The sequence below is a fragment of the Pedobacter indicus genome, assembly GCF_003449035.1.
GTDB classification, from domain to species: Bacteria; Bacteroidota; Bacteroidia; order Sphingobacteriales; family Sphingobacteriaceae; genus Albibacterium; species Albibacterium indicum.
Genome location: NZ_QRGB01000001.1, coordinates 3,401,772 through 3,459,442, shown reverse-complemented (window position 1 = coordinate 3,459,442; position 57,671 = coordinate 3,401,772). Strand labels below are relative to the sequence as shown.

The 57,671-nt window shown below is 40.9% G+C and carries 52 protein-coding genes and 2 tRNA genes (2 of these 54 cut by a window edge); 34 read left to right on the top strand and 20 right to left on the bottom strand.

Annotation, left to right across the window (positions count from 1 at the left end; genetic code table 11):
* Together D3P12_RS15210 and D3P12_RS15205 are read left to right on the top strand one after the other, a co-directional pair.
* Positions 1 to 355: the final stretch of a DUF5131 family protein gene (locus D3P12_RS15210; RefSeq protein ID WP_118196902.1), read on the top strand. It extends 386 nt beyond the left edge of the window; 355 of the gene's 741 nt are visible here — the last part of the coding sequence; its start codon lies off the left edge, out of view; the stop codon is at positions 353 to 355.
* A 70-nt stretch (positions 356 to 425) separates the two neighbouring features.
* Positions 426 to 980: a hypothetical protein gene (locus tag D3P12_RS15205; RefSeq protein WP_205941120.1), complete on the top strand. Its 555-nt coding sequence runs from the start codon at positions 426 to 428 to the stop codon at positions 978 to 980.
* A gap of 474 nt (positions 981 to 1,454) precedes the next feature.
* Here the strand turns inward: D3P12_RS15205 and D3P12_RS15200 are convergent, their stop codons facing one another.
* Both D3P12_RS15200 and D3P12_RS15195 read right to left on the bottom strand, forming a co-directional pair.
* Positions 1,455 to 1,733 (bottom strand): helix-turn-helix domain-containing protein, encoded by a 279-nt coding sequence (locus D3P12_RS15200; RefSeq protein ID WP_118196901.1) that lies wholly within the window; start codon positions 1,731 to 1,733, stop codon positions 1,455 to 1,457.
* 60 nt (positions 1,734 to 1,793) lie between these two features.
* Positions 1,794 to 2,021 carry a helix-turn-helix domain-containing protein gene (locus D3P12_RS15195; RefSeq protein ID WP_118196900.1) on the bottom strand — a complete coding sequence of 76 codons (228 nt, stop codon included), beginning with the start codon at positions 2,019 to 2,021 and terminating at the stop codon, positions 1,794 to 1,796.
* A gap of 696 nt (positions 2,022 to 2,717) precedes the next feature.
* Between D3P12_RS15195 and D3P12_RS15190 the strand changes: the two genes are divergently transcribed.
* From D3P12_RS15190 to D3P12_RS15180, 3 genes are read left to right on the top strand one after another with little or no spacing between them, the layout of a single operon-like run.
* Positions 2,718 to 4,160, top strand: coding sequence for a TlpA family protein disulfide reductase (locus D3P12_RS15190; RefSeq protein WP_118196899.1), 1,443 nt, complete (start codon positions 2,718 to 2,720; stop codon positions 4,158 to 4,160).
* The gene (locus tag D3P12_RS15185) at positions 4,117 to 7,299 is read left to right on the top strand and encodes a SusC/RagA family TonB-linked outer membrane protein (RefSeq protein WP_157970375.1); all 3,183 of its coding nucleotides are present in this window, start codon (positions 4,117 to 4,119) and stop codon (positions 7,297 to 7,299) included. The genes D3P12_RS15190 and D3P12_RS15185 overlap by 44 nt, the downstream gene beginning before the upstream one ends.
* Positions 7,300 to 7,311: 12 nt before the next feature.
* The gene (locus tag D3P12_RS15180; protein ID WP_118196897.1) at positions 7,312 to 8,688 is read left to right on the top strand and encodes a RagB/SusD family nutrient uptake outer membrane protein; all 1,377 of its coding nucleotides are present in this window, start codon (positions 7,312 to 7,314) and stop codon (positions 8,686 to 8,688) included.
* A 54-nt stretch (positions 8,689 to 8,742) separates the two neighbouring features.
* Here D3P12_RS15180 and D3P12_RS15175 read toward each other — a convergent pair whose 3' ends face one another.
* The 3 genes from D3P12_RS15175 to D3P12_RS15165 all read right to left on the bottom strand — a co-directional run bounded on the left by D3P12_RS15175 (position 8,743) and on the right by D3P12_RS15165 (position 10,011).
* Complete coding sequence (locus D3P12_RS15175; protein ID WP_157970374.1) at positions 8,743 to 9,039, bottom strand: hypothetical protein; 297 nt, start codon at positions 9,037 to 9,039, stop codon at positions 8,743 to 8,745.
* Between the two features lie 102 nt (positions 9,040 to 9,141).
* On the bottom strand, positions 9,142 to 9,618 hold the full coding sequence (locus D3P12_RS15170; RefSeq protein WP_118196895.1) for a MauE/DoxX family redox-associated membrane protein: 477 nt from the start codon (positions 9,616 to 9,618) through the stop codon (positions 9,142 to 9,144).
* A gap of 12 nt (positions 9,619 to 9,630) precedes the next feature.
* Positions 9,631 to 10,011, bottom strand: a complete 381-nt coding sequence (locus D3P12_RS15165; protein ID WP_118196894.1) for a hypothetical protein — start codon at positions 10,009 to 10,011, stop codon at positions 9,631 to 9,633.
* A 198-nt stretch (positions 10,012 to 10,209) separates the two neighbouring features.
* Between D3P12_RS15165 and D3P12_RS15160 the strand changes: the two genes are divergently transcribed.
* Positions 10,210 to 11,028 (top strand): LytR/AlgR family response regulator transcription factor, encoded by an 819-nt coding sequence (locus D3P12_RS15160; protein ID WP_118196893.1) that lies wholly within the window; start codon positions 10,210 to 10,212, stop codon positions 11,026 to 11,028.
* 6 nt (positions 11,029 to 11,034) lie between these two features.
* Here D3P12_RS15160 and D3P12_RS15155 read toward each other — a convergent pair whose 3' ends face one another.
* Complete coding sequence (locus D3P12_RS15155) at positions 11,035 to 11,520, bottom strand: acyl-CoA thioesterase (RefSeq protein ID WP_118196892.1); 486 nt, start codon at positions 11,518 to 11,520, stop codon at positions 11,035 to 11,037.
* A gap of 70 nt (positions 11,521 to 11,590) precedes the next feature.
* On the bottom strand, positions 11,591 to 12,421 hold the full coding sequence (locus tag D3P12_RS15150; protein ID WP_118196890.1) for a hypothetical protein: 831 nt from the start codon (positions 12,419 to 12,421) through the stop codon (positions 11,591 to 11,593).
* A 186-nt stretch (positions 12,422 to 12,607) separates the two neighbouring features.
* On the opposite strand from D3P12_RS15150, the gene D3P12_RS15145 reads away from it, so the two are divergent.
* Together D3P12_RS15145 and crcB are read left to right on the top strand one after the other, a co-directional pair.
* Positions 12,608 to 13,486: a collagen-like domain-containing protein gene (locus D3P12_RS15145; RefSeq protein WP_118196888.1), complete on the top strand. Its 879-nt coding sequence runs from the start codon at positions 12,608 to 12,610 to the stop codon at positions 13,484 to 13,486.
* Between the two features lie 222 nt (positions 13,487 to 13,708).
* On the top strand, positions 13,709 to 14,080 hold the full coding sequence (gene crcB / locus D3P12_RS15140; protein ID WP_118196886.1) for a fluoride efflux transporter CrcB: 372 nt from the start codon (positions 13,709 to 13,711) through the stop codon (positions 14,078 to 14,080).
* A gap of 23 nt (positions 14,081 to 14,103) precedes the next feature.
* Here crcB and D3P12_RS15135 read toward each other — a convergent pair whose 3' ends face one another.
* The 3 genes from D3P12_RS15135 to D3P12_RS15125 all read right to left on the bottom strand — a co-directional run bounded on the left by D3P12_RS15135 (position 14,104) and on the right by D3P12_RS15125 (position 16,439).
* Entirely contained in the window at positions 14,104 to 14,433 is a 330-nt protein-coding gene (locus tag D3P12_RS15135) for a DMT family transporter (protein ID WP_118197129.1), read from the bottom strand.
* A 64-nt stretch (positions 14,434 to 14,497) separates the two neighbouring features.
* Positions 14,498 to 15,061, bottom strand: a complete 564-nt coding sequence (locus tag D3P12_RS15130) for a Crp/Fnr family transcriptional regulator (protein ID WP_118196884.1) — start codon at positions 15,059 to 15,061, stop codon at positions 14,498 to 14,500.
* 427 nt (positions 15,062 to 15,488) lie between these two features.
* Positions 15,489 to 16,439, bottom strand: coding sequence for a sugar phosphate isomerase/epimerase family protein (locus tag D3P12_RS15125; protein ID WP_118196882.1), 951 nt, complete (start codon positions 16,437 to 16,439; stop codon positions 15,489 to 15,491).
* 122 nt (positions 16,440 to 16,561) lie between these two features.
* On the opposite strand from D3P12_RS15125, the gene D3P12_RS15120 reads away from it, so the two are divergent.
* Genes D3P12_RS15120 through D3P12_RS15100 form a run of 5 tightly spaced genes read left to right on the top strand, consistent with a single transcriptional unit; the run spans position 16,562 to position 21,399 of the window.
* The gene (locus D3P12_RS15120; protein ID WP_118196880.1) at positions 16,562 to 17,128 is read left to right on the top strand and encodes a porin family protein; all 567 of its coding nucleotides are present in this window, start codon (positions 16,562 to 16,564) and stop codon (positions 17,126 to 17,128) included.
* 44 nt (positions 17,129 to 17,172) lie between these two features.
* A complete protein-coding gene (locus tag D3P12_RS15115; protein WP_205941119.1) occupies positions 17,173 to 17,754 on the top strand; it encodes an RNA polymerase sigma-70 factor in 582 nt (193 codons plus the stop codon).
* Entirely contained in the window at positions 17,751 to 18,758 is a 1,008-nt protein-coding gene (locus D3P12_RS15110) for a FecR family protein (RefSeq protein WP_118196875.1), read from the top strand. The genes D3P12_RS15115 and D3P12_RS15110 overlap by 4 nt, the downstream gene beginning before the upstream one ends.
* Entirely contained in the window at positions 18,698 to 20,419 is a 1,722-nt protein-coding gene (locus D3P12_RS15105; protein WP_118196873.1) for an STN and carboxypeptidase regulatory-like domain-containing protein, read from the top strand. Before D3P12_RS15110 ends, D3P12_RS15105 begins: the two co-directional genes overlap by 61 nt.
* A 59-nt stretch (positions 20,420 to 20,478) precedes the next feature.
* The gene (locus tag D3P12_RS15100) at positions 20,479 to 21,399 is read left to right on the top strand and encodes a hypothetical protein (RefSeq protein ID WP_118196871.1); all 921 of its coding nucleotides are present in this window, start codon (positions 20,479 to 20,481) and stop codon (positions 21,397 to 21,399) included.
* On the opposite strand, the gene D3P12_RS15095 is transcribed toward D3P12_RS15100, so the two are convergent.
* A complete protein-coding gene (locus D3P12_RS15095; RefSeq protein WP_118196869.1) occupies positions 21,396 to 22,481 on the bottom strand; it encodes a Gfo/Idh/MocA family protein in 1,086 nt (361 codons plus the stop codon). The genes D3P12_RS15100 and D3P12_RS15095 overlap by 4 nt on opposite strands.
* A 94-nt stretch (positions 22,482 to 22,575) precedes the next feature.
* On the opposite strand from D3P12_RS15095, the gene D3P12_RS15090 reads away from it, so the two are divergent.
* The gene (locus tag D3P12_RS15090; protein ID WP_118196867.1) at positions 22,576 to 22,827 is read left to right on the top strand and encodes a 4a-hydroxytetrahydrobiopterin dehydratase; all 252 of its coding nucleotides are present in this window, start codon (positions 22,576 to 22,578) and stop codon (positions 22,825 to 22,827) included.
* 9 nt (positions 22,828 to 22,836) lie between these two features.
* Here D3P12_RS15090 and D3P12_RS15085 read toward each other — a convergent pair whose 3' ends face one another.
* Positions 22,837 to 23,175 carry a n-acetylglutamate synthase gene (locus D3P12_RS15085; RefSeq protein ID WP_118196865.1) on the bottom strand — a complete coding sequence of 113 codons (339 nt, stop codon included), beginning with the start codon at positions 23,173 to 23,175 and terminating at the stop codon, positions 22,837 to 22,839.
* Between the two features lie 453 nt (positions 23,176 to 23,628).
* Between D3P12_RS15085 and D3P12_RS15080 the strand changes: the two genes are divergently transcribed.
* From D3P12_RS15080 to D3P12_RS15065, 4 genes are read left to right on the top strand one after another with little or no spacing between them, the layout of a single operon-like run.
* Complete coding sequence (locus tag D3P12_RS15080) at positions 23,629 to 26,730, top strand: SusC/RagA family TonB-linked outer membrane protein (RefSeq protein ID WP_118196863.1); 3,102 nt, start codon at positions 23,629 to 23,631, stop codon at positions 26,728 to 26,730.
* Between the two features lie 11 nt (positions 26,731 to 26,741).
* Positions 26,742 to 28,541, top strand: a complete 1,800-nt coding sequence (locus tag D3P12_RS15075) for a RagB/SusD family nutrient uptake outer membrane protein (RefSeq protein ID WP_205941118.1) — start codon at positions 26,742 to 26,744, stop codon at positions 28,539 to 28,541.
* Positions 28,534 to 29,856, top strand: coding sequence for a BNR-4 repeat-containing protein (locus D3P12_RS15070; RefSeq protein ID WP_118196861.1), 1,323 nt, complete (start codon positions 28,534 to 28,536; stop codon positions 29,854 to 29,856). Before D3P12_RS15075 ends, D3P12_RS15070 begins: the two co-directional genes overlap by 8 nt.
* A 36-nt stretch (positions 29,857 to 29,892) precedes the next feature.
* Positions 29,893 to 30,261 carry a DUF4870 domain-containing protein gene (locus tag D3P12_RS15065; RefSeq protein ID WP_118196859.1) on the top strand — a complete coding sequence of 123 codons (369 nt, stop codon included), beginning with the start codon at positions 29,893 to 29,895 and terminating at the stop codon, positions 30,259 to 30,261.
* Positions 30,262 to 30,275: 14 nt separating this feature from the next.
* Here the strand turns inward: D3P12_RS15065 and D3P12_RS15060 are convergent, their stop codons facing one another.
* The gene (locus D3P12_RS15060) at positions 30,276 to 31,220 is read right to left on the bottom strand and encodes an NAD-dependent epimerase/dehydratase family protein (RefSeq protein WP_205941117.1); all 945 of its coding nucleotides are present in this window, start codon (positions 31,218 to 31,220) and stop codon (positions 30,276 to 30,278) included.
* 90 nt (positions 31,221 to 31,310) lie between these two features.
* On the opposite strand from D3P12_RS15060, the gene D3P12_RS15055 reads away from it, so the two are divergent.
* Complete coding sequence (locus D3P12_RS15055; RefSeq protein ID WP_118196857.1) at positions 31,311 to 32,153, top strand: helix-turn-helix domain-containing protein; 843 nt, start codon at positions 31,311 to 31,313, stop codon at positions 32,151 to 32,153.
* Positions 32,154 to 32,239: 86 nt separating this feature from the next.
* Here D3P12_RS15055 and D3P12_RS15050 read toward each other — a convergent pair whose 3' ends face one another.
* Positions 32,240 to 32,797: a zinc-binding metallopeptidase family protein gene (locus tag D3P12_RS15050; RefSeq protein ID WP_118196855.1), complete on the bottom strand. Its 558-nt coding sequence runs from the start codon at positions 32,795 to 32,797 to the stop codon at positions 32,240 to 32,242.
* Positions 32,798 to 32,983: 186 nt separating this feature from the next.
* On the opposite strand from D3P12_RS15050, the gene D3P12_RS15045 reads away from it, so the two are divergent.
* The 8 genes from D3P12_RS15045 (at position 32,984) to D3P12_RS15010 (ending at position 45,861) form a co-directional block, all read left to right on the top strand.
* On the top strand, positions 32,984 to 33,604 hold the full coding sequence (locus tag D3P12_RS15045; RefSeq protein WP_118196853.1) for a response regulator: 621 nt from the start codon (positions 32,984 to 32,986) through the stop codon (positions 33,602 to 33,604).
* Between the two features lie 8 nt (positions 33,605 to 33,612).
* On the top strand, positions 33,613 to 34,887 hold the full coding sequence (locus tag D3P12_RS15040; protein WP_118196851.1) for an alpha/beta hydrolase family protein: 1,275 nt from the start codon (positions 33,613 to 33,615) through the stop codon (positions 34,885 to 34,887).
* A 25-nt stretch (positions 34,888 to 34,912) separates the two neighbouring features.
* Entirely contained in the window at positions 34,913 to 36,886 is a 1,974-nt protein-coding gene (locus D3P12_RS15035) for a glycoside hydrolase family 172 protein (protein ID WP_118196849.1), read from the top strand.
* Positions 36,887 to 37,479: 593 nt separating this feature from the next.
* Complete coding sequence (locus tag D3P12_RS15030; RefSeq protein WP_245977469.1) at positions 37,480 to 40,545, top strand: SusC/RagA family TonB-linked outer membrane protein; 3,066 nt, start codon at positions 37,480 to 37,482, stop codon at positions 40,543 to 40,545.
* A gap of 34 nt (positions 40,546 to 40,579) precedes the next feature.
* Complete coding sequence (locus D3P12_RS15025; RefSeq protein ID WP_118196845.1) at positions 40,580 to 42,535, top strand: RagB/SusD family nutrient uptake outer membrane protein; 1,956 nt, start codon at positions 40,580 to 40,582, stop codon at positions 42,533 to 42,535.
* 40 nt (positions 42,536 to 42,575) lie between these two features.
* Positions 42,576 to 43,859, top strand: coding sequence for a DUF4959 domain-containing protein (locus D3P12_RS15020; protein ID WP_118196844.1), 1,284 nt, complete (start codon positions 42,576 to 42,578; stop codon positions 43,857 to 43,859).
* Between the two features lie 103 nt (positions 43,860 to 43,962).
* Positions 43,963 to 45,294, top strand: coding sequence for a DUF4998 domain-containing protein (locus tag D3P12_RS15015; protein ID WP_245977468.1), 1,332 nt, complete (start codon positions 43,963 to 43,965; stop codon positions 45,292 to 45,294).
* Positions 45,295 to 45,300: 6 nt separating this feature from the next.
* Positions 45,301 to 45,861 carry a hypothetical protein gene (locus tag D3P12_RS15010; protein WP_157970373.1) on the top strand — a complete coding sequence of 187 codons (561 nt, stop codon included), beginning with the start codon at positions 45,301 to 45,303 and terminating at the stop codon, positions 45,859 to 45,861.
* 101 nt (positions 45,862 to 45,962) lie between these two features.
* On the opposite strand, the gene D3P12_RS15005 is transcribed toward D3P12_RS15010, so the two are convergent.
* From D3P12_RS15005 to trxA, 3 genes are all read right to left on the bottom strand, one after another.
* Positions 45,963 to 46,049 (bottom strand) — tRNA-Ser (locus D3P12_RS15005).
* A gap of 55 nt (positions 46,050 to 46,104) precedes the next feature.
* A complete protein-coding gene (locus tag D3P12_RS15000) occupies positions 46,105 to 46,599 on the bottom strand; it encodes a rhodanese-like domain-containing protein (RefSeq protein WP_205941116.1) in 495 nt (164 codons plus the stop codon).
* A gap of 2 nt (positions 46,600 to 46,601) precedes the next feature.
* Entirely contained in the window at positions 46,602 to 46,898 is a 297-nt protein-coding gene (gene trxA / locus D3P12_RS14995) for a thioredoxin (protein WP_118196838.1), read from the bottom strand.
* Between the two features lie 104 nt (positions 46,899 to 47,002).
* On the opposite strand from trxA, the gene D3P12_RS14990 reads away from it, so the two are divergent.
* The 7 genes from D3P12_RS14990 (at position 47,003) to D3P12_RS14960 (ending at position 54,297) form a co-directional block, all read left to right on the top strand.
* The gene (locus tag D3P12_RS14990) at positions 47,003 to 47,944 is read left to right on the top strand and encodes a serine hydrolase (RefSeq protein ID WP_118197125.1); all 942 of its coding nucleotides are present in this window, start codon (positions 47,003 to 47,005) and stop codon (positions 47,942 to 47,944) included.
* Positions 47,945 to 47,995: 51 nt separating this feature from the next.
* A complete protein-coding gene (locus D3P12_RS14985; RefSeq protein WP_118196836.1) occupies positions 47,996 to 48,781 on the top strand; it encodes a beta-carotene 15,15'-monooxygenase in 786 nt (261 codons plus the stop codon).
* Between the two features lie 20 nt (positions 48,782 to 48,801).
* Positions 48,802 to 50,301: a GH3 auxin-responsive promoter family protein gene (locus D3P12_RS14980; RefSeq protein WP_118196834.1), complete on the top strand. Its 1,500-nt coding sequence runs from the start codon at positions 48,802 to 48,804 to the stop codon at positions 50,299 to 50,301.
* Positions 50,298 to 51,464: a 1-deoxy-D-xylulose-5-phosphate reductoisomerase gene (locus tag D3P12_RS14975; RefSeq protein ID WP_118196832.1), complete on the top strand. Its 1,167-nt coding sequence runs from the start codon at positions 50,298 to 50,300 to the stop codon at positions 51,462 to 51,464. The genes D3P12_RS14980 and D3P12_RS14975 overlap by 4 nt, the downstream gene beginning before the upstream one ends.
* Before the next feature lie 23 nt (positions 51,465 to 51,487).
* Positions 51,488 to 52,810 carry an RIP metalloprotease RseP gene (gene rseP / locus D3P12_RS14970; protein ID WP_118196830.1) on the top strand — a complete coding sequence of 441 codons (1,323 nt, stop codon included), beginning with the start codon at positions 51,488 to 51,490 and terminating at the stop codon, positions 52,808 to 52,810.
* 62 nt (positions 52,811 to 52,872) lie between these two features.
* Positions 52,873 to 52,952: transfer RNA gene (locus D3P12_RS14965), tRNA-Leu, on the top strand.
* A gap of 211 nt (positions 52,953 to 53,163) precedes the next feature.
* Complete coding sequence (locus D3P12_RS14960) at positions 53,164 to 54,297, top strand: L-dopachrome tautomerase-related protein (RefSeq protein ID WP_118196828.1); 1,134 nt, start codon at positions 53,164 to 53,166, stop codon at positions 54,295 to 54,297.
* A gap of 61 nt (positions 54,298 to 54,358) precedes the next feature.
* On the opposite strand, the gene D3P12_RS14955 is transcribed toward D3P12_RS14960, so the two are convergent.
* The 3 genes from D3P12_RS14955 to D3P12_RS14945 all read right to left on the bottom strand — a co-directional run.
* A complete protein-coding gene (locus D3P12_RS14955; protein WP_157970372.1) occupies positions 54,359 to 56,188 on the bottom strand; it encodes a leucine-rich repeat domain-containing protein in 1,830 nt (609 codons plus the stop codon).
* 105 nt (positions 56,189 to 56,293) lie between these two features.
* Complete coding sequence (locus D3P12_RS14950; protein WP_118196824.1) at positions 56,294 to 56,878, bottom strand: DUF4468 domain-containing protein; 585 nt, start codon at positions 56,876 to 56,878, stop codon at positions 56,294 to 56,296.
* A 71-nt stretch (positions 56,879 to 56,949) separates the two neighbouring features.
* Positions 56,950 to 57,671 carry the final stretch of a ribonucleoside-diphosphate reductase subunit alpha gene (locus tag D3P12_RS14945; protein WP_118196822.1) on the bottom strand. It continues 925 nt past the right edge of the window, so 722 of the gene's 1,647 nt are visible here — the last part of the coding sequence; its start codon lies off the right edge, out of view; it ends in the stop codon at positions 56,950 to 56,952.

The window sequence follows — 57,671 nt, the reverse complement described above, 5'->3', positions numbered from 1 at the left end:
GTTAGGCGTTACTGTAGAATTTCAAAAAGCGAAACAACGGATTGATACTCTTCGACACATCGATGCTAAGATTCGCTTTTTGTCTGTTGAGCCACTATTAGAAGACCTTGGTCAATTAGATCTAACCAATATTCACTGGGTTATAGTGGGTGGAGAAAGTGGACCGAAAGCTAGGGTAATGAAGCCAGAGTGGGCTCTGAAAGTAATGCACCAATGCAATGCACAAAATGTTGCATTCTTTTTCAAGCAATGGGGCACATGGGGAGGGGATGGAATACGGCGTAGTAAAAAAGCAAACGGTAGAGTTTTGGCAGGTAGAGAATGGAACGAAGAACCAGAATACGGAGTGATATAGGCAACTGATAGCTTATTAAGTTCTCTCGGTACTTGAAAAAGAATCTTTAATTTTGAACGTAGCTAATAATATGAAGATTCCTATTAAACATATATTATTCATATTCGTTTTGATTTTGGTTGCTGGCTGTCGGGAACAGACAAAAAAAGCTGCCAATTCAAGCATAAAAAGCTTGAGTTCTGAATCCCAAGATGTAGACTCTATTAGTCATGTGTTTTTGGACTATAAAAATGAATGGCATTGGATTTTTCAAGATGGTACACCTACAAATATTTCAGAAAAGGAGCTCGTTGAAATTGAAGAAATGATTCAAAAAGCAGTAACAGAGAACAATGAGCAACAGCGCAAATACCTCAACGAGCGTAATAAGAAATATCCAGAAAACCAAAGGTCTGAAACAGGCTTTGAAATAAAAACCGAAGGATATAAGCGCCAGTATGTGGCGGTATTAAACAACAAAGGGCAGAAAGAAGTATGGATTAATTTTTTCTGTGATGATTGGGGAAGTGACGACTGGAAATCGGATATAATGATAGTTGATGATGGCGGAAACTGCTATTTCAACTTGAAAGTAAACTTAGCAACAAAGAAATATTACGAACTGTATATTAATGGATACGCTTAAAAACATTAAGCTGCGCAGTAACATTCAAAGAGTCAATTACAACCAACAAGCATTTTAGCACTTTCATTCCAAAGGAATATATCTTGGTAAGAACTGGTTGCAGGTATTTAGCTATTGATAATCTATTGATTCCCTATTCTTCCCGTTCAGATCGATAAAAATAGGAAGCCATTAGAAAATAGATAGGCAAAGAACCCTTCATGAAGTCGGAGAAGTCCTTTGCTCCAGTAATTCCAGGGTAAAGTGCAACTGGACTAAAAATTCATAAGTTAGGCATGTAAATGATGCCTAACTTATGGCAAACAAGATTTCTCTCGATTTTAGTAGGAAGCTGCTCGTCAAAAGTTTGTAATTAATCGCGTAATGGTATTGTTGGTGTTCGATCAAGAAGAGGAGACACGCGAAGGTTGCCTTTATAAGTCTTTGTCAAGCTTCTCTGTAATAATTCCCATATTTTTCAATCATGATAAAGCATTATTTTTTACTTTTCCTCTCCCTACGTAAAGGTGAATGTTTAGGAATGTTCACCTCGAAATTGAAAACTTCAAATGGCTGAATTTCCAGCGCGATACAAATAGCAATAAGTCCACTTATGGAAATGTTATTTTGACCTCGTACGATTCGATATACCTGACTGTAACTAAATCCAGTTCTATCCTGTATGTCTTCGAGAGTTATGCCTTTATTTTGGGCGATTTCCCAAAGTCTTTCTCTTACTATTGAAAGATGCTTTCTGTCGATATACTGAGCCATGTTAACAAAGGGACGCTTTAAAAATCAGATTATTGTTCCAAGTTTGGAATAATGAATATCTCACTTTTCGTCCGCAATCTTAATAATATTTTTTCCCAATGCCTTTTCGATATCCAGAAGTGTAGAAAACATAAAATCTTCTTTGGCATTTTCCATGTCACTTATTTTAGATCTGTCCACCTTATCGCAATTATTGGCAAGTTCTTGCTGTGACCAACCTTTCTCCGTTCGGAGTGTCTTAATCCTTTTGCCAACTTTCCTGTAATAATCTTCATATTTTTCAATCATAATCTTGAAAATCGATTAAATTGAAAAATATTTTAGTGGCAAATTTGCCACATAGAAAAATTATCTCTATCTTTACTTCCAAGGATTGACAGACGAGATCATCTTGTTAATCTTGAAAAAGAAATTAAAAAAGTCTTGTCAACGAAAACTAGCACTTTTTAATGACGCAAGACAGTAGGGGAAACCCACACCTTATTCTGTATATTTGCAGAAATAAGGAGGTGGGCCCTTATTGGAAATCGCGTCAGGGTTCTGTGCTAGTACCTCGTTGTCGATGGAAGGTAGGGGCCCGCCTCTTTAACTTCCACATGAGACTCATTATATAAACTAATGAGCTATGATTGTAAACCTTAACCAAACTCATTTTTTATCGATCTTGAAAAAGATCATAGTATGTATCTATCAAGACATTCCTGAAGTATTTTCATTGAAGATGCAATGCATTTTAATTTCAGTTGCCAAGGGCCCTGAATAGGCTCCCGTGACTTTCAAAACCAACACATTTTAGTTAGTAATTAACAGAGGTTGTTTTCTCTTTCGGGGAACCCTATGCTATCATTTTTCGGGATGGTGAGGAGATTTATTGTAATGAATCGACCTTATTAAGAGCTTGTTTGATGTGTAACAGCCGCGTCTGATAGCGGTCTCCCCGGCCGCTTGAAGGCGCAATTTATAAGTCAACAAAACCAATTTAATATGACAAGAAAATACTTTCCGTTCTGTTTTTATGTTTTAGTATCAGTTCTCTGTTTGGGTAAGCCTTTGTTGGCTTACCCGGCGGGGAGCATTAACGGGGGAGGAACGACCCCCGCAGTTACTGCTACCTCTGAAACAGACTCTATAACGCCTCTGAAGATAGGCGACAAAATACCCGATGAATTATGGGAAATGGCATACCCCATGGTAAGTGCCGGTAATGATGAAGTGCAGCACCTGAAGCTCGGCGACTACCGAGATAAGCTGATCATTCTGGATTTCTGGGCGACTTGGTGCGCACCGTGTATTTCATCACTGCACAAACTTGATACCCTGCAACAGGAATTTTCCGACGACCTGTTGGTGTTCCCGACCAGCTACGAAGCGCAGGACAAGGTGCGTAAGTTCTTTGCCGACAAAGGTTGGAGTCTGTCGACAACTTTCGATGAAACTTACCTGAAGAAATTCTTTCCTCATCGGAGTATCCCGCACCAAGTCTGGATACAAGGAGGGGAGGTATTAGCTATAACAGGCGGCGAAGGTGCTAACAGAAAGAATATTAAGACGACACTGGAAAAGGAGGGGCACAAAATACTTTCTAAGGAAAATAGGGGGATTGATCGTGACAAGCCATTGTTGATTGACGGGAACGGGGGCGGGGCAGAAGATATGCTTTATTATTCGGTAGTTACAGGAAGGCTGAAAACCGGAACCGCAAGTATAGCACCAATAAACAATTATGGTGTCCAGATGTACAATGTGCGATTGGAAAGCCTGCTTTTTGCAGCGTATGAAGACGCTATTGATTTGAAAAGACGAATTATATGGAATATTTCAGACTCGCTGAAGAACGAATTTTTTCGTAATGGACGAAGATTGACAGGTGAATATACTCATGACAAAGCCGTCCTTGAATGGGCCGATAGCAATATATACGGTTATGAGTTCAAGTCCGATATTCCTTTTGTAAAGGAAAAGGTAATACACAGGATGCGGGATGACCTTCTGATGTATTTCAAGGCCAAGAAAGGCATTGAGTTCGAGTTACAGAACAAACCCTTTAAAACCTTGGTGCTCCAGAAAGTAAACCCCTCTATTTCAATAGAAACAAAACAAGAAGAGAAAAAGTATGACCGCACGGAAGACTCCTATATTCTGCTGAACCAACCTGTCAGTCTGCTGGTGCACACCCTTTTGACTGTTGATAAGCATGCAATGGTTATGGATGAGACCGGCTACGATAAAATAGATATCGTTTTGAGTACCGGAATCAGAGATGATTTGGAGCAGGCCAACAAGGAATTGCTGAAACACGGGTTGACACTCAAAGAAGACTACCGAGAGATGCCTGTCCTGATTGTACGCCACGCCGAACAAAAACCTATTAATGATGATTTTTATGAGAGTTATACTGAGTATGCTGCTTGCGGCTGTAATAAGTAGTACGGCCCTTGGCCAGTTGAAGATTACAGGAAATATCAAAGATTCAGAAACAAACCAACCCCTTTCAACGGTAAGCATCCTGACGGAAGACGGTGCGTTTGTCGCCGACGGTAAGGACGGTGGTTTTGTTATTGAGTTGGTTACTTTACCACAGAAGATTTCATTTACACACCTTGGCTACGAGACTACTGGATATTTTATAAGTTCGGATAATTTGGACGAACACATTTTGATCCTTATGACACCTTCACGGAATGTGCTGGAAGAAATTGAGGTAAGTACCGGTTATTATAATTTACCTAAGGAGCGATTGACAGGCTCTTTTACGTTCATAGACAACGACCTGTTGAATAGAAGTTCAGAACCCAATATCATTGATCGGCTGGAAGGAGTGACAAGCGGTCTGCAGTTCAATAGAGATGTTCAGATCAACGAAACTTCTGGAAGGGCCGATTTAAGAATCAGGGGGGTCAGTTCAATTAAGTCTGAGACACAACCGCTGATTGTATTGGACGGTTTTCCGTATGAGGGCGATATAAGCAGTATCAATCCGGAGGATGTCCTGAATATTACCATCTTGAAGGATGCGGCGGCAGCATCTATTTGGGGTGCGATGGCCGGGAATGGCGTTATCGTTATCAATACCAAAAAGGGGGCCTACAACCAGCCGACGAAATTTACATTTTCAACCGATTTCAGGTTGACAGAAAAACCTGATCTTTTTTATAACAAAGCATTTATCCCTGCGACAGATATGATGGAAGTAGAGGAGTTTCTTTTTGATAAGAACCACTATCCCGTGCAGGACTGGGAACCCCTTTCTGAATATGTAGAACTGCTGTTCGAAAAAGATGAAGGTTTAAGCGATGTTGAGTTTGCGAGACAGAAATCGTTTTTACTAAAACAAGATATCCGGAAAGATGCAGACAGATACCTTTATCAAAACGGCCGCGGCCACCGCTATAATCTAGCGATATCCGGAGGAGACAGGGCCTACAAATATTATATGTCAGGCGGATATGAAAGGGGGCAAAAACAAGTCAAGCACAACAGGGATAACCGAGTGTCCCTTTCAATCAATAACACGGTAAAGATTTCCAATAAACTAGAAATGGTCGCCTCGGCCAATTATATACATTCTAACACCGTCGATAATGGGATTACCCTTCAAAACCTAGGAACAAATATATCCCCTTATGCTTATTTGGTGAACGAGGACGGTACGCCGGCGGCACTTTCCAAACGATATAAAAAAACATATATCGAAAGCGCACCGGAGAACGGCTTGTTGGATTGGAGGTATGTGCCTTTGGAAGATATAGGTTATCAGGATATACGAAGCAAAGGAAAGGAGTTCAGGTTATCCGCAAACTTGAACTACTCCATATGGAATAACCTACGGGCTAGTTTGCAGTACCAGTATCATACGATCGGTTTTGACCAGAGAGAACTTTATGATGAACACAGTTTTTATGTACGGGATATCCTCAATAGCTTTACGCAAGATGACGGAACAACGCCTATGCCTAAGGGTGATATCCTAAGCGGCTTGGGAAATCAGGAAAACATGCACTACGGAAGGGTCCAACTAAATTACGATCGAATTATACAAGACAATCACGAAATTTCAGGGCTGGCTGGCGCAGAAATTAGGGAATATAACCTTACTTCTACACCTGGATATACTGTTTACGGATACAGTGATGAGACATTGATCGGTACCTACACACTAAACTATGATCAGGTGTACCGTCTACGCCCGCGTGGGTCGGGTAGATTGCCTGCATCTCCAGGTGGTTTAAGAGAAATTACAGACCGCTTTCTTTCGTACTACGCTAATGTTTCATATTCATACGACAAAAGGCTTGCGGCCAGTGGGAGTGTCAGGTGGGATGCGTCAAATTTATTCGGGGTCAAAGCCAATCAAAAAGGTGTTCCCCTCTGGTCGGCAGGAGCGGCGTGGACACTCAGTAATGAAGATTTTCTTCAAAAGGATTGGCTTTCTTTGTTGAAAGTAAGGATGACATACGGCTACAGCGGCAATGTAAACAAAACAGTGAGTGCCTTTCCGACCGTCAGGTTTTACAATGCGAACCTGACAACTAATTTGCCGTATGCCTTGATTTCAAGTGCTGGAAACCCAAGTCTGCAGTGGGAGCAGGTGAGCACATTCAATATGGGTGTTGATTTCAGTCTCTTTAAGGGACGGCTTTCCGGTGGCTTTGAGTATTTTACGAAACGCGCCAAAAACTTGATCGGTGAAAACTTTATGGATCCAACGACCGGTATTTACGGTGTATCTGGCTTATATGCTATTGACAACAGGGTAAACTATGCGAGTATGATCACGAAAGGTTTTGACTTTAATCTCGCTTCCATCAATATTAATGATCCATTCAAATGGCAAACTAATCTGCTGCTGAGCTACTCTAAGAACGAAATTTTAGAATACATGCTCAATACCACAGTTTCTACTTCAAATTATTTCAGCAGCCCCATACCAATAGAGGGCAAATCCATCGATGCAATCTATGCCTGGCGATGGAGCGGCTTGGATCCGGAAAATGGAATGGTAGTTACCCCAAATGGGGATCAGGATTACCGGGATTACATCCGTGATGCGACGTTCGACGACCTGTTATATCTGGGTGTTGATGTACCTCCATATTATGCGTCGCTTAGAAATACGTTTTCGTATAAAGGTGTCTCGCTGAGCTTTAACGTTCTTTGGAAAGGGGGGCATTATTTTCGCCGGACGTCAATTGATTACCATGCTCTTTACACAGCAGGCACCGGTCATATCGATCTTGCCGATCGTTGGAGGCAAGCGGGCGACGAAGCGTTTACTTCGGTACCTGCTATGCCATCCGATGCTGATGCCAACAGGGACAACCTCTATAAAAATTCCGAAATTCTTGTCGAAAAGGGCGATTTTATAAGACTACAGGATATAAACCTTTCGTATTCGTTCAAAGGGTACACAAAACAGAATAAGGGTTATCAACTGACGGTTTATTCATACGCAAACAATCTAGGATTGCTATGGAAAGCCAACAATGCGGGTATCGATCCCGAGTATTCACGAGCCGCATATCCAAGATCACAGAGTATATCGTTCGGCATAAAATTAGATTTTTAAAAACAGACTATCATGAAAAAATACAGCCTAGCAATATCCATATTGATTTTTCAGTTTATGCACACTGGATGTAATCCGGAATTCTTGGATTTAAAGAGAGATAAAGCGCAAATGGTGCCAACCTCGTTGAGCGACTTTAAAGCCATTTTAGATAATTTTGCGGACATAAACGGTAACTCAGGGTATTCATTGGGCATATTATCAGCTGATGAGTATTATATACTTGATGAAACATGGGATTTACTAAGCGCTGCACACCAGCGGAACGCCTATATCTGGGCGGAAGATATTTTCGAATCGGAGGATGGCATGGATTGGAACACGTCTTATAAGAAGATACTGTACGCTAACCTGGTGCTTGAGGGGTTAGACAAGTTGACGCCGGCTACTGAAGATATGGAGGAGTACAGGCATATAAAAGGTTCTGCCTTGTTCCTAAGGGGGCTGGCATATTATAACCTTTCGCAACTGTTTTCCCCTACACTTGCTGATTCCGAAAACAACCAATACGGCCTGCCTTTAAGGCTGGAAAGTGACCCAACGGTAGTTTCAGAAAGATCTAGCGTTGAAGAAACGTACAGACAAATCATACAAGATGTCTCGTCTGCAAGCGAGTTCCTATCTGATACATTTGTGATCAATACAAGACCGACCAGAAAAGCGGCTTACGCATTGCTTAGCAGGATATATTTGCAGATCGGAGAATATGAAAAATCTTTGGGGTTTGCAGAGTCTGCACTTGCGATTGACGGCACGCTATTGGATTTCAATACGGTTGATCCTTCTAAGCGATACCCTTTTCCGCCTAATGGAGCAGGGAACCCCGAGGTTATCTATTATGAAGTATCGAATACCTCTACCGTCTTTACCGTATCGCGATCACGGATAGACACCAATCTCTATGATCTTTATGACGAGGATGATCTTCGTAAGGACTTGTATTTTTACGAAAATACGGATGGTAGTCATTCTTTCCGTGGATCCTATTGCGGTGCGTATGTATATTTCACCGGTCCCGCAAATGACGAACTGTACCTTAATAAAGCAGAGGTGCTGATCAGGAGCGGAAATATACAAGATGGATTGGATGTTCTCAATACTCTCTTAATCAATAGATACCGTACCGATCATTTCCATCCTTATATGGGTATAAACCAGCGAGAAGCGCTACAGGTGGTGTTGTCTGAGAGAAGAAAGGAGTTGTTGTTGCGAGGTGTAAGATGGTCTGATCTCCGACGCTTGAACCGGCACAAGGAGACCGAGAAGACGCTTGAGAGAACCCTTCACGATACCAAATATGAGCTGCCACCCAATGATAGTAAATATACGTTTCCGGTTCCTGAAAGTGTAATTATTAATAGCAATATCAAGCAATTTCCGAGAAAGTGATGATGAGATGTAGAAATAATGGGCCATTGGCCGGACAGCCCATTATTTTTTGTTTTACTCAGGCTTGAACGTATGAGCATCGTATGAGATCTGCGGGTCCTGGTTGATTGCCTGCTCTAGGGTCATACCCTCGAGGTCCAGGTCATTAGGATTATCTACCCTGACTGCACATCGGATGTCATCGGTCAATTCACTACATTCAGCACCTTGGGAAGGGTCTGATGTGGATTCACCTAAGAGGTCTTTCAATGGGTCGTTTTCGTCGGGTGTGTCGATCACGTACCATTGAACTGTTAATAAAGAATTCTCCTTCGGCGCTGTAAACGCCAAAGTTCCTACCGCAACCATCATACCGATGATTGCCAGTAGATTAATTTTTACCTTTTTCATGTTTATGAATTAAAATGTGTAAATTAGATACTGTTTTAGTATCAATGTTTTCTTATCTGACCTTTAGGCCGGTCCGCCCGCAGGGGCGGCCTGCTTCAGGTTGCCCCCTTGATGTTTTGATCTTTTTGAATGTCTTTCTGCTGCCAGGCCCAGTGCAGCGGTCATGAGAAAGAACAGGTTGAACCATAAATGGTCTTTCCATCCCAGCCGGTTCAGAACCCCGCCACAACTGCAGGGTATGTCTTCCCAATAACCGATAACGGCCAGCGCTACATAAACCGTGAATCCAAGCATCAGAAAGGAGGAGAGGAGAAGGCCGCTTTTCCGTGTTTGCGCGAACATCAGCATGGTTGCCGCTACCAGTTCTACCAGGGGCAATACCCAAACGAGTATTGGCGCCAAGGTGCTGACGGGTTCGGGTTGCCGGCTCAGCTGTGATGCGAACACCTCTACATCCGCCACCTTGCTCAGGGCTGTATACACCCAAAGGATGATCAGCAATGTGCTGCACACGTGGACAATGATGCTCCTCCTTTCCATTTTTTTACTTTTTTATTGATATCCTATCTCAATGGTCAGCTGACCGTCTACCGTAAAGCTTCCGTCGGATGAAGCGGTTCCTTCCAGTTCGTCCTTAGGCCGGATAAACTTGTTGCCCATCGGCGTGATCGGGTTATCCTGCTTTTCCAAATAGATGGGCAGCTTGTTGGCGACGGCTACGCTGGTGCTGTCTGCCAAAAATGTAATGCACGATGCAGGCAGGGCGTTGAGAAAATCGACCTGGCTCGGCTCGAGAATGAAATGCGCCACGATCCAATTTTTAAAATCATACTTGATCAAAATGCTCTGCGCATGCAGCTCTGATTCCGGCAGAGCATAGAGCTCTGTTTGTACGGCTTGGAAGCCAGCGGGGGTTAAAGGTTGTTTGTTCATGATGATCTGCTTTTTAGTTTTAATATGTAATTATGTTTATATTTCGGGTTTATTTCGGTTGAGCTAACTTTTAATATTAAACTAGGCCGCCCTATTTTTACATAAAGCTAGGCTGGTTTATCCGCATAACATCATTTTTCGCCGTGAAAAGCGGCGAGCGATTAAAAAACGGCAGTGGACGATTAAGTTTTTGTTACAATGAGGAAGATTGTCGGAAAATTAAGGTATCATGACTGGTTGATTAGGTTGATTTTGTCATTAATAGCCGCTCATTATGTGCTGGCCATTAATGAACCTGAGCCGTTCTTGGAGTTTATTCAGCTGCCCGGTTACCCGGCATTGCTTCTTCAGAACTGGTTGATGGCTTTTTTTATTGTCAACTTTATTTATACAGTAACTGAACGATTGAATAGTAGATTTCCATTGACCGGTAACCTGACTAATCGCATCTTGTTCCAGATTATTCTTGGGTTTCTGGTTCCATCTATTGTACTGTTTTTACTTGCTTGTCTCTTTTTCTGGATAAACGACGTTGACATGATGTCGACCAGTTACGCCAAACTAGAGTGGTGGTTTTCAATCTTATTTGTTATCTTGGTGAACTGCTATTATATCATCCGTTATCTGATGAGGCGTGTTTTATTTCAAGAGAAGGGCAAAAGCAAGTCTACGAATCTTGATAGCTCAGATGGGTTGATCGTAAAACACGGAAATGAACAGGTATGGATACCCACTCATGAAATTACGTATATTCAACCTGCGGAAAAAGCTGCCTTGGTTCATGTAGTTAGTGGTCAACAATACCTGACGGAAAAGACAACAAAGATTTTAGTGGAGGAATTGGATCCCCATCAGTTTTATGAGGTAAGGCGATCCCATATCATCAACCGAAGTGTCGTAGTGGGTTACGAGCCAGCATCATCCAACAGGCTGAGATTAAAAACTACACTGCAGGAGGAATTCTATGTAAGTCAACGGTCTAGAGCTGACTTTAAGAAGTGGTGGGAGGGTGAGTAGGGTTCCCTACTCACCCCGCAAATAAGGCTGCATTTTCTCGCCGATTGATTTCCGCGATTCCATCAGCGCAATGGCATATTTTTCCAATTCTTTTTCCTGCTCTGTAGTCGGCACCCACTTCGGAACCTTTACAGGGTTGTGGTTTTTATCTACCGCGACAAATATAATGATACAGTGCGTTGTCTTCTTCATTTCAGCACATTCCAAATCGCCGGAATATACATCGACAGATAGATGCATGCTGGTATTCCCTGTATAAATCACTTTTGCTGTAAGCTCAACCATGTCGCCTATATCAATGGGTGAAAAGAAGCGGATACCCCCAACATAGAGAGTCACGCAGTAGTGACCGCTCCAACCTGCCGCACAGGTATATGCCACTTGATCAATCCATTTCATGACTGCCCCACCATGAACCTTACCCCCATAGTTAACATGTTCAGGTTCTGCCAAAAAACGGAAAGTGACCTCAGATTTCTTTTTATTTTTCATATACGTTAATTTAAAAAAAATATACTACTTAAATAAGAAAGAAACGACAAAAGTCTAACGCAGGCGAATCTTACCTTGCTTGCTGGTAGCTATAGGTGTAGGTTTCAATCAGCTCCCCAGTCGCTTTTTGATAAACTTCTTTTGTTAGCGGATATCCAGCATTGTTGTATGTGTACCGAAGCTCCCTTTGATTATCCTCCGTACCATCTTCTAAAATAGCTACGATGTATTGGTAGTTCTGTACTCCAGACGAACGCCAACTGTATGGATTGCCATACTTGTCCGCCCTGATTTTACCATCCCAATTGCTCATCACTTCCTTATGAAAATAGTTTTCTGCCGTCATTTCATAGGAATAAATCTCCCCATCATCATTGTAGAGGAAAGTCTCGGTAAATCCACCGGTTAATTCACCGCGTGGGAAGGCATATTGTACGAGTTTGTTAGCGGAATAATGAAAACTCCAATCATAAATGATCTCATCGGGTTGGTTGGGCATGCTCTCAGTCATAGACATAGGTCGCCCTTGATGATCGTAGTTCGCATATTCCGAAAGTCGAACAGCCTGACCAAACTCGTTTTTGTCTATCACAACAGAAAGGCGCCCTTGCTCATCGTACATATATTCTATCGATGACCGCACTTCATTGTTTGCTGAATACAGCACATTTTTTATAAGACGATTTTGTTCATCAAATGTGTTCCGGAAGTAGGCTTTACCATATTGTGTTTGCCTTGTGTATTCCGAAACTAACAAGACGTCACCAGGTCGAGGTTCACTCGGACCTTGATAACACGGACTGTCCTCCCGTGTCGGATCACAAGGTATTTTATCTTTCTTACAGGAAGTGGTGGCGAGAGCAATAAAGCAAAGCCATACGATTTTGAATTTTGTTTTCATTATTCAGGGTTATTGATTATGAAAACAAAGGTAGTTGCCTGTTTACTTGTGGTTTACCCCCTAAAGGGGGAATTAAGTTTTTCTGAATGTCTTTATGATTTCCCCCTTTAGGGGGTATTGGGCAAATTGTTCGGGACATACCTTTGTTCCGACAAATTAAGTAACCAATAAAATAAATTTAAAAACATGAAAAAAACAATCATTTTACTGAGCGTCTTAGCTGCTTTTTGCTTTGTAGCTTGCGAGAAAGGAGAGGTAGGGTCTGAAGGGCCTCAGGGACCACAAGGCGAGCAAGGTGTTCAGGGTGTCGCCGGTGCTGACGGTACCAAGATTTTGTCGGGTACAGCAGCTCCTTCGGCTGGTATCGGAGCTGAAGGGGACTTCTATCTCCGCACAAGCAATTCGGTATTGTATGGCCCTAAAACCAGTGCGGGTTGGGGCTCAGGTTCAAGTCTAAAAGGCTCCACAGGTGCTACTGGCGCACGCGGTCCAGCCGGTACGCCGGGTACGAAAATGCTGAGCGGAACGGCAGTCCCGGCGAGCTCGGTGGGTGCGATAGGCGACTTTTACTTTCATACTACGTCCGGTATTTTATATGGTCCTAAGACCAGTGCAGGTTGGGGACCAGGTATAAGTTTAAAAGGACCGAAAGGCGACAAAGGTGATAAGGGTGACAAGGGTGATACCGGGAACGCGAATGTGCAGGTATTCGAAATTGGCAGGAGAACTTTCACAGGGGCATTACATCTCGATTTACCTATTTCTTATGACGAAGCGATTCAAAAGAACATGCTCGTATATGTTAAATATGGAAATCCGTGGTATAATCTTCCATTTTTATACCAAGCCTTCACGGTCACGTATGCGACATTCCCATATAGTGATGGCTTCAGAGTTTCTGTTTCTGTTAGAAACCCTTCAACCTACGCTTTGCATACCAATCAGGTCACGTTTGGAGGAGTAAGGGTTGTCTTCATCGAAGCCAGTGAATACACAAAAATTGCATCTGCCGGTGTTGATTTAAACAATTTTGATGAAGTCAAATCTGCCTTAAAGATCCAATAGCGCATCGGATAATAAATAACTAGCTTAATTTTTAGTTTTCTTTTCGTTGAGAAAGGGGCTCCGAAAGGAGTCCTTTTTTCGTTCCATTCGAAGCTCCTAAGTTACCCAAACTAAAGCCCAAAATATCAGCACTTGGAAACAAAAAATATGTTATCGAAATAGTAATTTCATATATTTGAGCGTAATCTTCTATCAAAAGCGATTGCCAAGATGAAATAAATTATGCTGAAACATATACTACTCGTAGGATTAGGAGGCGGCATTGGAAGCATTCTGCGCTTTCTCACCTCTGTCGTGACTCAAAAGTATAATTCCACGTTATTCCCGTTAGCCACTTTTGCTGTTAATATTTTGGGCTGCTTTTTAATCGGTCTCCTGATCGGTCTACTTGGAACCAGCATTCAAAATAACCAAAACTTAAGATTCTTATTGATTACTGGGTTTTGCGGCGGATATACAACATTCTCAACCTTTGCATCAGAAAATTTCAACCTTTTGCAAAATCACTCTTATGGGATGGCAGCTTTATATATCGGCACAAGCATTGTCGGCGGGCTCATCGCTGTATGGCTAGGTCTGACAATAACCAAATAAACCCTCACGATCAGCTTAGCTGACTAATGTGAAGAAACTGCTTTTAACCCTACAATCGAAGCAATCAAGGTAGTAATAAAAAAGATTCGCCAAAAGGTGGCTGGTTCTTTAAAGATAAAGATACCGACCAAGACCGTCCCAACGGCCCCAATTCCAGTCCAAACGGCATATGCGGTTCCCAGTGGAAGGATCTGAGTGGCTTTGATAAGCAACACCATACTAATAACCAAAGAAACCAGAAACCCGCCATACCATAAATAAGATTCAGTTCCCGTCGTTTCCTTAGCTTTACCCAAACAAGAAGTAAAACCAACTTCAAATAATCCCGCGATAATCAAGATAATCCAATTCATTTTTTTAATTTTTTTCAAAGGTCAGTATTTTCCGGCTACTGATCTTTTACAAATGATAAAAAAACTATTTAATTTCCGCTCTGATTCTGCTCAAGCTAACCTGCGTGATACCAAGATAGGAAGCAATATAACCAAGTTGAACACGGTTGATTAGATCGGGACTTTTCTTGAGCATCTCTTGATAGCGTTCGGTCGCAGTTAAAAACTGCAATGAAATCAATCGCTCTTCAGTTTTAATGATCTCTTTCTCAGAAAATTTTCTCCCCCAATTCGCTAGATGGATATCTTCTATATAAAGTTGTTGCAGACGGTCGCCGTTAATTTGATACAAGTCAGAAGCTTCTAGGAGTTCGATGTTTTCATAGCCTCTTTGACTATCCACATAGCTTCTCATGGATATGATCGCATCACCTTCTCTTCCGAACCAAAAAGTAACCTCATTCTCTTCTATGTAGGAATATCCACGTGCTATTCCTTTCTTAATAAAGTATAGGTTTTTTTCAATCTTGTCCGCCCGCAAAATAATATGACCTTTGGGCAAACTAACCTCTCTTACACATTTTCTCAGCTTCGCCTTAGAGGGTTCTGGCAGCGGGGATATAAAATCAAGGATCTGATTTAATTTCATCGACGGCGTTTGAAAGTAACATAGCTATACCCACAAATATACTCTTTTCCCCATATGACCCGGTAAGTGACCCTTGATAATTCCATTGTTTCTTTTGAGTTAAAAACAACAAATCAATTTTAGTCGATAAGATATAATAAAACGTAAGGTCAAACTATAAATCCTTCTGTTTTTGTAGGTAAATCGGTGCAATTTTGAAGTAGTTTAAGACGGACTTTAGTCGGACATTGTTCGGACGTTGTTCGGACATTGGTCGTGTGAATACGACTAACATACGTTGAATGTACGTCTTACTTGTGATAGTGATTAGAATTAAATAGCTGCAAGTTATATTTAACTGTAGGGAAAGTTTCAGAGAATAAAAAAAGCGAGGTTCCGGCCACTTTTTGAGCCAGAACCTCGCTTGAGCATTTATTTTTAGGTTACCTTATTTCTTTAAAGAAAGGGAATGCACATAATCTTGATACATGGAATCGTAACAAGTTTTCAGATCTTTTAGATCAGGGTATTTACTTTCGTACATAAACGGACCTGAATAGCCAGTTTCATCCAAAGCGGCAATGATATCGACCCAGTTATTTTCGCCTTCACCGGAACATGGGAACGCATGGTTCTCTTCTTTACCGGTTCCATCGGCAACATGAACCGTTTTAACGCGCTTCCCGAGTGCGCGTATAAGTTTTTCAGGATTTTTGATATGATTCATGTCGACCGCCGAATAAATATCGTCAGGCATGCGATTCATGACTTCCACCGCTTCTTCTACTGTTCGAAGAAGAGGGCGCTCGCGTTTTCCATTGGCCAATACCAGTTCGTAGCCAAGCATGTTCTCAATTACCATCGTAGCGTCAATGGATTTAACATGCTTGTTCAATTCAATCGCAGACTTGATGAGTTGCTGCTTTCTTTCCTCACGCTCATTCAGACCCAGATAGAAGCTTGGATGAAAAAGAATAATCTCTGGATTCAGGATTTTAACATACTCCAGTACTTGCTTATGGAGTTCGATAGTTTTGGCTCGTGCCTCCTCGTTGCGCATCGATAGGTCGATCTTGTTGCCAAAAGGCATGTGAATAGACCAGATGTTAATACCTGCATCGTCGGCCGCCTTTTTGACATCCGTAACCAATTTTAGAATGTCTTGATGACTCTTTGTAAAGGTTAAGGTTTCCCGGTCGATTAGCGCACCCACGCCTATTTCGATATGATGTATATCGACCGATTTCGCATATTTCATGTTCTCGGCAGTAACTTTATCGATTCCCATAGCAACACCGATTTCTAATTTTTTTGGTGGTTTAGATGCTGCGATCGACAGGCTCGTTTGACATAAAAATAAAACGGAGATTAAACAGAGGGTTATTCCTATTTTTTTCATAAGGTTCGTTATTTACCCGCAAATTAGAGTTTATTATTGAATTGACTGAATTTTTTTTCACTCCGCATAGGGGTAGAGTAAACCGTTGTTGTCATATATCTAAACAGTCAAACTAAATAGAAATGAAAATGAAAACAATGAAGATGTTTGTATTTGCTGCGCTGATGCTAACATCAGTACTGGTCAAGGCTCAGAGCGTAGATTTAGGAGTTAAAGCAGGTGTAAACTATGGCACACTTCCATCTAGTATGGATGAATTAACTGACGAGTCGGGTAAATTAGGTTTCAATCTGGGTGTATTCGCAAGGATAGGAAACGAGTTGTATTTTCAGCCGGAAGTTAACTTCTCGACCTACAGTTCCGAGTATATGTTTGGAACTGAAAAGTTTGAGTCTAAATTCCGGAATCTGAACGTGCCCTTGATGGTGGGTTATAAAATTGTGAACGAAGAGGCTTTGAAGTTTAGGGTGTCATTGGGGCCAGACCTTAGTTATGCGTTGAAAGATGTTGAAGGCCCCGCAAATACGGAATATAAGAAGTTCAATGCTGGCGGTGTGTTGAACGCTGGGGTGGATCTGGGAATGTTTACGATCGATGCCAGGTACAGTCGCGGCTTAACAAAAGTCAATGAGGGGCTTGATCAGAAGTCAGGAATTTTCAATCTGTCCCTTGGCTTTATTATTAAATAATTCCCAACTGGTTGTTTGAATTTTGACCTAATCCGATACCTTTGGTGGATATTATAAGCAATAACCTGGTGGAAGAAAGCACGGATACGATCGATGCAGCTTTTGAGGATCTGTTTAAGGCTCATTTTAAGGGTCTGCATGCCTACGCGTATACCATTGTTAAGAATGAAGTCATAGCGGAGGAAATTGTACAATCGATCTTTCTTAAATTATGGGAAAAGCGTTCGAATCTGACCATTCACACATCTATTAAGGCTTTCTTATACCGCAGTGTGTATAACGAAAGCCTTAATTATCACAAACGGGAAAAGGTCAAGTTTACTTTCCAACAACATGAAGTATATACCCGTGGAAATGAGTTGGATGATGATTCAAGTAATAGGGTGCAATTGAAAGAGTTAGAAGTTCAATTGCAGCGTGCCCTGAATAAACTTCCGGAAGGTTGTCGAACTATTTTTCAGATGAGCCGTTTTGAGGATTTAAAATACCGTGAGATTGCCGACCATCTGAATATTTCTATTAAAACGGTTGAAAACCAGATGGGCAAGGCTTTAAGGATATTGAGGACAGAACTGGTCGACTTTTTACCGCTCCTTTTTTTAATCGTTAATTTTTATCAGCTATGAATAAATATGTGAACGAAGATATGCTGATCAAATACCTGGTTGGTGAAGCTACGGACGAAGAGAAAGCATTTGTAGAAAAGTGGCTCACGGAGAACGAAGAGAACCGGAAGCAGTATCGTGATTTTCAGTTACTATGGGAAACCAGTGAGAAACTGGCTTTAGATAGTGAATTGGACGAGAATTTGGCTTGGGATCGATTTAAACAACACTTAGCAGCTAACGATTCAGCAATTGACGCGGGTGACGCGGGGGGTGGGGCAACGAAAGAACCGGTGTACAGAGCCCCTGCATGGATAAAACTTGCTGCGAGCATCGTGTTAATCAGTATCGGGGCTTGGATTTCATTTTATGCCTATGACCGCTCTTCTTTCAATCAGATTCTTGTCGAAACGGTTAACCATACGTTGGTGGATACTTTGGCAGACGGGTCGATCATCACGCTAAACCGCAACAGTAAAATTCAATATCCAAAGCATTTCGCGACGGATCATCGAAGCGTTAAACTATTGGAAGGTGAGGCATTTTTTGATGTCGCGCCAGATTCATCGAAGCCTTTCCATGTTTCTTTTAATGATGTCGACGTTAAAGTAGTGGGGACATCTTTTAATATTAAAATCGAAGAAGATAAAACGGAGCTAATCGTTGAAACGGGTATCGTGGAAGTTAGCAAAAAGCATGTCGTGATACGTTTGAAACGGGACGAGACGGTTCAGATCGATCGAAATTCATCTGAGCTTAATAAAAGCCAAATTCAAGATCAATTACATAAATATTACCGAAATAGTGAATTTATCGCTGATGGTACGCCTTTGTACAGATTGGTTGATGTGCTCAATGAAGCTTATGGAGTGCAGATAGAAATCGAGGATCAGGAATTAGAAAATTTAGAATTAAACACAACTCTTAAATACAATACTTCGATTCGTTCGAACTTAGATCTTATATGCGAGACATTCGATATCAAAATGAAAAAGAGAGGAGAATATACCGTGCTTTACAAATGAGGCTTTGTGCCTTACTTTTCTTTACTCTGTTTTCGTTACCGAGCTTTGCTCAAAACTACCTTTCTACTTTGGTGTCAATTGAGGCCAAGGAAGAAAGGTTGGATTCTTTATTGACTGAAATTGGTAGGTTGGGAGGCTTTTACTTTTCTTACAGCAGTGATGCGTTACCGAAGGATAGTTTGGTAACCCTATCTGCAAAACAGGAGTCGATTGAAAAGATATTGAACCAGCTCTTGAAAGGTGATTATGAATACATGGAAGCCCCTAACTATGTCGTACTGCGATTAGCGCCGAATCGCTTACAACTGGTGTCTGAGGATAATCACGAATATGGGAAAATCAATACGATAACGGGTTATGTAATTGATGATGTGACTGGTGAGCGCATTGCTTATGCCAGCGTGTATGAAAAGCGGCTGCTTCTTTCTACTCTGACCGATAAGAATGGGTATTTCCAGATTAAAGTGAAAAATCCGGTTAACAGTTTATCACTGACTGTCAGTAAGGAATATTATCGAGATACCACAGTCGTGCTTCTGGCTCCGGTGCTGATTGGGGAGGAGGATCGTAATTTCGGATACCGAGCAGGTAGTGATTTGAATGCAGCTGAACGTACCGGGGTGGGTCGTTTTTTGGTTTCATCCAAACAAAAGCTCCAAAGCTTAAATCTGGGTGGGTTCTTTGCTAATTCGCCGGTTCAAACTTCACTTACTCCGGGTTTAAGCACTCATGGTTCATTGAGCGGGCAGATTGTGCCGAAGGTTTCTATTAATTTGATAGGAGGATATACGTTCGGTGTCGACGGTGTCGAATTGGGGGGCATTTTTAATATTAATAAATCCGATATACGTGTCGTCCAGGCTGCCGGTGTTTTTAATTTAGTAGGCGGTGGTATGCGAGGTGTTCAGTTATCAGGAATTAGTAACACCGTGATGGATAGCGTTGTTGGCTTGCAGGTCAGCGGAATGTATAACCACGACCTTAAGCATGTAAAAGGTGCCCAGCTGACCGGTGGGATTAATTTAGTACATGGCAACACAAAAGGGATGCAAATAGCAGGATTAACAAATATCAACCATGGTGAGGTTCGGGGATTGCAGCTCGGAACGATAAATTACGCTAGAAAAATTAATGGGCTTCAGCTTGGTCTTGTCAACATAGCCGACACAACTTCGGGTGTGAGTATCGGATTGTTAAATTTTATAAAAGGGGGGTATAGCCGTGTGTCTGTTTCGAATAATGAATTGACACAGTTGAACCTTGAATATCAGTCCGGAGTAGCAGGTTTTTATAGCATTTTAAAAGTCGGGATGAGTGTTCTGCCCGATGAAAAAATGTTTCTTTTGGGTGGAGGGTTTGGTCGTGATTTTATTGTTAATCAGCGGTTTTCTTTGGGTGTTCAGGCGACTTCTCAAAATGCTTATTTAGGCAACTGGAAAGAGCTGAGTAATTTATACCGCGCTAAGCTGGTCGCGAATTTCAGACTATCAAAAAATGTTGAAGTGTATGCAGGGCCGGCTTTCAACGTTTTTGTGAACGACCAGACTAATGCTGTTGACGGATATAAAGCTCATTTTCCTTTTAAGAATTATGAAGGTAAGCGATTTAATTCCAAAACGAATGGTTGGTTAGGCTGGGATATCGGTATCACATTATTTTAATTAGATTGGGATAGGGGTAAACCAATACAGGGTTGTCTTATATATAAACAAGACAACATATGAAATCACAACTAATTGCTATCGCAGCAGGTATTGGACTAAGTTTACTTTCTTTTAACATTTCTTTTGCACAAGAATCGGGGCAGCCGACCGGGTTTATGCATAATATTCATGTCGGCTTGGTTTATCCTATCAGTAATCACGGTGTACGAGCTGGAGAGTATTCAAATATATTTTCTGCGCATGGCATTGCTGGTCTTTCAAAAAATGAAAAAGGATTGAGTATAGCCGGGGTTGCTAACCTAATTAAAGAAGAGGCTCAGGGCGCCCAATTTGCAGGGGTTCTAAATACTTATCGCAATGGCAAAGGCATGCAGATGGCCGGTCTATTTAACCTGGCGAAGGGACATGTTAGTGGAGTCCAGATTGCCGGACTGATTAACAAAGCAGGTTCGGTTGATGGTGTGCAGTTTACTGGACTGATGAATATTGCTGACAGCAGTGACTATCCGGTAGGTCTCGTGAATATCATCAAGGATGGCAGTATGTCACTCGGTTTAAGCGTTGGTGATGATCAGACGATTTTAGCTTCCTTTCGTTCCGGTGGGCGCGTTTTATACGGCATTATAGGGTTGGGTTACAATCTTCAAAATGGAGAGCAGAAGTATGCATTTGAAGGGGGTATCGGAGCCCATTTGCTGTCAAAAGATGCTTTTACACTAAACATGGAAGTAGTTGGTACCGGGCTGATCGATTTTGATGGCGGAATGTACAATAAAAATTCGCTTCGATTATTGCCAGCCTACAAACTGTCCGAATCGATCGAAATTTATGCAGGTCCCGTTGCATCGCACATCTTCACGAACACTGAAGATGGAAAAGAGATGATCAAGAACACCATCTGGAAAAAGAGTTTGAGCGAAGGTGAAATGAATGCGGTTAATATCGGATTTATCGGTGGCGTACAGATCTATCTTTAATTAAGAAATACTGTCTGCTTGGTCCGTGCCGATTCTATGGCCGCCTCTAAAATCTCAACAACAGTAACGTTAATATCCAATCCGTATAATTGATATTCTTTTGGGGCGAGTTGATTATGAACCACGGCATTTAGTATCGAAAAAGGATCATCGAAAGGAGCAGGCCTTGATTCTAACTTCAGAGTTTGCTCCTTTGAATTTTCTTGGATACGCTGGCGTATTGTTGTTGCGTCTGCTGCAATAGCATAACCCTTTTCGCCATAAACTTCCATGTCTTTTCTGGAGAAAGGCCAGTTCCATGAGGCTTGGATGATGCATTGAGCGTTGGGGTATTGCAGAATAATGGAAGCTTCGTCGTCGACCTCTTTATAAATTTCAGGTTTATTTTGGGCTATTACTGCTGTAACAGAAATAGGCTTTTCTCCCTTAAGTAGCCAAGTCATCAAATTCGCTCCATAACATCCAAAATCAACCAAAGCACCGGCTCCATTCTTTTTTGGGTCAGTCAAAATTTCAAGAAATTCCTTGCTGACACCAATTTCTTTTGGACCTTGGTGTCCGTCGTTAACCATGACTTTTTTGATTTTACCGAGTTGACCTTCTTCAAGTAATTTGTAAACATGTTGATTGCTGGAATACCAGGAGGTTTCGAAATTTGTTAATACATGGATGGAATGCTTTTGTGCTAGCTCTTGGATTTCCTTTGCATCAGCAAGGGTTGTTGCGAGTGGTTTTTCCACCATCACATGTATTTTTCGCGGCGCACAAGCTCTGACAACAGTGATATGCTCGCTAATTGCACCGAACGCAGAAACTGCTTCGGGTTGAACGCTATCAAGCATTTGATCAAGGTCTGTGAAAAATAATGAGCGGTCAATGTCATAGCGTTCTGCGTATCGGTTAATCAGTTCTTGGTTGGTTTCATAAATACCTACGAGTTGAACATCGCCCTTGTCTTTACGATTAAATATCCAATCGACATGTCCGTGACTGAGACCCGCGACCGCGAGTTTGAGAGTGTTTTGTGCCAAGACAGGCAAAGAAAGTAAAATAATAATGGATGTGATTATGAGGTTTTTCATTAAATATTATTTTGATTCAGTCGTAATATCTAGGTTTTGTGAAACTTAAACTTGAGTTTTTTGTTATGCGTATGAGCTATCTAATATATTGAAAATGGAAAAGATATCACAAGAAGATTGGCGGGAAGTAGACCAAAAGCTTTACAAGAAATTTATTTTTCAGGATTTTCAGGAAGCCTTTGCTTTTATGCTGCGTGTTGCTTTTGTCGCTGAGAAGAACAATCACCATCCGCGGTGGACTAACGAATATAATCAGTTAGAGTTTTGGTTAAGCACGCATGATCAGGGTGATATAGTCACCGAAAAGGATCGTGCTTTAGCAAAAGAAATTGATAAGCTATTGTAGCTAGTTATTTTATACCTCTTCTAAGATTGATTCCCCACTCGTTTTTTCGCCAGATGTCCATTGCCATGTTTCATGTAGTCTGATCTTGCCGTTAGAAAGCATCTCTGGTATGGAATGGCATACGCCTATCATCAGTTCTCCCTGATCGTTAATCTGATGATAATGCATATCAATATGCCCTTGTCCATTGACCAGGCCTATTAAGTGTCCAGCAGCTATTTTTCCTCCAGAATATTCAGCAGTTAAAATGTTTCCGGATTGTTTGTAATGGAAAATTGTATGGGGCGATGTTTCACCATTCGGGCTGGTGCGGACAGCCTTAAAAAATTTATTGTTATAGTTGATCATGGTTTTGGAAGTAAATGTCCGAATTTTTCGTTTTAAATTTATACACAACTCTTATTTTGTTCGACTTTCTGCTAGAACCCATGCTAAATTGAATCTCGCGGATGCTGCATAGTGTGGATCCCCGCGACCGTATAAAACAAAAATGCTTCCGTCTGATAATTCTGATAGTTGAATGGATAAGCACTATCTTTCAAAGATAGAAGAATCTCGGTGTTTTTAATTTGTTAATTTAATATTAGCTCGTTATATTTGATATATAGAACCTAAATAATGAACTGTGTTCCAGTGATATGATCGTGTGTCTGTCAGTTTTCGTTGTTCCATATTTTGTAAAAAAAAATAATTTAATCTTTTCTGCTCCTTAATCGGGTACGTAAACAATTATCAGAATAAATGTAAGTTTTTCTTAATTAACCTAAAATAAATGAGTTTTAAAATCAATCAATCCTAGTTATGAATAAACAAAATCGCATGCCACGTAGATGGGCGTATTTATTTTTAAGCTGTCTTTTCATCTTCTCTCCTTTTTCTCTTTTTTCGCAAGAGGTAGGAGGGTTTACGGGTACGGTAACGGATCAGCTTTCAAATGAACCACTCATTGGTGTTAGCATTAAGGTAAAAGACAGGAATTTGAGTACATCTACTGATGCAGAGGGTAACTTTGTGATCAATGCTTCTGATGGCGAAATTTTACAGTTGTCCTATATCGGTTATAAGGATACCGAAGTGACGGTCACAGGAACCTCGTTGAATGTAAGTATGGCAGAGGACAGGGCGCAGCTAGATGAAGTGGTTGTGGTCGGGTACGGAACGCAAAAAAGAAGCGATCTGACAGGATCAATTCAACGTGTAAGTGGTGAAACTTTTGAAAATCAGCCTGTAACCCAAATAGGTGAAATGTTATCTGGGACAGTTGCGGGTTTCTACGGTACGCAGGGTGCCTCTGCAGATGGTGGTGGAAGCATGGAAGTCCGTGGAACAACCTCTTTGACCGGGGGAACCACTCCGCTCGTAGTTTTAGATGGGGTTATTTATAGTGGTAGTTTGGCAGATATCAACCCGAACGATATTGAAAGCATCGATGTACTAAAAGATGCGAGTTCAGCAGCGGTTTTCGGGGCTAAGGCTGCTTCGGGTGTTGTGATGGTAACAACAAAAAAGGGTAAGTCAGGTAAACCTATGATCAATTTTACAGCGAAAACGGGAGTGAGTTCTTTGTCGAATGATAAATTTGGTCCACTCGATGCTAAAGGCTACGAGAACTTCAGACGAGACTTCTTCAGAACAAAGGGTACAGGGCTACCTGATTGGTACTGGAACGATCCAAACGATTTGCCGGAAGGGGTGACTATTGAGCAGTGGCGCAATGCGAGTTCTAACCCTCACGCTGATAACACATTGGAATATTTAGGAAGACTGAATTTTTTTGAAACAGAGGTTGAGCAATATTTAGCTGGGCAGACAACCGACTGGCAAGATCAGGTTTTTCATTCAGGTATTAATCAGGATTATGATGTAAGTATTGGCGGCGGAGCGGATAACTACAATTACTATTGGTCGTTAGGCTATGTAGATAACGAAGGGATTATTCTTGGAGACGAGTTTAATGCAATCCGATCAAGACTAAACGTTGATTTTAAAGTAAATGAATGGTTAAACGTGGGTACTAATGCACAGTTGTCGGTACGAGACGAGAGTACGGTTCCTGCAGCAATTGGTGATATCAAATCAATGGGACCCTACAGTAAGGTATATGAGGATGATGGAAGCATAAAGTGGTATCCGAATGATTATTATCATACAAATCCGTTGATTAACCATTTATTGCAGGATCGATTAAATAAAACTACAAGCTTTTTCGCTTCGGTTTATGGGAACCTGACCTTACCTTATGGCTTTAACTTTAGAGTATCTTTTCAGCCAAGACTTAGCTATGGAAAAAATTATAATTTCTGGGGACCAGGAACCATTGTGGGTGAAAGCGACCATATAGATGGCTACGGAAGAAGAGATGATAGTTCTTTAAGTGCGTGGATGATTGATAATATTCTAACCTGGAAGCGCGAATTTGGCATACATGACTTCGATGTAACCTTGCTGTACAATGCTGAACAAACTAAGACTTATTTGTCTCGAGCAGACAATGAAACTTTTCTTCCCAATCAGCAGCTAATTTATCATGGACTACAGTTTGGATCGAAACCATTCTTGAATAATAACGACACAGAAGCAGGTGGGAATGCGATGATGGCTAGGGTGAATTACTCACTATTAGACAGATACTTGTTCACCGCATCAGTAAGAAGAGACGGGTATTCTGCTTTTGGAATTGCAAATAACAAAGCAACTTTTCCGGCTGCAGCGTTTGCTTGGGTTGTTTCTGAAGAAGATTTTTTTCCTGAAAATTCGGTCTTGAACCGTTTGAAGTTGAGATTGTCATGGGGGATTAATGGGAATAGGGATATTGGTATTTATGCTGCGTTGGCTCAGATAGCAACTAACCTGTACTATGACGGTTCGAACCTACAGATGGGATTATATAATAATACACTGGCTAACCCAGGTTTGCGTTGGGAAAAAACGGAAGCATACAATGTTGGTTTTGATATCGGATTACTTGATAATAAGATCGATTTATCGATCGATCTTTACGATATGACAACGACAGACTTGCTGATGGCTAGACAGCTTCCCGAAATTACAGGTTTTAACCAGATTACTGCGAATTTGGGTGAATTAGCAAACCGGGGAATCGATATTGCTCTCAACACAACGAATATAGAAAATGAGAACCTTACCTGGAGGTCCAACTTTGTTTTCTCATTAAACAGAAATAAAATCGAAAGCTTGTTTGGTGAGTTTGAAGACGTTGAAGTTAATGGTCAACTGGTGAGAAGAGAGTTGCCGGATTATACAAACCAATGGTTTCCCGGAAAAGCGATTGACGCCGTTTGGGAATATGACGTGACGGGAGTTTGGCAACTTCATGAGGCTGAAGAAGCTGCAAAATTTGGTATGCTGCCTGGCGATTACAAGTCGACCGATGTAGATGGGAATTATGCTTATGATGCATTGATTGATAAGTCGTTCATTGGTTACACGAAACCTCGGGTTCGTTTAGGATTAAGAAACGACGTGTCATTCCTTGAACATTTTTCAGCATCGGTGTTTTTACGAGCCGATCTGGGTCATATTGCCAATTTCGCTCATGCGCTGCATGAATCGACGGAATATGACCGTCGCGGTATCTGGAACGTTCCTTATTGGACACCAACCAACGGTAATAATGAGTATGCGCGAACTTCGGAGGTGCATGGCGCATATGACGGCGGGCTGAGGATCTTTAAACCGCGTTCATTCGTTCGTGTTCAGGATGTGTCTTTATCTTATACTATGCCAAGTAAAGTTGTTGAGCGTGTTGGTGCCAAAGGGATACGGATATTTGCATCGGCTCGTAATCTCTTCACGTTTACGGACTGGCCAGGGTATGACCCAGAATCTGGTGATACACCGATGCCCATGACTTATACGCTTGGAGTGAATTTAGCTCTTTAAACTAGTTGTAAATGAAATTATTACATGATAATATTATGAAACAGAAGACTCGATATATTTGGATTTTAATAATAGCGGCTCTGGTGCAGAGTTCTTGTTCAGATGATTTGTTGACCCCGAAACCATTATCTTTCTTTGCGCCAGAAAATGTATACGTAGATAAGGCAGGATATGAGGCATCACTGGTAACGATGCGACGATCCCTGACCGAAGGGATTACTGGAAGTCGTCGCTATTATATGGTAGGAGAATGGGCTGCTTCTGAGGCGGGCAACCCTACTTTCCAGTTGGATTGGACGCAAACAACGCCTTTCTTTGATAAGTATTATACCTTTCTTGGATTGTTTACAGATTCGTATGAATTTATAAAAAACGCCAATGTGGTAATTGGTAGAATTGATGATATTGAATGGGACAGCGACGACGATAGAAACCGCATACTCGCTGAAGCCTACTGGCATCGGGCTTACTGGTACTATTGGTTGGTAAACTCCTACGGGGACGTACCTTTTGTTGGTGAAGAAGTTAAAGACGTTAAGTTAGATTATCAGACTCACAGTCGTTGGGCAATCCTTAACAAGATTCAGGCTGATCTAGAGTTTGCTGTACAGTGGCTTCCGGAAACAGCCGTGCCGGGCGCGATAACCAAAGGTGCCGGTAATCATCTATTGACGAAGGTGTACCTAGCAAATTTAGAATTTGATAAAGCTATTTCGTCGGCTACGGAATTAATCGATGGACGCTACAGCTTGATGACTTCGCGATTTGGAGCTTCTTTGGGTGAATCGAAAAAAGATGTGATTTGGGATCTTCACCGCCCCAATAATAAAAATATTTCCGAGAATAAGGAAACGATTTTGGCCATTGTGGATCGATTTGAGGCGCCTGCAGGTGCTCAGACAGCTGGACTCTTTACGATGAGGCATTATCATCCGTCGTGGTGGCATCAAAATGTGAAAGATAGTCAAGGTCAGGCTGGTATGGTAGATAGCGGACCGAAATACGATTCATTAGGCAGAGGCAATCCGGATCTGGTTATAACTTCTTACGCTTCCTACGATATATGGAAAGGGTTGAACTTTGACTGGACCAATACGACTGATAAGAGACGCTCCAATGAGAATTGGGTGGATAAACATGAGATAACCTATAATAATCCAAATTCTGTTGATTATGGCAAACCTGTAAACACCAAGTGGATTCCTAATCGACAGGATTCGGTCATGCTGATTTTTCCGATGCCTATTTATAAAACCTATGTGCGTCAACAATCACCAAGCGCCCGTCCGGTAGGTGGAAACGGTGATTGGTATATTTTCCGCTTGGCTGAAACTTATTTGCTGCGAGCCGAGGCCTATTTCTGGAAAGATCAACTTGGCAATGCGGCAGCTGATATTAATAAGGTTCGCGAAAGAGCCAGTGCAGTTCCAATCTCTGCAGGTGATGTGACACTGGGTTATATTTTTGATGAACGGGCCAGAGAGTTATTTATCGAAGCCCCACGTCACGCGGAAATGGTGAGAGCATCTTATATTTTGGCAAAATTAAATAAGGATGGGTACAGTCTGAATAATTTCAGTGAAAAGAACTGGTGGTATGATCGTGTTATCGAATTAAACGAGATGTACACCATTAAGCCTATATTAGATGGTAATACACCAAGAGTAGAGCCATACCATGTTTTATGGCCTATCGATAATAATGTGATTTTAGCAAACAGTTTAGGACGGATTAACCAGAATATAGGGTATTCGGGAGCAGAGAGCAACCAACCGCCTCTCGAAACTATTGAGGAACCGAATAATGAATAGAAAGAAGATTCTAGCCATGCTGCTCATGCTGTTTATGCTTAGCAGTCATGGCTTTGCTGATGAACCAAAAAAGATAATCACTTTTAGTGAAGACGCCGGCTGGTGTTGGTTTCAGGATAATCGTGCAATTTTAGACGGCAACCAATTCCTGTTTTCTGTTGTGCGTTCAGACGGCACCATCGCCATGGTTGGGTATCATCTCGATAAGAAAGTTAAACAAGAGGTTGTTTTAAATGATTCTACCTTTGAGACAGATGATCATAATGTTGGGGTCATTATGAAAAGACCTGACGGCAGATATTTAACCGTGTATGCTGGTCATGGGAATGATACCAAAATGAGGTATAGGATATCGAAAGAAACGGAAGATATTAGCGATTGGAGTGAAGAGAAATCTGTTGAAACAGGTGGAAGGACAACTTATTCAAATGTCTATGCATTATCCAAAACAGGTTTAACCTATAACCTTCATCGGGGTATTGATTCGAACCCTAATTACATGGTGTCGGATGATTATGGAAGTTCGTGGACTTACGGGGGACAGTTATTCGCTTTTCGGGGCAGGCCCTATGTGCGTTATGCTTCGGACGACATGAGTACGATTCATTTTATAACCACGGAAGAGCACCCTCGTCATTATAATAACAGCATCTATTATGGATATATGCAGGGTGATAATTTGTATAAAGCAGAGGGAGAGCTCGTAGGGGCTGTGAACAAAGACAAGCACAGTAACCTTCGGCCACAAGACTTTACCTGTATCTATGATAGCGATTCAACTACGAGGGAAAATGTGGCTTGGACGAGTGATATACAACTAGATAAACAGGGTTATCCGTATGTTGCTTTTACGGTAACGAAAGATCCGATTTCATTGGGTGAGACAAAAAAACGTGAAGACGGCGGTTTTGACCATCGGTATCATTATGCACGATGGGATGGTGCCAGATGGAATGAATATGAAATTGCCTATGGTGGTTCACGTTTATATCTTGGAGAAAATGAATACACGGGTCTTATTACGTTGCACCCCGATGATCCGAACGTGGTTTATATATCGACTGATGTAGATCCTGTCACGGGTAAACCTCTTGCGAAAGGGGATAAGCGTATTCATGAGATTTTTAAAGGTACGACAGGAGATGGTGGAAAAACATGGAAATGGATGGCAATTACTGAACACTCCGACTCCTCGAATATTCGCCCCATTGTTGTATCTAATGACTACTACGAAGTTGTCTTTTGGCTAAGAGGGCGCTATTCCACCTATAAAGATTATGATTTAAAAGCAGTGGGTTTGATATATGAAAAATAAAATATATTTTTATATACCATTTTAAATCAGAAACTTATGGAATTTCCAGAGAATGATCCTATTCTTCCTATTGTAGATCAGAAAACGATTGATGAGGGAAAAACGATTGCCATCATAGCCTATATCACGGTTATCGGGCTCATTATTGCCATTGTTTTAAATAATGACAAGAAAAATGCTTTTGCTGCTTTTCACATTAGGCAGGCACTAGGTGTAGGTTTGGCATCCTTAGTGATCGGTGTGTTGAATATTATACCCTATATTGGGTGGCTCGCTTTTGCAGTCGGATCCATCCTTTTATTCGTGATGTGGATCGTGGGGCTGATTAATGCATTAAGTGGAAAAATGAAGCCAGTCCCCGTATTCGGAAAGCAATTCGAAGAATGGTTCAGGGGTATTAATTGAGTATTGTCAAGATTTTACTGACTTTCATATTCTTCTTTAAACCATTCGGCTGTTAGCCTGATACCTTCCTGATAGGATGTAGGGGTAAAGTTGAACGTGTTTATGAATTTACTTGAATCAAATTCGAAAGGGTATTCATCTTGATAACTTAATTCATTCATCTCTCTGATAAAGGGGTTAAACAAACCGACAGTTTTCAATAACCATTTGGGTAAAACGAAGGGTTTGGCTGACGTGCCCATATGTTTTGCAACTTCTGTTACAAATTCCTTTCCCGTCAAGGCTTGCGGCGCGGTTGGCAGATGCCAGATTTGATTATAGGCCGCTTCGGTTGTTGCTAGCAAGTAGAGTGCCTTTGCTGCATCGGGAACATAGTTGAAAGCGCGCGGTACGCCAGAATTGATAAGCCATTGTGCTCTCTTTTTCTTTTTTAGGTTGCTAAAAACCAATAAACCGGGAGCACTTTTCTCAACTACTCCGGGTCCGTAAAAGTCGACCGCCCTGGCAATAATCGCCTGAATAGACCCTTTTTCCATTTCTTCTTGGAGCGTCTTTGCTACTTTGGCTCGTACAGCGCCTTTTTTGCTGATCGGGCGATAAGGTGTATCTTCAGTAATAGGCCAGTCGACCTTTCCATACATATAGGCGTTGTCAAAGAAGACAAGTTTAGCGCCAGTAGATTTACACGCTTTAATAACATTGTTGATAATCGTCGGCCAGTCTCGAGCCCATATTTGTGCGTCGTATTGAATTCCTACGAGGAGATAAACGATATCCGAGCCTTTAACAGCAGATAAGACGTCCCCATAATTTAATACATCTGCTTTTATATTTTCGACCCCGTGTGTCTTTTGAGGGTTTCTTGAAGCGAGGCGTATCTGCTGTTGGTTTTGTCTGAGGATAGGTAGAAGAGCGCTGCCTATTGTGCCGTTTGCGCCCAGTATCGTGTGAATTGCCATAGTTTTATTTTTATTGTTTACATTTATAATGAATTGTCTAACAAAAGTACGGTAACGCAATTTGCGAGAATTGTAAGAAAACGAACGGTAATGGAAGCTTTATATATTGGTGAAAATGTTGAGGTTGATGAGCGGCTCAAGAATGTAATCAATCGATTTTATTATGTTAGTGCGCATGAGATCGATACCGCCATTGCCTATCATTACCCTCCTTCTTTAGAGATGATGATTATTTTTAATTTTGGTCCGCCGATTCGTTGTTCATTTGGAGAAAGTGATGTATATGATCAGTCATTGGAAAAGATTGCTGTGATTGGTCCTTTACGGACGATAATGAATTACGAATTGGCACCTTGTTCGGAATTGGTGGTGTTGCCTTTTATTTTCGACGGGTTCTACCGATTTCTTTCGCTATCGATAGAAGGTTTATCCGGAGGTAAATTAAGTGAACATGAAGTGTCTGAATATAATTCGTCATTGGAGAAGATATGGAAAGCGCTTGCGGAATTGCCCACAAACGCCGAAAGAGTAGTTTGGATGAGCAATTATTTGATAAAGCACCTTAATCCATCATCACAAGGAGCATTGCCATTATTAGACTCGATTCCGTACCTGAACTCAGCACTGAACCCGGTAAAAGTTATCGCTCAGGATCATGATGTATCGGAAAGAACCATCCAGAAGCGATTTAAGAAATACACTGGTTATTCCCCGAAAGAGTTAATACGATTTCTGAGGTTTAAGCAAATCATAACCTATATTTCTGGGAAAGAATTAAAAGATATAGATTGGTTTGAAATCATTTATAAATTCGATTATCATGATCAGAGTCATTTGAGTAAAGATTTTAAATACTTTACGGGGGTTTCGCCTTCAAAGTTTGTTTCTCAAAATCTTGAGAGAAATTTTTGCTTTCATCCAGACGAATATTGACGGTGAGAAAGGATAGGGAATAAAAAAGGTAGTATAACTGACTGTTAAAGCAACTACCTTTTTTGTGTAGAGATGAGTATGACTTGCTATAACTTGAATGCAACGCCGACGTTCAAAACGGAAATACCATATCCCAATTCAGCAAAAGCAGCAGTAGATTGGTTGAAATAATACCTGCCGCCAAGATACCAAGCCCATGCCAGTCCGCTACCAGAAGCCCCGCTATTCGTTGAACCGGTGTATTTCGTCGATACGATATTATAGCCCAACATCAAACCCGTATAAGTATCTAACTTGTCGACAAGAGCGTAATGCAGGGCTCCGCGTGCACCTATGATAATGGTACTCGACTTCCAGGACCAATCATCAAAGGCGTCTTCATATTTGGCCGAACTGTAACCGACCAAAGCTCCGACCCCTAAGGAACTCTTTTCGTCGAACAATTGATCTTTAACGCAGCTTTCGTAATTGAGACTGATTGCCGGGATTCGTTTGATCTGTGAGCCATAGCCAGAGTAAAGATTACCGCCCAGACCAACTCCGATGCTAAATACGCGATCTGGTTTAATAAAGGTTGATTCCTGAGCTGATGTTGTACTCACTCCTAAGCAAAGCAGGCAAAGGATAACGATGAAATTTTTCATATCTTTCTTTTTTAAAAGGGTTTATGAAAGGTTTGTTTTTTTAGCCTTTCTGGTTAACAATGAAGCAAAGGTAGAGTGGTGAGCTTTCTCTAATAACCCCCTAAATGGGGGAATTTATGAATGTTCCGTAAAATATATTTGCATAGATATATAAGCAAAGTACTTAATTGAAATTGACACCTAATTATGGATGAAAAAATTAAAGTTGGAATTGTAGATGATCATAAGATTTTGACCGAAGGGTTGAATAGTTTGGTCGAGGAATCAGATTTCGCCCGGGTTGTTGGCGTGGCGCATAGCGCACAGCAATGTCGTGACCGGATCGCATTTTGGCATCCAGATGTCTTGCTGCTTGATGTAAGTCTGCCCGATCTCAGTGGAATTGATTTTTGTAAGGAACTGACGACAAATTATCCTGACCTGAAAGTTTTGGCATTGACTAGTCATAACGAATATGCGGTTGTTAAGCAGATGTTGATAAACGGCGCGTCGGGCTATCTAGTGAAAAATGCAATGTCCGCAGAAGTGTTGGCGGGAATTAAAGCGGTATATGGAGGGGAGAAGTTTTTGAGTCATGAAATCGACGTGCTTTTAAAAAGGCAATCACCAAAAACTATTTGGCTGACCGATCGGGAAAGGGAGCTGCTGAAGCTTGTGGCCGAAGGATACACAAATATTGAAATTGCCGATAAAATTTATTTAAGTCCGGAAACCATCAAGGGTTATCGTAAAAATTTATTGCTTAAATTAGGAGCAAAAAACACAGCTGTGCTTGTCAGAATGGCATTCGAGCAGAAATTGATATAGTTTGTTTCATGAGAAAAATACTTTTACTACTTCCTGTTTTATTCTCCATTTTATCGACTAATGCTCAAACTGCTATACACCCAACGGTGGATAGTTTTAGTCGTTATTATTCCGCTAATCAGCCTGATAGTATTTATCTCTTGTTTAATTCGAATATGAAGGAAGTGGTTAAACTTGAGGGAACTAAGTTGCTGATTAGTCAATTAAAAGAGCAATTGGGGTATATTGTTGGCACCCGTGAAGTTGAAGCACCTGCACCAAATGTGAGAGAATTTAGAATTAGTTTTGAGAAGCCACTGGTAGATATGGCGTTGATTATTCAGGATGATTCGATTTCGGGAATCTGGCAGCGACCGGTTGAGCGAACCAAGGATGATTCGACATCTGTTCAGATTAAAGATAATTTTTCTGTTAGTAATGATTACGGAACGCTGTATGGTACACTTACGTTGCCTGAAAGGAAAGGGGAAATTCCGGTCGTATTACTGATTTCGGGCTCTGGACCAACCGATCGGAATATGAATCAGGGTCAAGCCTTAAAAACTAATTCCTTTTTAATGTTGGCGGAAGCTTTAGCGAAACAGGGTGTCGCGTCTGTTCGCTATGATAAAAGGGGGGTCGGTAAAAGTTCAAATGCGATGAGGACTTCAGATTTGGTGTTTGATGATTTTGTAGATGATGCCATACTTTTTATCGAGAAGTTAAAGGATGACCAAAGGTTCTCAAATGTAATTGTATTGGGACATAGTGAAGGGTCGGTCATTGGGTCGATTGCCTCAACTAAGGAACAACCAACAGCATTCATTTCACTATGTGGCCCGGCGAGTAACATCCTTGAGCTAATAGGTGAACAACTAAAAGTAAACCTTGCGTCGGAAAATCTGGCAATCGCACATGAAGTTCTGGATAGTTTAAAAATGAATAAACGAGTAAATCGTGAGTTGCCTCCTGGTTTAAATCAGCTTTTTAATCCATCAGTCCAGCCATATTTAATCTCTTCCAATAAATATAATCCTGCTAACGTGATGTCTGAATTGGCTGTGCCAACCCTGATTGTCGGTGGGGACACGGATATTCAGGTAAATGTAAGTGAAACCAAACGATTGGGCGAGTCGGCACCAAAGGCTGAATATAAATTAATTCATCGGATGAATCATGTCTTGAAAGAAGCACCTGCTGATCGTGAAAAAAACCTGCAGACCTATTACGATCCTAGCCTTCCTTTGCACCCAGAACTTGTTCCCACATTGTTGGATTTTATAAAAAAGGTCGAGAAATTTTAGCATATTAGGTGTTTAAATTTCTAGAATGATGCGCAATATACTTGGTTTTACTTTCAGCTTGTTATTATTTATTTCTTGTGGAGAAAAAAGCAACGAAGTTTCAAAAGAGGTTTCCGTTACATCAGAGCTTAAACGCTTGCTTACAGTTAACGAACTGCCCCGGTATATGGACAATTCCATCGTTAAACAAATATCATCCTACGATCGCACCGGCGGCAATGATGACGGGTTTGATGGGACATACTCCTCTATACGAGAAGAGGCTGATGGTTCCTTGGTTGTGTTTGAAGTTAAAGGTAAGGGTGTTATAGAGCGCATATGGACACCAACTCCAACCGATGATACGTTGGATTTTTATTTTGATGGAAATGCAGAACCTGCTTTTTCAATCAGATATCGAGATCTTTTTTCCGGAGAGGTATATCCTTTTGTTTCCCCGTTAAGTGGAAGCATCGTTGGAGGAAACTATACATATTTGCCAATTCCATTTGAGAATGGCGTTAAGATTGTTTTTCGTGGTGAAAAGATACTCTTTCATCAGTTCCAATATCGTGAATTAGATAACGACGTACCTGTAAAAACTTTCGATATCAATTTTCAGGATGATGAAAAAGGATTATTAGAATCCTTGGCGTCTATGTGGGGTAATAAAGAAAGCAGCGTGGCCAATTTTTACCCTGAATTCGATGGTGAAATTGAAACGGTTAATACATCAGAAACCTTAGAGCCTGGCCAAAGCATTTTGTTGGCAGAATTTAATAAGGGTGGTAGGATCCTCGGTTTAGAGATTGATGATGCGGCCAATTTTGAAGGTTTATCGAAACAAGTAGATTTAAGGATAATATGGAACGATGAAGATAAGCCGGCAGTATATGCCCCGCTTGCCGATTATTTTGGGTACGCATTCGGGGATATATCTATGAACGGTTTACTGCAAGGGGTGAAAAACAATACTGTTTTTTCATGCTTCCCGATGCCTTATGATCGTGGCGCTAAAGTGGAATTGGTATACAGGGAAATAACGGAAGAGAATCAAGCTCCCATCCAAGTGAATGCGCGGGTATATAATCATATTCAAGCACGTGATCCTGACACCGAAGGGAAGTTCTATGCCTATTGGAAGTATGAATCTCCTGAATTAGGCAAACCCTATGTGCTCTTAGAAGGTGAGGGCAAAGGCCACTACGTGGGCACAGTTCTTCATAGTCAGGCGACTAGCTTTACACGTTTTACTGAGTTTTTCGAAGGTGATGACCAAACGACGATTGATGGCGAGTTGACGGTTCATGGAACTGGGTCTGAAGACTATTTTAATGGAGGATGGTATGCACAACCCAATGGGTGGGTTGAAAAGAAAGGGACACATTTACATGGCTGTCTTGACTACTCTTTGCCATTTAGCAGGACAGGAGGGTATCGCTTATTTATAAGTGATAAGATGCCATTTAACAAAAGCATTGAACATCAGATTGAGCACGGTCCGGTTGACAATAACCGGGAAGTAGCTTATTCTTCTGTTGCGATGTATTACGCAGACAAGCCGGTTGTGACAAACCAGATACCTCAAAATGAAGAAACGCAAGTATTGATACCCGATACTTTAACTTTCTATTCTCGCCTGATGAAACATCTGACTTACGAAAAAAACATGGAATTGGCCAATGATAATGCGACTTTCCACGGCGGTGATGAAGGTGTTATGAACATAGATTTACGTGAGATTCCCGCTGGAAGTTATGAAATCTTGGTAAATGCGACGTCTGCGGTTTCAGGAGATTTGCGGGTTTCGATTGCCGGAAGTGAGCAAGGAGGAAGTGTAGCAACTGAAGCCAAGAAACGAGGTGATGATTTGAGTGGAGCTCGGGGATCGACAGACGTTTACCTCGGAAACCTCGAAGTCGTTAACGATCAAAATTCTGCAAAAGTTGCATTTAGGTCATATGGAGAGGGCTTTACGTTTAATCGCGTAATGTTAGTTCCGGTAGCAGATGCTCATTAAAATGTTTAAAAGATACGACGAAATCTTCAATTGATATAAACCAGCCTCTTTATTAACTGCTAGAATTTTATTTCAAATTGCTGATATTATGCAGAAATTTGAAATAAAAATTTGCAGGTATCAATTATTCTTGTTACATTGGTATTAATAAAAGAATATTTAACCAAAACCAAGACTTAAATTTATAAACTGAATTATTTCAAATTACTAAGTGTACGTTACCGATTATCATAAAACCAGTTAAGAAACTAAAATCCACAAAGCTAAGCAATCAAGTCTAAAATTAATTTATTCACTAAATATGATTTATATGAAACAGCATTACAAACTCTAGAAAAATATAAATTACTGTATGCAGTAGTTTTTACTGTTGGCTAGGTTGGTTCGCATAATCGTTTTCGCCTTCTTTAAATGCAAAGAAAGTGTCCAAGCTCAAATAAAGCGAAAGAGCAAGTTAGCAGGTATTTTATTAACCAATAAATGATTTTACAATAAAACTTAATTATGGTATGAACTATAAATTTTACAAGTATTTCGTTCTGATTTTAGTTGTTTTCGTCCCTTGTATCTCCTTTGCTACAAATAAGTCGGAAATGAACGCAGTAACGATACAGGAGCGTACAATTACTGGGCGTGTTAGTGATATCAATGAAGTTGGTATCATCGGTGCGAGTGTCAAAGTAAAAGGGACGACAATAGGCACTGTAACTGATATGGCTGGGCATTTTGTTCTTACTGTGCCGAATAATAACGCAATTTTGGAGATTACATCCGTCGGTTATACGTCAGAAGAAGTTCCTGTGAAAGGTCTTGAGGAGGTTCGTGTGACCCTTTACGAGTCTACTTCTGATATGGAAGAAGTAGTGATTACAGCCTTTGGAACACAGAAAAAGGAAAGTGTCGTGAGTGCGATATCTACGGTTACTCCGAAAGATTTAAAAATTCCATCAAGTAACTTAACAACAGCCTTCGCCGGCAGATTATCGGGTGTAATCGCCTATCAGCGGTCGGGGGAACCGGGATTGGACAATGCCGAATTCTTTATTCGTGGTATTACGTCATTTAGTGCTTCGGGCAAAAAAGACCCATTAATTTTGATCGACGGAGTCGAAATGACTACAAACGATTTAGCACGACTTAACGTTGATGATATTGCTTCGTTTTCTGTAATGAAAGATGCCAGTGCTGCTGCTCTTTATGGCGCACGCGGTGCTAATGGAGTTATCCTTGTGACTACGAAAGAGGGAACATCAGATCGCTTATCCATAAACCTACGGGCAGAACAATCAACTTCTTTTAATACAGAATTGGTCGGTTTAGCCGATCCTATAACTTATATGCGTTTACACAATGAGGCTGTAAGGACACGTGATGCAATGGTGCCTCTGCCGTATTCTTCATCAAAAATAAGAGAAACTGCACTTGGCTCAGACCCAATTCGCTATCCATCAGTGAACTGGTATGATTATCTGATAGAGGACCACGCTACCAATCGGCGTTTGAACTTGAACCTCACAGGGGGAGGGCAGGCAGTACAATATTATTTGTCTGCTAATTATCAGAATGATCAGGGAATTCTCAAAGAGAGTAAGGAAAACCTATTTAATAATAATATAAATGTAGATCGTGTTCAAATACGTTCCAACGTAACGATCCAATTCGCACCAACAACGACTGGTAAAGTGCGAGCCTATGGAGCATTTGATGATATGACTGGGCCAAGAGATGGAGGAGCTGATGTCTTTCATCAGGCTCGTAATGCAACGCCTATACGTTTCCTTCCATATTATCCGGCCGACGAAGCAAATCAAGCAACAAATCATACATTATTTGGAATGGGTTCCGAATTGGGGCAATATGTAAACCCTTTAGCTCGGGTAGTAAGTTCGTTTAAAGAATCCAAGCAGTCTATGATGTTGTTGCAATTGGAAATGGATCATAAATTTACTGGTGGGCTTGATGGTTTCTTTATAAAAGGTACATACAATACCATGCGCAATGCTTATTATAGCTTATTCCGTGGTTATAGCCCATTTTATTATACCCCTGCTAATACATTGGATAACACATATCAGCTTGTAGCATTGAATCCTGATGGCGGCACTGAATATCTAACATATAGTGATGGAAGCAGAACTGTCACTGCATCACATTATGGAGAGATGCGTCTTGGTTACAATCGGACATTCAACGATGTTCATGATATTAATGCGCTACTCGTGGGTACGATTCGCAATGAAGCTAGTGCTGCGGATTTAGACTTGAGAGTTTCTGACCGATTGCAAGCCTCGCTCCCGAGGAGAAATATTTCATCTGCTGGTAGGATAGCATATGGATATGATTCTCGTTATTTTCTTGAGTTGAATTATGGCTATAATGGCACGGAACGCTTTGCTAAAAATAACCGTTTCGGATTTTTTCCATCAGTAGGTGCTGGGTGGATGGTGAGTAATGAAAAATTCATGTCCAGTATGGAAAACGTTATCACAACACTGAAGTTACGGGCAACTTATGGTAAAGTGGGAAATGATCAGATTGGATCAACTTATGATCGTTTCTTTTACCTATCACAGGTGAATATGGGTGGACCGGGATACTGGTTCGGTATGGATCGCGATTATCGATCAGGCATTTCAATCGACCGATATGCCAATGATTTAATAACGTGGGAAATAGCCACCAAAACTAATTTAGGATTAGAGCTTGGTCTATTCGGTGATCTGACCTTATTAACCGATTTTTTTTGGGAGACACGGGAAAATATATTACAGACACGGGTAGATATTCCAACTACAATGGGGCTTCGGACAACTCCTCAGGCCAATGTGGGAGTGGCAGCTGGGAAGGGCTTCGAAACCGAGCTTAAATACCAACGGACCTTCGCGAGTGGTCTCTGGGCTGTCGTTAATGGAACATTTACATACGCCACCGGTCGTTTTAAAGAATATGAAGAACCCGATTATAGTGATGTTCCGTGGCGCTCGCGGATCGGGTTAAAACTATCGCAACCGATGGGTTATATTGCTGAACGTTTGTTTATTGATGAAGAAGAGGTAAATAATTCACCGACGCAATTATTTGGCGAATATGGTGCAGGGGATATTAAATACAAGGATATCAATAATGATGGTGTAATTAATACCGATGATATGGTGCCAATTGGATATCCTACTACCCCTGAGATTATTTATGGAGCGGGTTTTTCGTTGGGCTATAAAGCATTCGATTTTTCGGCTTTTTTCCAGGGTTCAGCGAGATCGTCATTTTTTATCTCCCCAAATGCTATTACACCATTTCTTAATCAAGGTCAAAGAGGGCTGTTGCAATACATAGCTGATGATCATTGGTCAGAGACCAATAGAAATCTCGAGGCTTTCTGGCCGCGTCTGTCTGAGTATGCAATTGTAAATAATAATCAAACTAGTACGCACTGGTTACGCAATGGGTCTTTCGTACGTCTTAAATCGGCAGAGTTCGGTTATACTTTACCCGAAAAGCTAACCGAAAGAGTGAATATCAGAATGTTACGATTCTATGTAAGTGGGACTAATCTTCTCCATTGGTCAAAGTTCAAGATGTGGGATCCAGAGATGGCCGGTAATGGTTTGGGTTACCCAGTACAACGAGTGATCAACTTTGGAGTGAATTTTCAATTTTAAATAGAGACCAATTTTTGGTAAAAAAAATTTATAGATGAAAAATTTAATAAAAATTATCGCAATCTGGTTCCTGTTTGGGATTACGAGTTGTAATTACTTAGATGTAGTACCTAATGATACTCCCACGCTCGACCATGCCTTTTCCAATCGGTCGGTTATGGAAAAATTTATGAGGACTTGCTACTCTCATTTACCTGATCCTACTAATCCTTATTATTATCCAGCTTATTTCACAAGTAGAGATGAATTCGACTGGCGAACCGAGTCTAGAGCTGGAAATACAGTGGCAGGGATGATTTCAAAAGGCCTTCAAAATACCAATTCTCCCTATCAAGACTATTGGTCTGGAAGAAACGGAGGCACAGCATTATATGTTGGCATTCGTGACTGTAATATTTTTCTGGAAAATGCTCATATTCCTCAAGACATAGAGGAGGAAGAGCGAGCCAGATGGATTGCTGAAGTGAAGTTCCTGAAAGCATATTATCATTTCTTTTTAATGAAATTGTATGGACCGATTGTTCTGATGAAAGAAAACCTACCTCTCTCTGCAACACCGGAAGAAACTAAGGTGTATAGGGAGCCGGTAGATGTGTGCGTGGATTATATCGTAGAACTTTTGGATGAGGCGATGGTTGATCTGCCTTTGGCTTTACCTGACCCGACAACAGAACAAGGAAGAATATCTCAAACAATCGCGTTGGCTGTGAAAGCGAAGGTGCTTTCGTGGGCTGCCAGTCCATTATTTAACGGTAATCAAGATTATGCCGGATGGGTAGATAATCGTGGATTACAGCTAATATCATCTAACTACGATCTTTCTAAATGGGAACGCGCCGCTACCGCGATTAAAGAAGCAATTGATGCAGCCCATGGTGCTGGCCATCGCCTATATGAATTTAATAAGTTTACCGGGGGTGCTCAGACATTTGCAATGAATGATACATTGGTAACGTTAATGACAATCCGCAAGGCTATCACAGAGGATTTGGAAAGGAATCCGGGTGTTATTTGGGCCACGCAAGAGCAATTCGCTAACAGTAAAGGTGGAGCTTCATTCGCTCCTTTAGGAAATATGTTGTTGGTTCTTACTCCAATGTTATACCCCGAAGATCAAGTTAGCTATGTTAGTTACCTCTCTGCATCTTGGCATATGGCTGAATTGTTCTATACAAATAATGGTGTGCCAATGGATGAGGATAAAACCTATGACTATGCAAACCGGTATGTACCGCGGCGAGCTACGCCTGCAGATAAGCATGAGTCGTATATCGCAACGGGACAAGTCACTGCAACGATGCATTTTAATCGTGAGCCTCGCTTTTATGCAGATTTAGTGGTAGATAGAGGCTTTTTTGAGATAGCTACGACAACAAATAATGGAGGGGCGTCATTCGGTCCTTACGTTAGAAGTAGGCCAGCAGAAGTAGGCACGGCATCGGGGCAGGGCTCTTATTATCCGAAAAAGATTATTCCTTTTGAGACTTCTGTTAGTCAAGGTGATGCATCAAAACGATATACTGCTCATCCTTACCAATTCCCTTTAATTCGATTGTCTGATTTGTATTTGCTTTATAGCGAGGCCTTAAATGAGATCAAGGGCGCTCCCGACGAAGAAGTTTATAAATGGATTGATGATGTCAGGGCTCATGCAGGTTTAGAGGGCGTAGTAGAATCCTGGGCTAAAGCGTCATATTACCCTACTGCACCAACTATTAAAACGGAAATGAGAGAAATTATTCGAAAGGAACGTTTGATAGAGCTGGCTTTTGAAGGCCAACGTTTTTGGGATGTTCGTCGCTGGAAAATAGCCAATCAGTATTGGAGTCTTCCGCCAACTGCCTGGGGAAACTCGCGAGATACGGAAGAGTTTTATATACCCACGCCGTATGCAGATGCACGACAGGTTACTTTTAAGGATTATTTATATCCAATAAACGACTATGATTTAAGGATAAACCCTAACCTCGTTCAGACCTACGGTTGGTAGAATATTGAAATGATATTATGGAAATTGATAATACTGAATTATGAAAAAAATTAATTTTATTATAATAGTCTTAACAGCATGCTGTTTCTTCGCTTGTAAACATGATGATGACGAGACGGGAGGCGTATGGAGTTCAGGAGCGTTAGGCGAATATAAGATCGAGCCGATTAATGGAGGAGCTGTCGTTACTTATGAGATCCCACGGGATCCGGATATTCTCTATATTATGGCAGAATATGAACGCAATGGAAAGATTTTTACCGAAAAATCATCAGTACACAAAAACTCATTAACGATAGAAGGATTTAATACGACTGAAAAAGTAAAAGCCACACTTTATAAGGTCAATAAACAAGAGCAAAGGTCAGAACCAATGGAAATTGAATTCCAACCCTTGGAATCGCTTGTGAGCATTGCAAAGAATTCATTAAAAATTGTTCCCGGTTTTGGAGGGGTTGTTGCCTCTTGGGATAACCCGTTAATGACGGAGTTTGGTGTCCGATTAATGTCATTAGGGGATCAGAATGAATTGGAAACCCAGGAAATGTATTACTCTGCAACAAAAGATGAAATACATCCATTTCGGGGTTTTGAAGCTGAAGAGGCTACCTTTGCCATTGCGTTTGAGGATAAATGGGGAAACGTTTCAGACACAACGCAGGTAACATTAACTCCTTACTTTGAAACGTTGATACCGAAACCATACACAGATTTCCGGGCGAGCATACCTTATGATAATACTACAAATTATTCGGGTCGTCGTTTGGATATGTTGTGGGATAACATTGTGAACACACGTAGTCATGGGTGGTTAACCCAACAAGGAAGTAGCGGTCTTTCAATTACTATTGACTTAGGGCAAGTCGTTAAATTAAGTCGTATTGTTATTCACGGTTATCATTTGAATGCCGTTTATACTCAGGTTAACATCCAGCAATTCGAATTATGGGGTGCTAAAGAAATCGATTTCGAAAGGTTATCCGACCGTCCTTATTGGTTAGATGAATACAGTGTTCGTAATGACGCTATTCATGGGGTTGACAATACAACCGTACTGCCAGACCGGACTTTCAAGGATGATTGGCAATACTTGGGCCATCATGGTATCATTCGCTATGACCAGATGGTTCCTGTGGATAATCAGGCAATTCTGGATTTAGCGGCCAATGGTAGCGAATACGAAATGCCAATTGATGCTGAACCAGTCCGCTATATTCGCCTTTTTGTTCGGGAAGTTGGAAATATGATGCCACCGCCGAGCAGTAATTATTTTTCAATGGGGGAGATTTCATTCTTCGGAGACAATACAGTTCCTCAAGACTAGTTAATGGAATTAAATTTAAAAACAAATGAAAAAGATAAGTAAAATAATCCCCTTAATAATAAGCATTTGGGCATGTTTCTTTATTCTGCCCTCATGCGATAAAATGGATGACATTCAAAGTGAATACGCTAGTCGGGAAGAAGGAGTTTATTTGGGAAAGGTCGATTCTATAAAATACTTTCCTGGATTTGGCAGAGCAAAAATCACATGGTATATTGGGGCAGATCCGAAGATAGACCAAACCGTTATTTATTGGAATATGCGAAAAGATTCGATCGTAAAAGATTTTGTTCGAAAAGGCTCAGGCTTACAAAGAGACTCAGTTATACTTGAGGATTTGCCAGAAGGAACCACGCTTTTTGAATTTCGCAATATAAATAAAGAAGGAGAAACCTCTTTATACTCGTCCGCGTCTATAACTGTTTGGGGTGCAGAATTCGCGAGTAGTTTATACGGTAGAGATCTGACAGCTTTTGATTTCAACTACCCTGAGAATCTTTATACATTGGAGCTTTCCGAGTCTGTTCCAAATGAAAATGTCTCCTATTCCCAGATAGTATATACCGACCTTGATGGCCAAGAAAAGACATTAAAAATAAAACCAGAAGAAGTAAGCGTTGAATTGCCTAATTTCCCAGACGGAGGAGAGTTTCAGTTTCGGACAGTGTTTTTTCCAACTCAGGGAATCGATACGGTGTATAATGAGTTTGAAAAATTTTCTGCTCCCACTGCTGTTAGCGAGCGCGGTACCAGAATTTCTCTGACAGGTAACTTGACAAGTAAATATTTCGATCGAAACGGCGAAAGCTTGTATGAGTGGAATGCCAATGGCGACATAATCGTCTATAATATTAACGCTGACGGAACGCTGTCTAAAAGCCAGACACATGCGGGCATTGTACCAAGAGATACTTACAGAGATTTCTTCTTCTATGACGATGATAAATTTATAGGTATATCAACTGGTAACGCGGTATCGATGCATCGAATAGTAAATAATGAACTTGTTTATGTTCAGACGCCGACGGGAGCTAATACATTTGGATCGGGCTTTGGGTTTGAGAAATTTATACCCACACGCGGATATTTCTTTTCCATGGCAGAAAACGGTGAAATGAAAACTTGGCTCGCTCAGAACAATGCGACTTGGGGATCTCCTAACGGAGCTACCGTTGGGACTGGATATGCTATCTATGAACCTTTCTTGTTGTTTAACCATGTTGCTCTTCTGGGTGTAGAGGAAAACGGTAACTTAGCGAGCATGCCAGTATCAGCAAGTGGTTCGATTGGATCAAAGAGTACGATTGGGAGCGGTTGGGATCGGTTTGAAAAAATTGTGAATGCAGGAAAAAAGCTTTATGGTATTGAAGCTAACGGCGATATTTATGTGTTCAACGATTTTAATTTAACAGAGAAATACTGGATAGTAGATTAATTTAGGATGAAGTGGGTTGTTTTGTGTTTTATTGTGATGTTTCCACTGTTGGGAGTTGCGCAACCAGTAATATTCCATCAGGATTCAGTGCCGACGGTCGACGGGAAAGTTATTTTTACCGTCGATCTTCGATCTGAGTTAAAACAAAATGACTTATATGAGAAAACTTTATTTTATCTCAATGAAGAATTGAATCCTTATTCAGGTACATTTCTGATTTCGAATGAAGACTACTTGGCATCGCGGATAACTGATTATTTGGAAATAGAAGCTGGAGTGTTTCAAGAGTTTGGAATGTATATGACTTATACATTGGAGTTAAGATTTAAAGATGAGACATGTCACCTAGTGATTCGTGACATTAGCTTTATGGAGAGCACGTATTTTGAAGCGCAGGAAAAATCGGACAGAAAACTGAATATGCCCATTCATACAGCCGAAGACATAATGCTCGAAAGGAATTTCTCATTGATGTTTATCAAAGATGTATCGGAAAGAACGACTAAAGCGTCGATAGGTAGGGTTAATGAGATCGCTAGACAAATGAGTGAGTTCTTCTCGAAATAATATTTTTGCTGATAGAAGACAAGTAAGTGATACCTAAAAAGGTATTGGTAGAAAAAACAAAGCTTAACTATTTGATATCAAACAGTTAAGCTTTGTTTTTGCGGAGAGACTGGGATTCGAACCCAGGATACCCTTGCGAGTATACAAACTTTCCAGGCTTGCTCTTTCGACCACTCAGACACCTCTCCGGATAAAAATTTGAGAGGGCGAATTTACGTCTAAATTTGCTGATTTGGAAATATATTATTTTTCCACTGGTTTGTCGGCCTCTTCCCAAGCAAGCATACCACCATCAAGATTCACAATCCTCTTGAAACCCATGGACTCCAAGGCTGACGCGGCTTTCATGCTTCTTTTGCCAGATCGACAATAAACAAGAACAGGTCTGTTTTTGTCAAGCTTGGCAGCTTTTTCCTGAAAGTCTTCCTTTTGTACATCAATATTGACCGCATCTTCGATATGGCCGCTCTGATATTCCTCAGCGGTGCGAACATCGAGCACCTGTACCTCATCCAGAAGCAAAAGCTGACTGAACTGATCTGTATTTACAGTCTTTACATTTGACACTTCATTGGTCGAAGCTGTCGTACTAGCATTGGTACTAGACGATACTTCAGTCGACGTTTCAACTTGGGTAGCCGACGTGTTTTTTTCGGGTGACTTTTTAAGTGAAGCACATCCAGACATAATAATGCCAGCTAGCAGCATACTGCTAATATTTTTAATTGTATTTCTCATAGTTAAGCGTGTTTTAAAAGCTCTTCAGTCAGCTCTCCCAAGGGACGAACACCACTTTGGCGCCATTTTGCCTCCCCATTTTTAAAAATAATCAACGTTGGGACACCCTGTATTCCTAATGAACTAGCTAGGGCGGGATTTTTATCTACATCTACCTTTAATATTGTAGCTTTATCACCAATAGATTTTTTTAGATCCTGTAAAATGGGCTTTAAGGTTTGACAAGGACCACACCATTCAGCAAAAAAATCGACTAAAACAGGTTTGTCTGAATTTATTAGTTCTGCAAATTTACTCATACTCTAAAAACAGTATTATTTAAAGAATGTTTTGCACTAAAGGTATGGTTTTCATTGAGAGAACTACTAAAGCAAATTGTATATTTGTTTATAAATGTGAAATCATGAATAAATTTTACCAAAAGCTAATCATACTTATCGCAGTTCTATCAATGACGCATATCACTTTTGCCCAATCTGTTAAGACCGACAAGAAATTGCAGAAAACTTTGGAAGAATTAACGAAAAACCATCAAGGTGATGTTGGTGTCTATGTATACCATTTAAAGAAACATAAGGAGGTTGCGATCAATGCAGATACTATCTTTCCTACAGCAAGTGTCGTGAAGGTCCCCATCCTAATCGGACTTTTCAAGAAAATATCAGATGGTAAGTATACTCTTAATCAGCCGATGGTTTACGATGACAGTCGCGCCTATGGCGGGTCGGGCCTTATGCAGTTCTATAAAGACAGCTCACAAACTGATCTTAGAACTCTTGCTTCTTTAATGATCACGTACAGCGATAATACAACGTCTCTTTGGTGTCAGGAACTTGCCGGGGGAGGTGCAGAAATCAATAAGGTGATGGCTGACATCGGTCTTAAAGATACGCGTGTGAACTCTAGAACTGAAGGTAGGGAGAAAATTTGGGAAATTTATGGTTGGGGACAAACCACGCCACGAGAGATGGCATCTTTATTGATTAAAATTCGCAACGGCGAACTAATTGATAAGGTGGCGAGCGAGCAGATGTATCGGTTAATGACAAGCGGCTTTTATGTAGATAATGCGGCTTCGCAAATTCCACCATACGTTCAGAAGGCGTCTAAAACGGGTGCGGTAGATGCCTCGCGGTCTGAGTTGATCATGGTCAATGCGCCGCATGGCGACTATGTTCTATACATTGGCACGAAAAATAATAAGGATCGCAGCTGGACTTATGACAACGAAGCGAGCCAGTTAATGAGGGATATTTCAGCCGCTGTCTGGCATCATTTTGAACCAAAGGCTAATTGGGAGCCAGCGAAGGGTACGGAAGCGCTAAAACGCGACCAACCTTATTAATTTATCGTATTATTTATCTAATTTTGTATAATATTTCTCCAAGCGGGGTTCATGATTGATTATTTAAAAGAGAGCACTTTTGTCGTAAACGATGTTATTAGTGATGCTTGGGATGTTCTAAAAAAGCGGTACTTAGCAATCGCAGGCATCTGTTTTTCACTCTTTATTGTTTCTAATATCTCCGGTATACTTGCCGCCTATTTAAGCAGTGTAAACATCGTACTCAGCGTCTTTATGGCTCTGTTGTTCTTATTCTTGTATTTCAGTATCCAACTTACGCTTTTCAAGCACATTTTTCAGGTTTTAGATAAGTCTGCAGACCAAGTTAAGCTCAGAAAAAGCTTCCCGACTTTAAAAGAGATTATCTATTTTTTTGCTTGTGTATTGACCATTACAGTCGGTACCTTTTTAGGTTATTTGATCATTTCTGTCGTGTTTTTTCCTTTGATCTATTTGGTCGACATAGAGATGATGGTTAACATGGTCTACGTAATAACCATTATTCTTTTTTCTTATACATTTCTGCGGATAGCGTTTTTCCCATTCTTCATTCTGGACAAAAAAGAATCGCCTTTTAAGTCTATACGGTTAAGTTTGGCTGTAACCCGTGGAAATTTTGTAAAGATTATTTTAATTATCGCCTTTTTTGCGTTATCGGGATCGCTCTATTTATATTTTAGCTATCGTGGTTATCCCTTTATTTCGACTATATTAAGTCTCATAAACTCATTTGTGATTATTCCTTTATCCAGCGTGACATTCATTATTGCCTATCGAAAAATGGTTCATGATTATAAAGGTGATTCAGATCCGTCGATCATGCAGAATATTATATAGAAGAATAGAATTTGATATTTATGGGTATAAAAGCATCATTAAGTAAAATATACGCGGCGTATAATTCACGAAAAATAGGTCGCTGGCGTAAAGATGCTGTTTTTTTACAAGAGAAGACGTTCCGGAAGCTGATTTCAACCGCCAGAAATACCGCCTTTGGTCAAGACCATCATTTTGATGAAATAAAAAATTACCAAGATTTTAAAAAGTATGTTCCGGTTCAAGATTACGAAGATCTGAGAAAATACATTGATCGGATCGTAAATGGAGAAGCGGACATTTTATGGCCTGGTAAACCCTCTTATTTAGCAAAAACATCAGGTACTACGTCGGGAGTGAAATATATCCCTTTGACAAAAGAATCTCTTCCTGAGCAAATAGGCGCGGCGAGAGATGCACTGCTTAATTATATTTATGAAACAGGGAAATCTGATTTCGTTGATGGGAAGATGATATTTGTTCAGGGGAGCCCCATTTTAGAAAAGAAGAAGGGAGTCGATTTTGGTAGATTGTCTGGTATTGTAGCACATCATATCCCTTCATATCTACAAAAAAACCGCCTACCATCATATAAAACAAATTGTATTGAGGATTGGGAAGCCAAGATTGAGGCAATTGTCGATGAAACGATAGAGCAGGATATGCGGCTTATTTCGGGTATCCCACCCTGGGTACAAATGTATTTCGATCGATTGATCGCTAGGGCCGATGGTGAAAGAATAAAAAATATCTTTAAGAATTTTAGCCTGTTCGTATATGGCGGTGTAAATTTCGAACCCTATCGGGCCAAATTGGAAGAAAGTATTGGAAAGAAGGTAGATTCTATAGAAACCTATCCGGCTTCTGAAGGTTTTATCGCTTTTCAGGACAAGCAAGATGAAAGGAGTATGCTCCTTTTGCCAGATTCGGGTATTTTTTACGAGTTTATTCCCGCAGATGATTTTTTTAATGAAAAACCAACCCGCTTATCGCTGGCAGACGTGCAAGTGGGGGTTAACTATGCCCTGGTTTTAAATACCAACGCGGGACTCTGGGGGTACAGTATTGGTGACACCGTAAAATTTGTTTCTTTAAATCCTTATCGTATTATTGTAAGCGGGAGAATTAAACACTTCATTTCTGCATTTGGTGAACATGTGATAGGAGAAGAGGTCGAGCATGCCCTACTGTCGGTGGCTAAAGACGAAAAAGTTGAGATTGTTGAGTTTACAGTAGCACCGCAGGTAACACCAGGTGGTGATGAACTGCCTTATCATGAATGGTTTATTGAGTTTAATAAACTTCCGGAAGATCTGGAATCATTTCGGATTAGAGTAGACGAAGCCTTGCAGAAGAAGAATTCGTATTATTTTGATTTGATCGAAGGTAAAGTTTTGCAACCCTTAAAAATTAGCCCTGTGCAGAAAGGAGCATTTATAAATTACATGAAATCGAAAGGGAAACTGGGTGGTCAGAATAAATTACCCCGTTTATCCAATGATCGATCAATGGCAGAAGAATTAGAAAAATATATCCTGTGAACAAAAGAAATATCGCCATACTCGGGTCTACAGGAAGTATCGGGACACAAACTTTGGAGGTTGTTAAGAGTCATCCCGATCTCTTTAAAGCTGATGTGCTGACGGCGGCTAATAATTACAGATTGCTAATTGATCAGGCATTGGAATTTAAACCTCAAGCTGTTGTAATTAGCAATCCGGAGCACTATAGCACGGTAAAGGAGGCTTTAGCTAACGAAAATGTCCAAGTTTACGCTGGTACTGATGCACTTTCGGAAGTAGTACAAATTCCTTCGATCGATGTTGTACTGACCGCTTTGGTTGGGTTTTCTGGTTTAGTGCCTACATTCAATGCGATAAAAGCAAAAAAAGCAATTGCACTGGCCAATAAAGAAACACTGGTCGTAGCTGGCGAACTGATTACCAAACTCGCGAAACAGAATGATGTTGACATTTTGCCGGTCGATTCTGAGCATTCGGCAATTTTCCAATGCTTAATGGGAGAAAGGTCTGAGTCTGTAGAGAAGCTCATCCTGACGGCTTCTGGTGGTCCGTTTCGTGGGAAAAACCGTGATTACCTACGTAACGTTTCTTTCAGGGATGCGTTGAAACACCCTAACTGGACTATGGGGCAAAAGATTACAATAGACTCTGCTTCCTTAATGAATAAGGGGTTAGAGGTAATCGAAGCTCATTGGCTTTTTGGGGTAGAAGCATGTCAAATTGACGTGGTGGTCCACCCTCAGTCCATTATTCATTCTATGGTTCAATTTTCAGATGGTTCTATCAAGGCTCAGTTGGGTTTGCCAGATATGAAACTTCCTATTCAATATGCGCTTGCTTATCCCGAAAGAGTAGAGAATAAGCTTCCGCGATTAGATTTTAATACATTATCACAGCTGACATTTGAAAAGCCAGACATGGATACATTTTCTAATCTTCGGTTAGCTTACCAAGCGTTAGAGAAAGGTGGATCTATGCCTTGTGTATTAAATGCTGCCAACGAAATTGTTGTGGCAGCGTTTTTGAACCAAGAGATTGGCTTTTTACAAATGAGTGAATTGATTGAAGAAACGATGGTGAAAATTGATCATGAGAAAAATCCAGATCTAGAAACATTTTCGAAAATTGATCATCAAAGTAGAGCTTACACAAGGGAAGCAATCAAAAAACAAAGACATTAATAGAAAAAGAATAAAAATAGCATATGGATGGTTTGATTATGACGGGGCAGTTGATTCTGGGCCTTTCAATACTAATAGTTTTACATGAATTGGGGCACTTTTTAGCTGCTCGGGCTTTCGGTATCAAGGTAGAGAAGTTCTACTTGTTCTTTGATGCTTGGGGTGTAAAGTTGTTTAAATTTAATTATAAAGGTTGTGAATATGGAATCGGCTGGTTGCCTTTAGGAGGTTATGTAAAGATTGCGGGGATGATTGATGAATCAATGGATACAGAGCAAATGGCGGGGCCGCCGCAACCGTGGGAGTTTCGATCTAAACCAGCATGGCAACGCCTGATCGTTATGTTAGGGGGTATCTTCGTTAATATCGTTCTGGGTATCTTTATTTTCTGGATGCTGACCTTCAAATACGGTGATACCTTCATCAGCAATGAGAAGCTAACACAGGGGATTGTTCCAGGTATAGTTGGTAAAGAGATCGGATTGCAGACAGGTGACCGTATTTTAGAAATAGACGGCGAGAAGGTTGTCCACTTTGAAGATATCCGAAGCTCGGATGTACTGATGGGTGGTGTAGATCTAACCGTGGAAAGAGGAGGGCAGACACAACATATCTCGGTTCCTCTCGATATTCTAAATGATATTTCTGATCACGGTGTAGATGAATTTGTGGCACCCAGAGCTTATTTGAATGCCATTCAATCCCTTCAGGAAGGGGGCGCAGCTGAAAAAGCCGGATTTATGGAAGGTGATAGTATTCTACGGGTAGAAGGGCAGCCCGTTACTTACGCTGATGAGTTTACCGATGTTATGGCCGATAAAAAAGGGCAGGCGGTCGATTTCCTGGTCTACCGTGATGGTAAAGAGGTTGAATTGACAGCCAACATCTCTGATGACGGTATTCTTGGTGTGGTTTTTCCACGATATTTCCCGATAGATCAAGTAAAATATGGCTTCTTTGAAGCTTTGCCGGTTGGCGCTTCGGTTGCCTGGGGCTCATTGATCGACAATGCCAAAGGGTTGGGTAAAATAGCAGCTGGAGAAGTAAAAGCATCGAAAGCCTTATCCGGACCTGTCGGTATTGCAGAGATGTTTGGAGCTGAAGTAAATTGGATTCGTTTTTGGACGCTGGTAGGTTTACTGTCCATGGCATTGGCATTGATGAACTTGTTGCCCATACCGGGGCTTGACGGCGGTCACACCCTCTTTTTATTGATTGAAATGGTGCAAGGAAAACCGATGAGTGATAAGTTTATGGAAAGAGCGCAACTGGTGGGTTTTGTTATTATTGTCGCCCTCATGATCTTTGTTATGGGCAATGATATCTTGAAATTGGTTCAAAAATAGTTGAAATAAAATTTTGTGTTTGGAGGATAAATAAATACATTTGCATCCCCACACAAAACAATGCCCAGGTGGCGGAATTGGTAGACGCGTTGGTCTCAAACACCAATGGGAAACCGTGCCGGTTCGATCCCGGCCCTGGGTACAGCTAGTACAAAAGAAGCCCTGTAAGTTCATTGCTTACAGGGCTTCTTTTTTTAGAATATACGGTATTGCACACGTGTTTTGGGATCAAGCAAAAAAGGGGTCAAGTAAAAAAGTTTAAGGGTATAATAGAAATTGCTAAACTATTTAAACGGTTTCAATGTTTTCTTTTTAAATATAGTATATTCATACGGTAGTCAAATTGATATTCTATGAAATATAAAAAGATAGCAACCTGCGTAACCGTTGTTTTTTGTGCGATAATAACCAACCCCCTGCAAGTATCAGCTCAGCACTCTCCGTCGAACAAGCTAGAAGTGGCTGCTGAACTTGGCAAATCTCAACCTATCGGAGTGAGCGTCTCTTCTGACAATCGGTTGTTTGTTTCTTTTCCCAAACGAGAGCCCTATGTTTACGGTCTGACCGAGATAAAAAACGGCAAGCGGGTGCCATTTCCAAACGAAGAATGGAATCAAAAGGGAGGGTCAGAAGATCGAGTTTTTGTCAATGTACAAGACCTTTATGTAGACACCGATGATCAGCTTTGGGTGTTGGATTCCAAGCCGGCTTCTAAAAACTCCGTATTTGGGAAGGATGGGGGTGAAGAGGAAAGTCTAGGAAAATTTAAATTACTCCAAATTGATTTGAAAAGTAATGAGGTAAAGAATATCTTTCGTTTTGAAGATCTACCAAAAGAAAAATCCGGATTAAACGATGTGCGTGTAGACACAGATAAACAATTGGCTTACCTTTCCGACCCTGGTCAGGCTGCTATTGTCATACTAGATTTAAAAAGCGGTAAAACAAGATCCGTATTAAAAGATCGACCGATGACCCAAGCGGTACCGGGTTTCAGTCTTTCTTATGAAGGAAAAGAAATGGCTGATAAGCAAGGCAATATTTTCAAGTCCAATATTAATGGTGTCGCTTTGAGTAAAGATAACGAGTATTTCTATTTTCGGCCGATTAATGGTTTGCATTTGTATCGGATCGCTACAGAACACCTGGCCGACCTGAGTTTAAGCGATGATGACTTGATGGGCTTAGTCGAGGATATGGGTGAGACCGTTGTTTGCCACGGTATGGCCATGGACGTTGCTGGAAATATCTATTTTACCTCATCAATGGATTATAGTATAAAATATTTAACACCGAAAGGAGAATTGAAGACGCTTGTTACTGATAAGCGACTAATTTGGCCAGACTCAATCGGTATTGGCACTGACGGTTACCTCTACGTCTCAGCGGCGCAGGTTAATCGTCTTCCACAATGGAATGGCGGTCTTGATAAAGCCACATATCCCTATCGGGTTTATCGGGTGAAATTAGATGCTGTTGCGCGATGATCCTAGGGATTTCTCTTCTAAAACATCTTAATTGGGTGCGAAGATAATTGGGTGCGAAGATCTAAAAGGTGACCCCGACATCCGGCAACAGTTTTTTTAATTTCTCTACCTCTTCTTCTGAACAAGGATTTTCATAGATAGCGATATCATAAAGGTTAGAATTGAGTTTAGAAAAACTTGATGAGAACGATTTAAAGTTATTACCGCCAATATTGATTCGAAACAGGTTCGATAAATTAAAAAAGCTTTCAGGAAGTTCGCTAAGCTGATTGTAATAAAGATATAGAGTTTTAAGATTTTCTAACCCTCCAAAAGAATCAGGTAACGTTCTCAGTTTGCCAAACTCTGAACTAAACCAAGCTAGCTTCTTCAGGTTTCCAAAACCGATCGGAAGGGTTTCGAATTCTCCTCCAGTAATTACTAGATTCTCTAGATTTGTGAGATTGCTAAAGCTTTCGGGAATCGAACGTAAATGACCATTCACTGTGAGGCTCACGAGTGACTTAAGATTACCAATGTTTTCTGGAAGCAGTTCTAATGAAGTGCCCATTCCTGCACCCAATTCAACATCATATAAATTTGGAAGATCACAAAAACTATTGGGAAGTTTTTTGAAGTCACCTCCCAATTTAAATATCTCCAGGCTTTTTATATTGCCGAAATCATCTGGTAAAGATGCATTGGTCGCACCAGTTAAAAAATATAATATTTTTAACTTGGGAAGCTCGGTAACCGAACTTGGGATATTTTGCGACGTATAACCCTTTAGCTCCACAAGATTCACCATGTCCCCTAACGCGTCGGGGAGTTTTTTTATGTCGTTTCCTTGAAAATCAAATGATCTAAGGTTTTTAAGGTTGGATATAGTTTCGGGTAGTTCTTCAAGACTTAATGACATCAGCTCGAGGAGTTCGAGGCTTTCAAGGTCTCCAAAAGTATCGGGAATTGACGTTAGTTTCTTACCGCTTTGTGCGACGTTCATACGTAAAATCCTTAACTGTTTTAAATTACCTATATTTTCCGGCACATGACTAATTGCGACATGGCTTATATTAAGCTCCTCAAGTTTTAAATATTTTTCTCCAAATACAACAGGCATATCTCCCACCGCAGAACCATCTAAGTTTAGTTTTCTCAATTCTGTAAATGCCTGCATTGTCGGATAAAGTACTGTATCTCCCAATCTCCATGCACTCCCTTTAGCACTTAAGTCCAATTCTACAACTCTACCTTCATCGTTATATGTTATACGAGGTGAGTTTGGGAGTAATATTAAGTCTTCTATAGCCTCGCTTTCGAGGTATTCCCCCGCTTTCAGAGTAATCGTTGCTGAAGCTGACTTACTTCCGTAATTAGTTGTCCAGGTAATCGTATAGGTTTTATTAGCATACCCTTGAATGTTGATTCCTGGAAAATTCAACGTTGGTCCAATATAACCACCCGAAGCCGAGGGCCAAATCTGGGCAACAGGCGCCCCTTCGATCGTCCATTCGCCATGGTCGTATCTTGTGGTCGTCAGTAGAAATCGAGTAGAAAGTTCGGGTCGCTCATTTGTAATTGAGACCTTTAATTCATTGAATGAAACTTTTACTGTAGACTTTGTTACTTTGTTATTTTCTTTTGGATTAATAACTGACCATTCTAGCTCATAGGTCTCACCGGGTAAACCATGAAAAATAGTACGGGGGTCTTCGTCGTTGTCAAAGTATACTTTATCATCAATCATTCCACTTAGTATTGACCATTGGCCTTTTTCTTGGCCCGTTAGCGTGTCGGCGTTCAGTCGTGTTTGAAAATCTTTGATATTTGAGATATCAATTCCTGCACTGGGAATGTCGATTTCTGGGACAGGCTCCTGTTCTTTTTTACACGAAAATAAAAATATTAACAAACATGTTAATAAACATCGTATATAGAGGTTCATTTATATTGGTTTAGCGTAAACCAAAGATAATATTTGTTTGTCAAATAAAGATATGTTGTTTTATGTCTTCTTTCACTCAGCCAGCCCCTCCTTTATCAACCATTCAATCCCATTAAACGTTGACCGACTTTTATTCTTATACTGTCGGTAACGGTCAAGTTCTTCACGTACCAGAGCTGCAGTCTCTTCTTCGGAAAGGGGACTTTCGATCAATCTGTCTCGGATGATCCGCTCTTGCTGAGTAGGGGTCAGTAAGGTTTCTTCCATAGGTATGATCAGTTCTTGATATTCAAAATAGATATCACTAATTAAATAACGATAGCCATTGTCCTGTACGTCGAATAATAGGTTGAAGTGCACGGGGACATCTATCAGGGCTGTGTCTTGGTCACTAGCTGGATCAAGACTGATATAACTCAAACCCTGTAAGCTTAGTTTGCCTGCTTGCGGGTCATCTGTCAACATAACTTCCTCGGCCGACTTAAAGGTCTGCGTTATCCATGCCTTTATTTCCGAATACAAGGCATCTTGCGTTCCCTGTTTGGTTACAGTACCAGCATATTCTATTTTTCCGCTCTCCTTGTTAAAAGGTATTTCTTGAGCCTGAAGGCTGCCAATGCAGACACATAAAAAAAGGGTAAATATGGATGCTTTCATACAAACAAAATTTACCCTAATATAATAATTAAATGCAGCTCGCTCCCTAACGAGAGCTTCTTAAAATAAAATTAAGCTTCACAGCTTACGCAAGTGACCATATTGGCTATGAACTCCTTCGAAACACTTTGGCTACGTTGGTAATAAAGACTCTTGACCCCCAATTTCCATGCTTCTATCATTAACATATTGACATCCTTAACCGGCAGGTTCGACGGAATATTGAGGTTGAGGCTTTGCGCCTGATCAATGTACTTTTGTCGGATAGACGCCTGTTGGATGATCTCAAGCTGACTGATCTCTTTAAATGTTTTGAAAACAGATTTTTCTTCGTCGCTCAATTCGGTAAGGTGTTGTACACTACCATGGTTCAACATGATACTGCGCCAAATATCCTCATTGTCTATGCCTTTTTCAATCAAAAGCTGGCGCAGGTATTTGTTTTTCCGCATAAAATTACCTTTCGCAAGGCCGGCTTTGTAATAGTTGCTACTGAAAGGTTCGATCCCTGGTGACGTTTGACCTAGAATTGCTGAAGAAGAAGTGGTAGGAGCAATTGCCATTAAGGTGGTATTTCTTTTTCCGTAACCTTTTAACAGATCGGGCTCACCATAGATATTTGCTAGCTCCGCACTGGCTTTTTCTGCTTTTTCGCTGATATCTTTGAAAATTTTTGTAGTCAGTTGCTTGGCCTCCATGCCCTCGAAGGGGATCATGTTTTTTTGAAGGTATGAATGCCAGCCCATCACACCTAATCCTAGCGCACGGTGTCTTTTCGCAAAGCGATTTGCTG

What these genes read in the sequence shown, in the direction of transcription:
- D3P12_RS15205 (WP_205941120.1), top strand. Translation starts at nt 426, where the DNA reads ATGAAGATTCCTATTAAACATATATTATTCATATTCGTTTTGATTTTG.
- D3P12_RS15200 (WP_118196901.1), bottom strand. Translation starts at nt 1,733, where the DNA reads ATGGCTCAGTATATCGACAGAAAGCATCTTTCAATAGTAAGAGAAAGA.
- D3P12_RS15195 (WP_118196900.1), bottom strand. Translation starts at nt 2,021, where the DNA reads ATGATTGAAAAATATGAAGATTATTACAGGAAAGTTGGCAAAAGGATT.
- D3P12_RS15190 (WP_118196899.1), top strand. Translation starts at nt 2,718, where the DNA reads ATGACAAGAAAATACTTTCCGTTCTGTTTTTATGTTTTAGTATCAGTT.
- D3P12_RS15185 (WP_157970375.1), top strand. Translation starts at nt 4,117, where the DNA reads ATGAGAGTTATACTGAGTATGCTGCTTGCGGCTGTAATAAGTAGTACG.
- D3P12_RS15180 (WP_118196897.1), top strand. Translation starts at nt 7,312, where the DNA reads ATGAAAAAATACAGCCTAGCAATATCCATATTGATTTTTCAGTTTATG.
- D3P12_RS15175 (WP_157970374.1), bottom strand. Translation starts at nt 9,039, where the DNA reads ATGATGGTTGCGGTAGGAACTTTGGCGTTTACAGCGCCGAAGGAGAAT.
- D3P12_RS15170 (WP_118196895.1), bottom strand. Translation starts at nt 9,618, where the DNA reads ATGGAAAGGAGGAGCATCATTGTCCACGTGTGCAGCACATTGCTGATC.
- D3P12_RS15165 (WP_118196894.1), bottom strand. Translation starts at nt 10,011, where the DNA reads ATGAACAAACAACCTTTAACCCCCGCTGGCTTCCAAGCCGTACAAACA.
- D3P12_RS15160 (WP_118196893.1), top strand. Translation starts at nt 10,210, where the DNA reads ATGAGGAAGATTGTCGGAAAATTAAGGTATCATGACTGGTTGATTAGG.
- D3P12_RS15155 (WP_118196892.1), bottom strand. Translation starts at nt 11,520, where the DNA reads ATGAAAAATAAAAAGAAATCTGAGGTCACTTTCCGTTTTTTGGCAGAA.
- D3P12_RS15150 (WP_118196890.1), bottom strand. Translation starts at nt 12,421, where the DNA reads ATGAAAACAAAATTCAAAATCGTATGGCTTTGCTTTATTGCTCTCGCC.
- D3P12_RS15145 (WP_118196888.1), top strand. Translation starts at nt 12,608, where the DNA reads ATGAAAAAAACAATCATTTTACTGAGCGTCTTAGCTGCTTTTTGCTTT.
- crcB (WP_118196886.1), top strand. Translation starts at nt 13,709, where the DNA reads ATGCTGAAACATATACTACTCGTAGGATTAGGAGGCGGCATTGGAAGC.
- D3P12_RS15135 (WP_118197129.1), bottom strand. Translation starts at nt 14,433, where the DNA reads ATGAATTGGATTATCTTGATTATCGCGGGATTATTTGAAGTTGGTTTT.
- D3P12_RS15130 (WP_118196884.1), bottom strand. Translation starts at nt 15,061, where the DNA reads ATGAAATTAAATCAGATCCTTGATTTTATATCCCCGCTGCCAGAACCC.
- D3P12_RS15125 (WP_118196882.1), bottom strand. Translation starts at nt 16,439, where the DNA reads ATGAAAAAAATAGGAATAACCCTCTGTTTAATCTCCGTTTTATTTTTA.
- D3P12_RS15120 (WP_118196880.1), top strand. Translation starts at nt 16,562, where the DNA reads ATGAAAATGAAAACAATGAAGATGTTTGTATTTGCTGCGCTGATGCTA.
- D3P12_RS15110 (WP_118196875.1), top strand. Translation starts at nt 17,751, where the DNA reads ATGAATAAATATGTGAACGAAGATATGCTGATCAAATACCTGGTTGGT.
- D3P12_RS15105 (WP_118196873.1), top strand. Translation starts at nt 18,698, where the DNA reads ATGCGAGACATTCGATATCAAAATGAAAAAGAGAGGAGAATATACCGT.
- D3P12_RS15100 (WP_118196871.1), top strand. Translation starts at nt 20,479, where the DNA reads ATGAAATCACAACTAATTGCTATCGCAGCAGGTATTGGACTAAGTTTA.
- D3P12_RS15095 (WP_118196869.1), bottom strand. Translation starts at nt 22,481, where the DNA reads ATGAAAAACCTCATAATCACATCCATTATTATTTTACTTTCTTTGCCT.
- D3P12_RS15090 (WP_118196867.1), top strand. Translation starts at nt 22,576, where the DNA reads ATGGAAAAGATATCACAAGAAGATTGGCGGGAAGTAGACCAAAAGCTT.
- D3P12_RS15085 (WP_118196865.1), bottom strand. Translation starts at nt 23,175, where the DNA reads ATGATCAACTATAACAATAAATTTTTTAAGGCTGTCCGCACCAGCCCG.
- D3P12_RS15080 (WP_118196863.1), top strand. Translation starts at nt 23,629, where the DNA reads ATGAATAAACAAAATCGCATGCCACGTAGATGGGCGTATTTATTTTTA.
- D3P12_RS15075 (WP_205941118.1), top strand. Translation starts at nt 26,742, where the DNA reads ATGAAATTATTACATGATAATATTATGAAACAGAAGACTCGATATATT.
- D3P12_RS15070 (WP_118196861.1), top strand. Translation starts at nt 28,534, where the DNA reads ATGAATAGAAAGAAGATTCTAGCCATGCTGCTCATGCTGTTTATGCTT.
- D3P12_RS15065 (WP_118196859.1), top strand. Translation starts at nt 29,893, where the DNA reads ATGGAATTTCCAGAGAATGATCCTATTCTTCCTATTGTAGATCAGAAA.
- D3P12_RS15060 (WP_205941117.1), bottom strand. Translation starts at nt 31,220, where the DNA reads ATGGCAATTCACACGATACTGGGCGCAAACGGCACAATAGGCAGCGCT.
- D3P12_RS15055 (WP_118196857.1), top strand. Translation starts at nt 31,311, where the DNA reads ATGGAAGCTTTATATATTGGTGAAAATGTTGAGGTTGATGAGCGGCTC.
- D3P12_RS15050 (WP_118196855.1), bottom strand. Translation starts at nt 32,797, where the DNA reads ATGAAAAATTTCATCGTTATCCTTTGCCTGCTTTGCTTAGGAGTGAGT.
- D3P12_RS15045 (WP_118196853.1), top strand. Translation starts at nt 32,984, where the DNA reads ATGGATGAAAAAATTAAAGTTGGAATTGTAGATGATCATAAGATTTTG.
- D3P12_RS15040 (WP_118196851.1), top strand. Translation starts at nt 33,613, where the DNA reads ATGAGAAAAATACTTTTACTACTTCCTGTTTTATTCTCCATTTTATCG.
- D3P12_RS15035 (WP_118196849.1), top strand. Translation starts at nt 34,913, where the DNA reads ATGATGCGCAATATACTTGGTTTTACTTTCAGCTTGTTATTATTTATT.
- D3P12_RS15030 (WP_245977469.1), top strand. Translation starts at nt 37,480, where the DNA reads ATGAACGCAGTAACGATACAGGAGCGTACAATTACTGGGCGTGTTAGT.
- D3P12_RS15025 (WP_118196845.1), top strand. Translation starts at nt 40,580, where the DNA reads ATGAAAAATTTAATAAAAATTATCGCAATCTGGTTCCTGTTTGGGATT.
- D3P12_RS15020 (WP_118196844.1), top strand. Translation starts at nt 42,576, where the DNA reads ATGAAAAAAATTAATTTTATTATAATAGTCTTAACAGCATGCTGTTTC.
- D3P12_RS15015 (WP_245977468.1), top strand. Translation starts at nt 43,963, where the DNA reads ATGGATGACATTCAAAGTGAATACGCTAGTCGGGAAGAAGGAGTTTAT.
- D3P12_RS15010 (WP_157970373.1), top strand. Translation starts at nt 45,301, where the DNA reads ATGAAGTGGGTTGTTTTGTGTTTTATTGTGATGTTTCCACTGTTGGGA.
- D3P12_RS15000 (WP_205941116.1), bottom strand. Translation starts at nt 46,599, where the DNA reads ATGAGAAATACAATTAAAAATATTAGCAGTATGCTGCTAGCTGGCATT.
- trxA (WP_118196838.1), bottom strand. Translation starts at nt 46,898, where the DNA reads ATGAGTAAATTTGCAGAACTAATAAATTCAGACAAACCTGTTTTAGTC.
- D3P12_RS14990 (WP_118197125.1), top strand. Translation starts at nt 47,003, where the DNA reads ATGAATAAATTTTACCAAAAGCTAATCATACTTATCGCAGTTCTATCA.
- D3P12_RS14985 (WP_118196836.1), top strand. Translation starts at nt 47,996, where the DNA reads ATGATTGATTATTTAAAAGAGAGCACTTTTGTCGTAAACGATGTTATT.
- D3P12_RS14980 (WP_118196834.1), top strand. Translation starts at nt 48,802, where the DNA reads ATGGGTATAAAAGCATCATTAAGTAAAATATACGCGGCGTATAATTCA.
- rseP (WP_118196830.1), top strand. Translation starts at nt 51,488, where the DNA reads ATGGATGGTTTGATTATGACGGGGCAGTTGATTCTGGGCCTTTCAATA.
- D3P12_RS14960 (WP_118196828.1), top strand. Translation starts at nt 53,164, where the DNA reads ATGAAATATAAAAAGATAGCAACCTGCGTAACCGTTGTTTTTTGTGCG.
- D3P12_RS14950 (WP_118196824.1), bottom strand. Translation starts at nt 56,878, where the DNA reads ATGAAAGCATCCATATTTACCCTTTTTTTATGTGTCTGCATTGGCAGC.